Annotated in this window: 53 protein-coding genes and 2 pseudogenes (2 of these 55 cut by a window edge); 21 read left to right on the forward strand and 34 right to left on the reverse strand. The window is 34.1% G+C overall.

From position 1 onward, the window contains the following. The 8 genes from BLS98_RS12660 to BLS98_RS12695 form a co-directional block, all read right to left on the reverse strand. Positions 1 to 552: the 5' portion of an NAD-dependent epimerase/dehydratase family protein gene (locus tag BLS98_RS12660; RefSeq protein ID WP_089736879.1), read on the reverse strand. Its footprint begins 390 nt before the window's first position; the window shows 552 of its 942 coding nt (coding positions 1-552); it begins with the start codon at positions 550 to 552; its stop codon lies off the left edge, out of view. Between the two features lie 90 nt (positions 553 to 642). After that, complete coding sequence (locus tag BLS98_RS12665) at positions 643 to 2004, reverse strand: aldehyde dehydrogenase family protein (RefSeq protein WP_089736880.1); 1362 nt, start codon at positions 2002 to 2004, stop codon at positions 643 to 645. A 26-nt stretch (positions 2005 to 2030) separates the two neighbouring features. Next, positions 2031 to 3077: an acetoacetate decarboxylase (ADC) gene (locus BLS98_RS12670; RefSeq protein WP_089736881.1), complete on the reverse strand. Its 1047-nt coding sequence runs from the start codon at positions 3075 to 3077 to the stop codon at positions 2031 to 2033. A gap of 13 nt (positions 3078 to 3090) precedes the next feature. Further along, positions 3091 to 3822: a type 1 glutamine amidotransferase domain-containing protein gene (locus BLS98_RS12675; RefSeq protein ID WP_089736882.1), complete on the reverse strand. Its 732-nt coding sequence runs from the start codon at positions 3820 to 3822 to the stop codon at positions 3091 to 3093. Between the two features lie 212 nt (positions 3823 to 4034). Further along, entirely contained in the window at positions 4035 to 4946 is a 912-nt protein-coding gene (locus BLS98_RS12680; protein ID WP_181575086.1) for a helix-turn-helix domain-containing protein, read from the reverse strand. A gap of 31 nt (positions 4947 to 4977) precedes the next feature. Continuing rightward, a complete protein-coding gene (locus BLS98_RS12685) occupies positions 4978 to 5922 on the reverse strand; it encodes an NAD-dependent epimerase/dehydratase family protein (protein WP_089736884.1) in 945 nt (314 codons plus the stop codon). A 29-nt stretch (positions 5923 to 5951) separates the two neighbouring features. Continuing rightward, entirely contained in the window at positions 5952 to 7022 is a 1071-nt protein-coding gene (locus BLS98_RS12690; RefSeq protein WP_089736885.1) for an acetoacetate decarboxylase (ADC), read from the reverse strand. A gap of 465 nt (positions 7023 to 7487) precedes the next feature. Beyond that, the gene (locus BLS98_RS12695) at positions 7488 to 7739 is read right to left on the reverse strand and encodes a hypothetical protein (RefSeq protein WP_089736886.1); all 252 of its coding nucleotides are present in this window, start codon (positions 7737 to 7739) and stop codon (positions 7488 to 7490) included. Between the two features lie 94 nt (positions 7740 to 7833). Between BLS98_RS12695 and BLS98_RS23320 the strand changes: the two genes are divergently transcribed. Next, on the forward strand, positions 7834 to 7983 hold the full coding sequence (locus BLS98_RS23320) for a hypothetical protein (protein WP_167356220.1): 150 nt from the start codon (positions 7834 to 7836) through the stop codon (positions 7981 to 7983). A gap of 111 nt (positions 7984 to 8094) precedes the next feature. On the opposite strand, the gene BLS98_RS12700 is transcribed toward BLS98_RS23320, so the two are convergent. From BLS98_RS12700 to BLS98_RS12725, 5 genes are all read right to left on the reverse strand, one after another. Beyond that, complete coding sequence (locus BLS98_RS12700) at positions 8095 to 8733, reverse strand: hypothetical protein (protein WP_089736887.1); 639 nt, start codon at positions 8731 to 8733, stop codon at positions 8095 to 8097. Positions 8734 to 8894: 161 nt separating this feature from the next. Then, positions 8895 to 9185, reverse strand: coding sequence for a hypothetical protein (locus BLS98_RS12705; RefSeq protein WP_089736888.1), 291 nt, complete (start codon positions 9183 to 9185; stop codon positions 8895 to 8897). 224 nt (positions 9186 to 9409) lie between these two features. Further along, positions 9410 to 9847 carry a hypothetical protein gene (locus BLS98_RS12710; RefSeq protein ID WP_089736889.1) on the reverse strand — a complete coding sequence of 146 codons (438 nt, stop codon included), beginning with the start codon at positions 9845 to 9847 and terminating at the stop codon, positions 9410 to 9412. A gap of 238 nt (positions 9848 to 10085) precedes the next feature. After that, positions 10086 to 10355 carry a hypothetical protein gene (locus BLS98_RS12720; RefSeq protein ID WP_089736891.1) on the reverse strand — a complete coding sequence of 90 codons (270 nt, stop codon included), beginning with the start codon at positions 10353 to 10355 and terminating at the stop codon, positions 10086 to 10088. A gap of 313 nt (positions 10356 to 10668) precedes the next feature. Further along, positions 10669 to 11175 carry a hypothetical protein gene (locus BLS98_RS12725; RefSeq protein WP_089736892.1) on the reverse strand — a complete coding sequence of 169 codons (507 nt, stop codon included), beginning with the start codon at positions 11173 to 11175 and terminating at the stop codon, positions 10669 to 10671. 69 nt (positions 11176 to 11244) lie between these two features. Between BLS98_RS12725 and BLS98_RS12730 the strand changes: the two genes are divergently transcribed. Together BLS98_RS12730 and BLS98_RS12735 are read left to right on the forward strand one after the other, a co-directional pair. Continuing rightward, on the forward strand, positions 11245 to 11865 hold the full coding sequence (locus BLS98_RS12730) for a hypothetical protein (RefSeq protein ID WP_089736893.1): 621 nt from the start codon (positions 11245 to 11247) through the stop codon (positions 11863 to 11865). Positions 11866 to 11933: 68 nt separating this feature from the next. Next, positions 11934 to 12557, forward strand: a complete 624-nt coding sequence (locus tag BLS98_RS12735) for a hypothetical protein (RefSeq protein ID WP_089736894.1) — start codon at positions 11934 to 11936, stop codon at positions 12555 to 12557. A gap of 132 nt (positions 12558 to 12689) precedes the next feature. Here the strand turns inward: BLS98_RS12735 and BLS98_RS23325 are convergent, their stop codons facing one another. After that, entirely contained in the window at positions 12690 to 12851 is a 162-nt protein-coding gene (locus tag BLS98_RS23325) for a hypothetical protein (protein WP_167356221.1), read from the reverse strand. A gap of 378 nt (positions 12852 to 13229) precedes the next feature. Here BLS98_RS23325 and BLS98_RS12745 point away from each other — a divergent pair, with 378 nt between their 5' ends. The 3 genes from BLS98_RS12745 (at position 13230) to BLS98_RS12755 (ending at position 17506) form a co-directional block, all read left to right on the forward strand. Beyond that, positions 13230 to 14366 (forward strand): helix-turn-helix domain-containing protein, encoded by a 1137-nt coding sequence (locus BLS98_RS12745; RefSeq protein WP_089736896.1) that lies wholly within the window; start codon positions 13230 to 13232, stop codon positions 14364 to 14366. A 266-nt stretch (positions 14367 to 14632) separates the two neighbouring features. Continuing rightward, a complete protein-coding gene (locus BLS98_RS12750; RefSeq protein ID WP_228425206.1) occupies positions 14633 to 15922 on the forward strand; it encodes a serine hydrolase domain-containing protein in 1290 nt (429 codons plus the stop codon). 72 nt (positions 15923 to 15994) lie between these two features. Continuing rightward, positions 15995 to 17506, forward strand: coding sequence for a serine hydrolase (locus tag BLS98_RS12755; protein ID WP_089736898.1), 1512 nt, complete (start codon positions 15995 to 15997; stop codon positions 17504 to 17506). A gap of 101 nt (positions 17507 to 17607) precedes the next feature. Here BLS98_RS12755 and BLS98_RS12760 read toward each other — a convergent pair whose 3' ends face one another. From BLS98_RS12760 to BLS98_RS12780, 5 genes and pseudogenes are all read right to left on the reverse strand, one after another. Continuing rightward, positions 17608 to 18126 (reverse strand): DUF2911 domain-containing protein, encoded by a 519-nt coding sequence (locus BLS98_RS12760; RefSeq protein ID WP_089736899.1) that lies wholly within the window; start codon positions 18124 to 18126, stop codon positions 17608 to 17610. 38 nt (positions 18127 to 18164) lie between these two features. Next, positions 18165 to 19856, reverse strand: coding sequence for a sodium:solute symporter family protein (locus BLS98_RS12765; protein WP_089736900.1), 1692 nt, complete (start codon positions 19854 to 19856; stop codon positions 18165 to 18167). Between the two features lie 97 nt (positions 19857 to 19953). Next, entirely contained in the window at positions 19954 to 22461 is a 2508-nt protein-coding gene (locus BLS98_RS12770) for a PIG-L family deacetylase (RefSeq protein ID WP_089736901.1), read from the reverse strand. A 2136-nt stretch (positions 22462 to 24597) separates the two neighbouring features. Beyond that, complete coding sequence (locus tag BLS98_RS12775; RefSeq protein WP_089736902.1) at positions 24598 to 25269, reverse strand: hypothetical protein; 672 nt, start codon at positions 25267 to 25269, stop codon at positions 24598 to 24600. 246 nt (positions 25270 to 25515) lie between these two features. Then, positions 25516 to 26044: pseudogene (locus tag BLS98_RS12780) on the reverse strand (IS982 family transposase); the annotation flags it as partial. A 79-nt stretch (positions 26045 to 26123) separates the two neighbouring features. On the opposite strand from BLS98_RS12780, the gene BLS98_RS12785 reads away from it, so the two are divergent. Next, positions 26124 to 26714 (forward strand): DUF6624 domain-containing protein, encoded by a 591-nt coding sequence (locus BLS98_RS12785; protein ID WP_089736904.1) that lies wholly within the window; start codon positions 26124 to 26126, stop codon positions 26712 to 26714. A 128-nt stretch (positions 26715 to 26842) separates the two neighbouring features. Here BLS98_RS12785 and BLS98_RS23585 read toward each other — a convergent pair. Then, a pseudogene (locus BLS98_RS23585) lies at positions 26843 to 27579 on the reverse strand (IS982 family transposase); the annotation flags it as partial. Between the two features lie 517 nt (positions 27580 to 28096). Between BLS98_RS23585 and BLS98_RS12800 the strand changes: the two are divergent. The 3 genes from BLS98_RS12800 to BLS98_RS12810 all read left to right on the forward strand — a co-directional run bounded on the left by BLS98_RS12800 (position 28097) and on the right by BLS98_RS12810 (position 31564). Beyond that, a complete protein-coding gene (locus tag BLS98_RS12800) occupies positions 28097 to 29314 on the forward strand; it encodes a hypothetical protein (protein ID WP_089736907.1) in 1218 nt (405 codons plus the stop codon). Positions 29315 to 29472: 158 nt separating this feature from the next. Beyond that, positions 29473 to 31050 carry a phage tail sheath family protein gene (locus BLS98_RS12805; protein ID WP_089736908.1) on the forward strand — a complete coding sequence of 526 codons (1578 nt, stop codon included), beginning with the start codon at positions 29473 to 29475 and terminating at the stop codon, positions 31048 to 31050. Between the two features lie 46 nt (positions 31051 to 31096). Further along, the gene (locus tag BLS98_RS12810) at positions 31097 to 31564 is read left to right on the forward strand and encodes a phage tail protein (RefSeq protein WP_089736909.1); all 468 of its coding nucleotides are present in this window, start codon (positions 31097 to 31099) and stop codon (positions 31562 to 31564) included. A gap of 331 nt (positions 31565 to 31895) precedes the next feature. Here BLS98_RS12810 and BLS98_RS12815 read toward each other — a convergent pair whose 3' ends face one another. Beyond that, complete coding sequence (locus BLS98_RS12815; protein WP_089736910.1) at positions 31896 to 32435, reverse strand: hypothetical protein; 540 nt, start codon at positions 32433 to 32435, stop codon at positions 31896 to 31898. A 90-nt stretch (positions 32436 to 32525) separates the two neighbouring features. Between BLS98_RS12815 and BLS98_RS12820 the strand changes: the two genes are divergently transcribed. The 3 genes from BLS98_RS12820 (at position 32526) to BLS98_RS12830 (ending at position 33932) form a co-directional block, all read left to right on the forward strand. Next, the gene (locus tag BLS98_RS12820) at positions 32526 to 32759 is read left to right on the forward strand and encodes a helix-turn-helix domain-containing protein (protein ID WP_002977873.1); all 234 of its coding nucleotides are present in this window, start codon (positions 32526 to 32528) and stop codon (positions 32757 to 32759) included. A gap of 155 nt (positions 32760 to 32914) precedes the next feature. Further along, entirely contained in the window at positions 32915 to 33637 is a 723-nt protein-coding gene (locus tag BLS98_RS12825) for a hypothetical protein (protein ID WP_089736911.1), read from the forward strand. A 37-nt stretch (positions 33638 to 33674) separates the two neighbouring features. Then, a complete protein-coding gene (locus BLS98_RS12830; RefSeq protein WP_089736912.1) occupies positions 33675 to 33932 on the forward strand; it encodes a helix-turn-helix domain-containing protein in 258 nt (85 codons plus the stop codon). A 53-nt stretch (positions 33933 to 33985) separates the two neighbouring features. Here BLS98_RS12830 and BLS98_RS12835 read toward each other — a convergent pair whose 3' ends face one another. From BLS98_RS12835 to BLS98_RS12845, 3 genes are all read right to left on the reverse strand, one after another. Continuing rightward, complete coding sequence (locus tag BLS98_RS12835; protein ID WP_089736913.1) at positions 33986 to 34324, reverse strand: HAD family hydrolase; 339 nt, start codon at positions 34322 to 34324, stop codon at positions 33986 to 33988. A gap of 114 nt (positions 34325 to 34438) precedes the next feature. Beyond that, the gene (locus BLS98_RS12840) at positions 34439 to 36322 is read right to left on the reverse strand and encodes a UvrD-helicase domain-containing protein (protein WP_167356224.1); all 1884 of its coding nucleotides are present in this window, start codon (positions 36320 to 36322) and stop codon (positions 34439 to 34441) included. A 1-nt stretch (position 36323) separates the two neighbouring features. Continuing rightward, a complete protein-coding gene (locus BLS98_RS12845; RefSeq protein ID WP_089736915.1) occupies positions 36324 to 38378 on the reverse strand; it encodes an AAA family ATPase in 2055 nt (684 codons plus the stop codon). 491 nt (positions 38379 to 38869) lie between these two features. On the opposite strand from BLS98_RS12845, the gene BLS98_RS12855 reads away from it, so the two are divergent. Beyond that, positions 38870 to 39832 carry an alpha/beta fold hydrolase gene (locus BLS98_RS12855; protein WP_089736917.1) on the forward strand — a complete coding sequence of 321 codons (963 nt, stop codon included), beginning with the start codon at positions 38870 to 38872 and terminating at the stop codon, positions 39830 to 39832. A gap of 239 nt (positions 39833 to 40071) precedes the next feature. Here the strand turns inward: BLS98_RS12855 and BLS98_RS12860 are convergent, their stop codons facing one another. The 3 genes from BLS98_RS12860 to BLS98_RS12870 form a co-directional block, all read right to left on the reverse strand. Then, on the reverse strand, positions 40072 to 41034 hold the full coding sequence (locus tag BLS98_RS12860) for a beta-1,6-N-acetylglucosaminyltransferase (RefSeq protein WP_228425208.1): 963 nt from the start codon (positions 41032 to 41034) through the stop codon (positions 40072 to 40074). A gap of 233 nt (positions 41035 to 41267) precedes the next feature. Further along, entirely contained in the window at positions 41268 to 42377 is a 1110-nt protein-coding gene (locus BLS98_RS12865) for a serine hydrolase domain-containing protein (RefSeq protein WP_089736918.1), read from the reverse strand. A 358-nt stretch (positions 42378 to 42735) separates the two neighbouring features. Continuing rightward, a complete protein-coding gene (locus BLS98_RS12870; protein WP_089737328.1) occupies positions 42736 to 43731 on the reverse strand; it encodes an OmpA family protein in 996 nt (331 codons plus the stop codon). A gap of 731 nt (positions 43732 to 44462) precedes the next feature. Between BLS98_RS12870 and BLS98_RS12875 the strand changes: the two genes are divergently transcribed. After that, entirely contained in the window at positions 44463 to 45587 is a 1125-nt protein-coding gene (locus BLS98_RS12875; RefSeq protein ID WP_089736919.1) for a helix-turn-helix domain-containing protein, read from the forward strand. Between the two features lie 155 nt (positions 45588 to 45742). Beyond that, positions 45743 to 46795 (forward strand): serine hydrolase domain-containing protein, encoded by a 1053-nt coding sequence (locus BLS98_RS12880; protein WP_089736920.1) that lies wholly within the window; start codon positions 45743 to 45745, stop codon positions 46793 to 46795. 126 nt (positions 46796 to 46921) lie between these two features. Here the strand turns inward: BLS98_RS12880 and BLS98_RS12885 are convergent, their stop codons facing one another. Continuing rightward, a complete protein-coding gene (locus BLS98_RS12885) occupies positions 46922 to 48007 on the reverse strand; it encodes an alpha/beta fold hydrolase (RefSeq protein ID WP_089737329.1) in 1086 nt (361 codons plus the stop codon). 347 nt (positions 48008 to 48354) lie between these two features. Here BLS98_RS12885 and BLS98_RS12890 point away from each other — a divergent pair, with 347 nt between their 5' ends. Both BLS98_RS12890 and BLS98_RS12895 read left to right on the forward strand, forming a co-directional pair. Then, positions 48355 to 49407: a helix-turn-helix domain-containing protein gene (locus tag BLS98_RS12890; protein WP_228425210.1), complete on the forward strand. Its 1053-nt coding sequence runs from the start codon at positions 48355 to 48357 to the stop codon at positions 49405 to 49407. Between the two features lie 90 nt (positions 49408 to 49497). Beyond that, positions 49498 to 50043, forward strand: a complete 546-nt coding sequence (locus BLS98_RS12895; RefSeq protein WP_089736922.1) for a DUF3575 domain-containing protein — start codon at positions 49498 to 49500, stop codon at positions 50041 to 50043. Between the two features lie 197 nt (positions 50044 to 50240). Here BLS98_RS12895 and BLS98_RS12900 read toward each other — a convergent pair whose 3' ends face one another. The 5 genes from BLS98_RS12900 to BLS98_RS12920 all read right to left on the reverse strand — a co-directional run bounded on the left by BLS98_RS12900 (position 50241) and on the right by BLS98_RS12920 (position 53315). Further along, positions 50241 to 50702 (reverse strand): hypothetical protein, encoded by a 462-nt coding sequence (locus BLS98_RS12900; protein WP_089736923.1) that lies wholly within the window; start codon positions 50700 to 50702, stop codon positions 50241 to 50243. A 64-nt stretch (positions 50703 to 50766) separates the two neighbouring features. Next, entirely contained in the window at positions 50767 to 51258 is a 492-nt protein-coding gene (locus BLS98_RS12905) for a GNAT family N-acetyltransferase (RefSeq protein WP_089736924.1), read from the reverse strand. A 160-nt stretch (positions 51259 to 51418) separates the two neighbouring features. Beyond that, positions 51419 to 51913, reverse strand: a complete 495-nt coding sequence (locus tag BLS98_RS12910) for a CinA family protein (protein ID WP_089736925.1) — start codon at positions 51911 to 51913, stop codon at positions 51419 to 51421. A 56-nt stretch (positions 51914 to 51969) separates the two neighbouring features. Continuing rightward, the gene (locus tag BLS98_RS12915; protein ID WP_089736926.1) at positions 51970 to 52239 is read right to left on the reverse strand and encodes a heme oxygenase; all 270 of its coding nucleotides are present in this window, start codon (positions 52237 to 52239) and stop codon (positions 51970 to 51972) included. Positions 52240 to 52754: 515 nt separating this feature from the next. Then, positions 52755 to 53315: a helix-turn-helix domain-containing protein gene (locus BLS98_RS12920; RefSeq protein ID WP_228425212.1), complete on the reverse strand. Its 561-nt coding sequence runs from the start codon at positions 53313 to 53315 to the stop codon at positions 52755 to 52757. A 166-nt stretch (positions 53316 to 53481) separates the two neighbouring features. On the opposite strand from BLS98_RS12920, the gene BLS98_RS23665 reads away from it, so the two are divergent. Genes BLS98_RS23665 through BLS98_RS12930 form a run of 3 tightly spaced genes read left to right on the forward strand, consistent with a single transcriptional unit; the run spans position 53482 to position 56955 of the window. After that, positions 53482 to 53613, forward strand: coding sequence for a hypothetical protein (locus BLS98_RS23665; RefSeq protein WP_260543939.1), 132 nt, complete (start codon positions 53482 to 53484; stop codon positions 53611 to 53613). After that, positions 53614 to 54642: a glycoside hydrolase family 130 protein gene (locus BLS98_RS12925; RefSeq protein WP_089736927.1), complete on the forward strand. Its 1029-nt coding sequence runs from the start codon at positions 53614 to 53616 to the stop codon at positions 54640 to 54642. A gap of 45 nt (positions 54643 to 54687) precedes the next feature. Beyond that, the gene (locus BLS98_RS12930) at positions 54688 to 56955 is read left to right on the forward strand and encodes a glycosyltransferase (RefSeq protein WP_228425214.1); all 2268 of its coding nucleotides are present in this window, start codon (positions 54688 to 54690) and stop codon (positions 56953 to 56955) included. Positions 56956 to 57002: 47 nt separating this feature from the next. Here BLS98_RS12930 and BLS98_RS12935 read toward each other — a convergent pair whose 3' ends face one another. Continuing rightward, on the reverse strand, positions 57003 to 57671 hold the 3' portion of the coding sequence (locus BLS98_RS12935; RefSeq protein WP_089736929.1) for a calcium:cation antiporter. Its footprint extends 429 nt past the window's final position; 669 of the gene's 1098 nt are visible here — the last part of the coding sequence; its start codon lies off the right edge, out of view; its stop codon occupies positions 57003 to 57005.

Below are 57671 nucleotides of genomic sequence, written 5' to 3' on the forward strand. Positions count from 1 at the left end.
AGGAACTTTTAAGGTTTTCCCTTCTTTTATGTTATTAAATACTAAGGTGTTGGTAATACTCTGAGTTTTACCTGGACCATAAAACTCAGGTGCCCTACAGATTACCGCTTCAAGTGCTCCTGACTCAATTTCTTTCAACACCATATCTGCCATCATTCTTCTTACCTTTGCTTTTCTTCCAAGCGGACTAAAAGGAGTATTTTCAGTAAGGTTCCTATCATCCTGTGGATACATATAAGTATTATCAAAGAATACCAGTTTAGTTCCATTGATTTTACAGGCATCAATCACATTTCTGAGAATCAATGGAAACTGTTGCTCCCATAGATCTGAACTGATTGGCAATCCAAGTGTAAAATACGCAATTTCACTCCCCTTTACAGCTTCAATGGCCTTCTCTTTTATGGATAGATCAGCTGAAAAAACCTCATCGGTATCATTCACTTTGGTAGCTTCACGACTCACGATCCTGATTTCAGAGGTAAAATTTCTTTTTAACTCTTTTGCCAGTTCCTCACCAATCTGTCCATTGGCACCTAATATTGTTTGCATTTTTTTCTCTTTTAAATTTATAGTACAAAATTCGGCCATATCAGCCACAAAAAAGTATCCCAATCCATGGAGATTGTAACATAATCTCTGTTACATCACTTTTTTTATCCAGTGCATTTTTTTATCGGTATAGGGCGGATATTTCAAATCCGGCTCGCCCCAGGTAGCTTTGTCTATAACTGATTTTTGGTGAGAAAATGCAAGGAAACCGTATTCGCCGTGATAACTTCCGATTCCGGAATTACCAATGCCGCCAAAAGGGAGATAATGGTTGGTAATGTGCATCAAGGTATCGTTGATGACACCACCGCCGAAAGAAACCAGATGGAGAAGTCTTGTTTTTTCTTCTTCATTTTTTGTAAACAGATAGGCTGCTAAAGGTTTTTCTCCTTCAATGATCTTCTGCAAAATCTCATCATAATCGGTATAGCCAATGACCGGAAAAACAGGTCCAAAAATCTCCTCCTGCATTATGGCATCGTCCCAAGTGACATTATCCAAAACCGTAGGTTCGATATATAGAGTTTCTTCATTGGTTTTGCCACCATAGAAAATTTTGTCTTTATCGATAAGTGAAGAAACACGTTCGAAATTCCTTTTATTGATGATGCTGGTGAAATGCTCCGCACCATCTGAATAATTGAATTCCTCCAGCTTTTCTTTTATCAGCTGTAATAATTTCGGCTTCACCGATTCTTCTACCAGAAGATAATCGGGAGCAATGCAGGTCTGTCCACCATTTATAAACTTGCCCCAAACCAAACGCTTTGCCGCGACTTCCAAATCTGCCGTTTTAGTAACGATAGCTGGAGATTTACCGCCTAATTCAAGGACAACCGGAATAAGATTTTTTGCAGCGGCCTCATATACTATTTTTCCTACTTTCGGGCTTCCGGTAAAGAAAATTTTATCCCAGCGGAGTTTCAGAAGTTCGGTTGTTTCAGGAATCCCACCTGCCACCACATACAGATAATTGGATGGAAAATTATGATTAATTAATTCCTCTAGCAGATTCATTGTATTTTCCGGTAGCTCGCTGGGTTTCAGTACGCAGGTATTTCCCGCCGCGATAGCGGTAACCATGGGCAACAACGTGAGCTGCAAAGGATAATTCCATGCACCGATGACCAACATTACACCCAATGCATCGTAATAAATATGACTGTTCCCGGGCTGCAAATTCAATGGTGTTTTTACTTTTTTAGGCTTACTAAGCTTATCCAGATTTTTCAGAAAAAAATCGATTTCATTATAAATAAGATTCAGTTCCGTTAAAAATGTATCGAATCTTCCTTTTCGAAAATCTTTATAAATCGCATCGTACATACGATTTTCATTTTTTTTCAGAATGGTTTTCAGCTTTTTCAATGTTTCCTTACGAAAGGTTATATCTTTTGTATGATGTGTATTGAAAAATGCTTTTTGTAATTGAAATATTTTATCAAAATCCATTGCTTTAAATTTTAAGGTTGATTGAATTATTTTTTCTCTTCCTGTACCAGTTCAGGCGTATATAATGCTGCCTGAAACTCCGGCTGGTAATCGTACTTAACCAGTTTATTTAAACCTAATGATCTGATAAAAGTTGACAAAGGACCATCAGAAAGATTTAATTGAATATCTTCAGCACTTTTGCTGCTCGCTTTCTTTATGGCACGAACATCAGTATAACCATGTGTTAGCTGACCTTGTTTATTCAGATTGATGAAATTAGAACGCGTAATTTCCGGTGTTGATGCAGAAACATCCAGTTTTTTCCCTGCCATCGAAAAGTCAAAATTCCCTTTTTCATCGTAGTAATTAAACGTCAAACTATTACCCTCGTTCGTGTAATTGATAGGAATCAGCCATTTGGGCAAATTGTAACCGTAAACACCTCTCACTCTTGCCAACTCCGTATCTACCGGAAGTTTCAACACGTATCCCCACAGGTTCTTATCATTCAGCTCACCCATCAGCGAAATCAGTCCCCAATTGCTTCTACCCGGTTGTGTGGTTACAATAGAGATGGACAATTCGTTATAAAAATCGTTATCGCAGTAATGGTAAGCGTAAGATGTAATAGCTATCAGTCCCTTGCCGGGCGTATAGGAAATTGGTTTTACCAGACCTTTAACCTTTTCCGGAATCAATTCCTTTATTTTTGACATATCCGCCGTGTAAATAGCTGTAATGCTGCTGTTACTGTAATAGAAGTTAGGCGAATAGGTTGTAAAGCCTACTTCCTTTTTTTGTTTTTGAATGGTTTTGAACCAGCTCAGATCAATATCAGGTCTTTCCTTTGCAACGATATCCATAGGCGAATTTGAATGAAATCTGTCAAACAAACCGCCTTTCAGTACTGGCATCTTCTGCTCCGCCAGTTCAATGAGCGTATCCTTATCAGTAGGATTATTGGTTTTTGGTTGTACACTTTCCTTATTTGAAGCTGCATTAACGACAGCTTTACTTAGGAAAAAGCCAGGGGCAAAGAGTAGGATTATAGCGATAATTACTGCAATTGCCAGTATTTTTAATTTTTTCATTTTAAATCGTTTTTTAATGTTGATTATTATCTATGATTTTAGATTGTGCGATTTGTTTATCCAGTTCGCGTACTACGACTTTTGCCATTTTTTTAGAACTGAAAGGGTTCTGTCCGGTAATTAAATTTCCATCGACAACAACCTTTGAGGTCATCGGGATAAGTGCTTTTCTATAATCCGAACCCTGGTTCTTCAAAGTCTCTTCAAGATTGAAAGGCACTTCTTTTTTTCGGCCGGCAAGACCTTCTTCAAACCAGTTATAACCAGTTAGTTTTTTATCTTTGATCAGATAATTTCCATTGGACAATTTTACGTTAAGCAAACCACCGACTCCATGACAAATGGCGGCCACCATTTTTCCACTTTCATATTGATCACCAATAATTTTTTGGAGCATTTTATCATCGGGGAAATCATACATTGTTCCATGTCCGCCTGCCAGATAAACCACATCAAAATTGTCATTTTCCACCTCCTTAAGGCTTCTGCTATTTTTCAACAATTCACGGAAGGAATTGTCATCCCAATATTTTTTAGATATCTTATCCCGGGTAAAAAATTTCAGGCTCTCTGGATCTATAGGAACATCACCACCATTGGGACTTGCAATGGTAACATCATAGTCTTTTTCTTTTGCTGCCTGATAGATATGGGTCACTTCACTTAACCATAGGCCAGTAGGATAATTCCCACTTGCATACATATTGATATTGGTAACAATAATTAATATTTTAATAAGATTCATTGTATAAGTATTTTTATACAACAAAGGTCCAAAACATCCGATGAGTTATTGTAACCTAAATAAGGTAAGTTGTAACAGAATCTCTGTTTTATTGATTTATTTCAAACTCCAAACCCAATAAAAAATAAAAAAGATGGGTGGTAATAATTACCACCCATCTTTTCAATATTTATTAATATTAATGCATTCGTTAAATTAGAGTACCTTTTTCATTAATTAAATGAGGCTCTGAATTCCAGAGGTGAAAAAGTAGTACGGTTTTTAAAAAGACGGTGAAATGATTGTGGATGCTCAAACCCTAAATGATAAGCGATTTCTGATACAGACAATTCCGTTGTTGACAATAATTCTTTGGCTTTCTCTATCAACCGGTTCTGAATATGCTGTTGGGTTGTCTTTCCCGTCTGAACCCGGAGCATATCGCTTAAATAGTTGGCACTTAGATTCAATTCACTTGCTATTAAGTGAACAGAAGGTATTCCATTGATTACTAAATTATCATTCTTGAAATAACCATCAAGTAAGTTTTCCAACTTTGTAAGTAAATCATTATTCGCCTTTTTTCTCGTTAAAAACTGACGGTTATAGAAACGGTCACAGTATTTAAGCAAAAGCTCAATATTGGAAACCAGCAGATCCTGTGTAAAACTATCCATATTCCCTTCAATTTCATTTCCAACGTTATGAATGATATCCATAACAGAGGTTTCTTCTTTTTCTGAAAGGTGCAACGCCTCATTGGTCGCATAGGAAAAATAACCATAATCTTTAACCTGCGATGCTAAAGGATATCCCTGAAAGAAATCAGGATGCACTACCAAAACAAAGCCCTTTACACCATTCAGAAGCACATCTTCAAATTGGAGTACCTGATGAGGGGCAATAAAATACATGATCCCTTCATCAAAATCATAATACTGTTGTCCATATCTGCACTTACCTCCTGCACATTCCTTTTTCAATGCAATAACATAAAAATCTGTAGTAATTGCACTTAGAATCGTTTCCGGTTCCAGATTGACATCATCAAAATTGAACACACTAATCAGTGGATTCGACGGTTTTTTCAATCCTAGAAACTGATGCAGGGCATTAATTGACGAAACCTTTTCTGGAGTTTTCATATTTTGATTTTCTGATTTATACATAACTAATTTACTGATTTTTTTTTATTGAAGTTTGTTCATTTCTGATTTGTTCAATCCCTTCTCTGTAACTTGTTGTGTGAAATTCCGAAAAACGACTTCTGAATTTGGCATCCTCAAACAGATTATCACAAGCATACCTTGGCAGTAATTCCAATAATTCAGTAAATACTGTACTGGATTGTGCTCCCTTTTGGAATATATATTCAGGTACTATTGTAAACTCAAATTCCTTTCCATAAATTTCAGATACCAGATTGATAAACTCGGCATAAGTAGGGTGACTATTATCCACGGGTAAATGCCATGTCTGCCCATATGCATCAGACGTATTTCCGATCAATGCCGTGGCACGGCTTGCATCCGGTGTCCAGATCAGACTCCTTCTCTTATCTGTACTCAGTGGAATTTCAATGGTCTGCCCTTCTTTGATTTTATTAAAGATCATTGTATTGGTAATACTCTGTGTCTTACCCGGACCATAAAACTCAGGAGCACGGCAAATTACCGCATCTATCTGTCCTGAGTTCATTTCCTCCAACAACATTGCTGTCATTTCTTCTCTTACCTTTCCCTTTCTGCCCACAGGGGCAAATTCAGTATCCTCGGTAAGAACTCTGCCATCCTGTGGATACATATACGTGTTATCAAAGAACACGAGCTTAGTTCCATTAATCTTGCATGCATCTATTACATTTCTGGTAATGAGAGAGAACTGCTCCTCCCAAAGAGATGTACTAATAGGCAATCCTAATGTGAAATAAGCAATTTCACTGTCTTTTACAGCTTCAACCGCATTTTCTCTAATAGATAAGTCTACAAGAAAAACCTCATCGGTATCATTTACTTTTTGTGCATTTCTACCAACAATCCGGATATCTGAGGTAAAGTTTCTCTTCAACTCTCTTGCCAGTTCTTCGCCTATTTGACCGTTAGCTCCCAATATTGTTTGCATATTACTTTACGTTTAATTCTTTACTATCTTTATTTAGATCTTTCTGTTAATTCAGGAGTATACAGTGCCGCCTGGAATTCCGGCTGATAATCATAACGCATTAGTTTACCAAGATCCAATGATTTGATAAACATGGATAAAGGCCCATTGGTAAGATTGAGCTGTACGTCTTCCTTCTTTTTGCTGCTTGCTTTCTTAATCGCTCTGACATCAGTATAACCGTGAGTCAGTTGGCCATTTCTATCCTTGTTAATAAAGTTTGAACGGACAATATCCGGTTGAACATCTCCAATTGCCAGTTTTTTTCCTCCCATCGAAAAATCCATTTTCCCGGACTCATCATAAAAGTCAAACTTCATCATCTCTCCTTGATCACTATATTTCATTGGAATCAACCATTTCGGCAGGTTATATCCCACTACCCCACGAACTCTCGCCAGTTCTGTGTCTACAGGAAGCTTCAGAACGTACCCCCAAAGATTTTTATTCTTAAGCTCCTTCATAAGGGAAAATACGCCCCAATTGGTGGAGTTTGGCTTCGTAGTTACAATAGAGATAGATAACTCATTATAGGAATCATTATCACAATAATGGTAAGCATATGCTGTGATTGCAACCAGGCCACGTCCAGGTGTAATTGAAATAGGTTTCACAATATCACGAACTTCTGCTGGGATTAGCTTTTTTAGCATTGTCATATCAGCAGTATATATTGCCGTTATACTACTGTTACTATAATAGAAATTAGGAGAGTATGTTGTAAAGCCGACCTCCTTTTTCTGTTTTTGAATAGTTTTAAACCAGCTCAGATCAATTTCAGGCGCTTCTTTTTCAACTACTGACAAAGGTGGGTTTGAACGGAATCTGTCATAAAGTCCTCCTTTTAAAACAGGAACTTGGTGCCCCCCTAAATTGATGATTGTCTGGTTGGATTTGAGCGTGTCCATTTTACTATAATTTTTATTCCGTTCAGAAATTGAAACATTTTTGTCCGCAATCTGCGAGTTAAAAGAAATTGTGCCTTTTACATCGATAGCTGCCATACCATTGGAATACATACCCATACTGGCAGTTATAACTAACATTTTAAATGTGTTCATACTATATTGTTTTAAGTATGACAAAGTTCTAAAGACTGGAAACAAACAGTGTATCCGAATTAAGGTAAGTTGTAACAGAATCTCCGATAAATAAAAATGTGTAAGCTCTAAAAAATTCAATACAAAATATTAAAAATTGTCAACAGGATTCAAATCAAAATAAAACAAACATAAACAACTAAATATCAATCATATAAGCACGAAAAAACATTCAATATCTTTTAAAAATTGGTTCGATGTTCCAACCAGCAAGTTCACACAATAAAAAAAATCGTTACTTTTTAAGTAGCGATTTTTTTTATTATTAACCATAATAGGATTAATTCCTGCTATACGATATAGTTCTGTAAATTTTTTCGGGTCAAGCGCAAAAGTTGGAGGGAACAATACAAAAGATAAAAAAAAGGATTGGATAATAAAAAGCCACACGAAAAGATTCGTGCGGCAGCGTGGGCAGAAGAAAATCTAACTATCTTCTTTGTCTATTATTTTCATGATTTCTTTTGCCTTTTCCTCATCTATAAACACGCCAGGGGTTGGATCTGGATAATAGCTATTGAGTTGAGGAAATTCATGCCATTGTTCATTATAATAGGTTTCTCCTATCTCTCCTATTTGATCATAAACTACTCTTCTGTGAAGTTCTTTGCATCCTGCTTCATCATCATGAACATAAATAAAATCTATTATTCTGATTATTTCTTTTTCTTTATTCATTTTTAAATATTTCTAGACGACATCATTTGTACATCACGATATGCTACCTTTGTGGCTTGTTCATCTACATCTTTCGTGAAAATTGATTAAAATTATGAATAAAAAAAAACTATTAGAAAAGAAAGATTGGAAATACTCTGTTTTTGAAGAGGACGGCAATATTGAATTATCTGTTCCTATTCCCAATCCCAGCCCAGGATTTGATATCGTTTCTATTTCTTTATTTCCATTTAAATATAAATGAACTATTTCTAAATTCATCTGCAGTTAAATGATATTGTAAATCATCTAAAATCGATTTCTATCTGACCTATTCTCATGGTCTTTTATTTTGTAATAGAAAAATAATATGCTTTTATTTATTTCCTATGGTTTGGGTAAAAATAACATTACCTTTTTCATCTTTTATTCGGCTAATATCATATAAGTCATGATCATTAAAATAGGGTAATACTTTTTCTTTAATAAACACAGGTAGTTTCATGTATTTTTCCAAATCTTCTGTACGGGTCTGACTCATCGTTTCATATCCTCTATGTTCTTCTAAGTCATTTAATTCATCTATTTTTTCAGCTTCCTGTTTGTAGTTTTCATATTCTTCATCAGTAATAAAAAAGATGGTACTTTGATATCCATAATAAGTTTCCGGATCTGAAGAAATTGGGTTTTTAATTTCAGACTCTAATATTTTTACTTGCCCGGCCCATTCATTACAAGGTAAAATAATATAAGACTCCATAAGAAGCAATGCTTTGCAAATATCTTCAGCGGATTGTATCAAACGATAATCAATATAAGGAGGCCAAGATTTACTGATATTCTCAATTTCTGGTAAAAATAAAATTTCTGGAAAATGAAGACCTAAAGTTAGCTTGAAAATACCTTGCATTTTTTCTTGCCCAAAATCTTCTGCATAGAAGTGCAAATCATCTTGTTCATTTGTACTATCTGAATAATATAAGATATAATTAAACTCTTTTTTATAATTTTTCATATTGCAACCAACTTAACACGTCATAAAAAATATTACTATTCATAATCAATTACTGAATATTCAGAGCATCATTAGTTTTTTAAGATATAATTATTGAGTTTAAATCAATACCGTTACTTGATACTAACCCATAAAAAACTTTTTGATTGAGTGACATCAATTTAAATTTCTTTTAATTTCAATATTATATTTTGACCTTTAAAATCTAATTGTTCTTTATCAAAAAAACCATTATAAGAAAAAGATCTATTTTTTGTTTCAATGTCACTTTTAGTTAATGGTAGATTTTCATTCTCAAATTCAATTGTATTAAAATAAAGATCATTAATAAAAATATCCCATTTTGATTTACCATGAATAAAATTATTAATATTTTCAGACTCGCCAGTAAAAAATGTTTTACCAAAAGACATATTAAAAATGCCATTTAATTTCAAAATTTCTATTCTCATTTTTTTATCTTACATTATCTACTAAATTTATTTTAACATTCGGAAACATTTTGTTAAAATCATGTATTACTCCTTGGCAAGAAAGACATTAAGGAAGCTCTGATACTATTTTTATTTCCCCTTTTATATCGGGATATTTTTATGAAATTTTTAGTAAATTCAGATTGCTTAATAGTGGTTTTTATATCTAAAAACCCGCTTTATTTCTAAAGCTGATAAACTATTTAATCAATTGACAGATACATCGGTTTGTTTTGTTGCAAACATTCTTCGGCTATGGTGACAATACGGTGAAAATCTTCGACCATACGACTTTTGGGACTTATCAGACTCAAATTCATATCATATGATTTACCTTTCCAGACCAAAGTACAGCTTCGATATCTTCTACCACCAATGGGTTCTATAAAAAATAAAGTTTCATCTATTTGTTGCTCGAAAATTACTTTTATTTGCTCAGTTTGCGCCTTACCCAACACAAAGTCCCGAAAAGTTTCTTCTACCTTATCTCCAACTACTGGCTTTAGCAAGTCTTTATAGAATGCCACAAGAGTGCTTGTACCCTCATTTACTCCAAAAAAACTATACTTTTCTTGATACGAAAAAGTTTCATTGTAATCTTTATCAAAAAAACTATCATTAGTTATTAATATTCTACTCATTTACTTTACAAATTTGATTAATACTCTACTTCTTGAAACGTCATCATTACTTCTAATAAGTACTTCCGTAAAACTATTTTTTCATCCCTCATCCGTAAAACACTCAAAAGCAGACTGTTTGTAAGTTGTTTTGTATTATCTAATGTATTCCAAAAGTCTTTTAGGTTTACTAATTGTACACCATACTCTGTATTATACTGCATCTGAAATCATTTTGATTAAGTCAAAGTAATTTAAATTAAGATTTGAAATTTATGTAGAAAATACTATTGTCATTAAAAAAATTATCCAGCTCCTCAAAAGAACTAAAATTATGTACTTCATCTTTTGAATATGAAGATTCATCATATTGCAAGCCTTTTGGACATTCTTCCCAAGTCAAAATAATCTCATCATTATATAACCATACCTTTACTATGCCTGTATTTTCATTTTGTTCATTCTCATCGTAAATATAGTGGCATGTCTGGCCAGATTGAATTTTGGATATAAATTTTTCTTTCTTCATTTTTAAGTAAATTATATTTTTTGGTGTTTTTATATTCTAATGCACCTGAGTTCTATCATTACTCTTTGGAGTTAAAGATTCCTGTCCTTTTATTGGAAAATCTCCCTCCATTCACCTCCGGTTTCCTGCCAAATTTAGTAAATTACCTGGGGTTAATTCTTTTTCTAACTGTGAATTCGCAATTAATTGTCTTGCTTTTTTGTTCGCTAAAATATATTTTTGAATCTTTCCCTCAATATCTTTAGAATCTTTTAACTTTTTGAGATGATTGAAAATAAAAACCGCACGATATATCGTGCGGCAGTGATACTATTTACACACACTTATTTATATAGTTATCATAAGCTTGTAAATAACTTAAAATAGATTTTGCAACAGTTTCATATGTGCCATCTTGCAATATGGGTATATACTGATCATATCCTAAATCTTCATACCATATATTTTCATCTTCTTCTCGAGGTGATACTTTATCAATCACTTCTGTTTTACCTATTACTGCTGTTCCAGCTCTAAAAAAAAGAGCCCAATTCGTTAATCCCGCTGGTCTGCATTCTTCCAGTATTCTTGGAATATTACTATTAATTACACTCAACAAAAACACTTTTTCATTAATATTTTCTTTTACAGAGCCATTTCCATCTTCTGGAATTGTAAAACCTATTGGCAATAAATAATATCCATCAAAATTAGGATCTACTTTATTTATAGTTTCTATTGGATGGCCCAAAACATTATTTAACCCTTGAATAAATTCATCCAAATTATCTACCCCTACTGGTTCAACATTTTCTATTTTTAATATTTTTACGGATATCATATTTCTTTATTTTACAAATTTAACTTTTACTTCAATATTATAATTTATATATTACCGAGCACTGTTGGGATGGTCATTTCTGTTGTAGGTTCTATTTTAGATGCAGTTGTTGTAGCAAAAATATCAGCTAAACTGGTGCAGTCAGGAAACTATAAAAAATTAACTACAAATATTATGAATATAGAAAAAATGCAGCAATTACTTGAAAATGAATCAGACGGAAACAAATTATATGATTTACTAATAGATTGCGGAAAAAAATATCCTTGGACACCTCAGGAAAAAAATCAGTTAAAGAATATCATTATAAAAATATGTGACGATCCTAGCGAACAAGCACGCAGTGCATCCATCAGAGTTTTGTGCTTTTATTGGGAAATGGAAGAATTTAGAGATAAAGCTTGGGAAATGTTTTCTTACGATAAAGATGACGACACAAGATCTGATGCCCTGATAAGTTGGGCAAACACATATCGTAAACAGAATAAAGCATCAGTTATGAAAACACTTTATTCAATTCTCGAAGATAAAAACACTGAAGTTAATATTAGGGAAACAGCTTACCGATCTATATTTTATGTATCTCCATTAACCGCTGAAAACAGACCAAATCAAATTTTAGATTGGGATCATTTTGATGAAAATGTAGATTGGAAGTTAATAGAAAAAATGATTTCAGAAGCACAATAATTTTAAATTAAAGCTTAAAGAACATATCCTTTAGTAAATTAATATATTAAATCTACACTCAAAAAAATATGATTTTCGCAACAGATTACTTTAACTATATCCCCAATGAACTGCCTGAGTTTAATTTAAAGTTACTTTTAAATATAGAAGATTTAAACAATTCTATTTTTAATGAAGTGTTTACTATTCTCAAACCACATCAGCAAGAAGAATATATCACTTTTAAAGAGTCTGAAGAGGCCAAAAAGTACAGAAAAGAAAGAAATACTCAATTACCTTATGTAGATTTTAGCAATTTACCGGAAATCTTTGACGATGTTTTATTGCAAAAAGTCATTCTGTATCAAAAAGAGGGAGAAATAGGCGGAGCGATATACGACTCGTTATCAGAAGATCACAAAGGACAAATTGCCCGTTTCAACTCAAAAATATTTGAAGAAGAAAAAGCCAAAAGACGAGCTTTACTGTCTGACGAAGAAAAAAGAAAAGAAAAAGAATGGTGGGATAAATATGAAGCAGACCCCACACCTCGTTTTATGGGTAATATGGGAGAGCCTGCCAATGCAGATGAATATGTATTAAGATACGGAAGAAACCCCTTTACCGGAAAGCCTGAAACCATTGAAAGTTTTTATGAAAAGTATACTATTACTGAAACAGGAGAAATTGTTCCGAAAGAAAAGGATGAATAGTACTTTATAAATAAGTTCTGACGAGGCTGTTTTTACAATGAGATAGCCTCATTTTGTAAGTAAAAAAAGAAATAGATGATGAAAGTTTTAATACCATTTTCAGAGAAAGTGAATTTAAGGTAAGAAACAGTTTCATTGAAAAGTATGTATACGAAGAGGGATTAGAAGTTCAGCATCGTTTAAAACTTCAATATCCTTTGGATTCTTTTCCATTATTCTGGTAATCGATTGTTCCACCATTCTCAAAGGTCCCAATGGACTTACTTCATTGTCGCTATGAAGGACAATTTTCATACCGGCAGCAATCGTTGAATCGCAAAGATCCAGTATTTCCGATTTTTCACCAAATATCACTTCCTTAAAAGCATATCCCAAGTAACCTACGTGCCCGATCAGGAAATTTGACGCCCCTATTTAAAGTATATTGGTAATCTGTTCTTTAGTAAGAAGTGAACAAGGTTCTATACGGTTACGAAGCTCCGCTTCTTTATATTGAGCAAGAGTACATTGATATGCTTTGATGTCAAATATCACTTTAACTATTTCAAAATAAGCCAAACGTATGACTGTATTGATATTTATAACACTACAACTTTCAACATTTGGAAAAATCTTTTATACTTTTTTAAGCTTTCCTATTTAAATATTAAATTGCACCTACGTTAAAAAACTATGGACAAATACAGCTTTTTGGAAATAGCAGCATTTATAGGAATATTTTTGGTGTTGTTTCTTGCCTTATTCTTATTGACTGTAAAAACAAAGCACAAACTTGCAAATTGGCTTCTTGCCTTTTTTCTTTTTACAAATGCCGTGGATGCCTGTAAATTTTTAATGCGTGATTTCCCTGTTCATTTCATCAACCTGGAGGCTTTTCGTTGGAGTATCAACTATTTGGTTCCGGCATCGTTTTATCTCTATGTATTATCCGTTTGTTTTTCCAAATTTAGATTACAACCGAAACATTTATGGCACACCATTCCGTTTGTTGCGTTCAATTTGTATATGGCGTATGGGATTTATTTTGAAGATAGAGTCTCGAAAGTGAATTTCATCAATGCTTTGAACGAATCACCTATCATGCAATTTTTTTATTTTCTTTTTGAATTTCTATTTCAAGTTTATTTTATTGCTTCATTTTTGGTGATTAGAAAGTCTAAAACCGTCTATCTCGAGAATTATACAAATCCAAATATCTCTATCCTCAATGCACTTTACAAAATAACCATTCTATATTATGTCTTACATTTTTTAGTGCTTATAAGATGGTTGGTAACTTATTTCTTTGGTTGGGGTGAGATCAGAGCATGGATTGTCACCCTCGATGGGTTTGCTTTTTTCTTTTGTACATGCTGGTATTTATTTGTTGCGTTAAACAAACCTGAATTTTTCAGAGGAGTTAATGCTCAATTGAAACCTATTGTAGAACTCATTCCGAAACAAAAATCTTCTCCCGCAGTTGATGATGAAAAAAATAAGCAAATTCTAGCTTTAAAAGAATTTATGATTGAAAAAGAACCTTATCTCAATTCTTCATTAACGATTCAGGATTTGGCAGAACAATTAAATATGCCTGTAAAAGATTTGTCGGCTTTAATTAATCTGTATATGAACAAGCATTTTTTTGATTTCATTAATGAATATAGAATCGAAAAAGCAAAAGAAATATTGAAAGATCCTTTGCAAAAAGAGCTCACTATTTTAGAAATTCTTTACCAAGTTGGTTTCAATTCTAAATCGTCGTTTAGTACTTCTTTTAAAAAACATACGGGCACAACGCCCACAGATTTCAGAAAAAATCCAATTTAATCTGTTTTTTTCTAAGAAATGGGTTCGACTTTTTTTAATCGGTCGCGTACTGCAGCGTTTTAAAGCATCTTTGCAGAAAGTTTTAGACCATCAAGCAAATTCTATCTCAAGAAAAACTAATTAAAATGAAGAACCGGTTTCTATTATTATTAACAACTGTTTTATTTACAAATACGCATTCTGCCCAAGCGTTACATAATTCCAAAGAAACAAAAAAGATACATCAAAATTCGACTGAACAAAAAGCTGTCGATATTAATTCTTTAATGACAAAATCCTATGAAAGAGGTTTATTCAATGGGAACGTCCTTGTCGTTAAAAACAATACGATTGTGTATCAGAAATCATTTGGGTTTACAGATGAAACGAGACAAACTCCTTTAAACAATAAGTCAATATTCAACATTGGCTCTATTGCAAAGGAATTTAATGCTGTTGCCATCATGATTTTAGTTGAACGGGGTCTTCTTACTCTTGATGACCCGATTTCCAAATTTGATTTGGGATTGCCGAAATGGTCGGAGAAAGTCACCATACGTCATCTGATTAATTATGCAAGTGGTATTCCTCGAATAGAGTCAGGTTTAACTATCATTAATGATGAAGGCGCTTGGAATATTTTGAGAAACAACGATACCTTACTTTTTGAACCAGGAACCGGCTACAGGTATGATAATGGCAATGTCTTTTTACAAAGAAGAATCATTGAAAAGGTAACCGGAATGTCTTTTCAGCAATTTGTCATTAAAAATATAGTTAAACCCCTGAAAATGACCCATTCGGTGTTTGAGCCAGAATTAGGTTATAAAAACAGAACCTCTTGTTATGATATGGACAATGTCCGATGCCCGGAATTGAAATTTATTAGCGGTTGGCTTTGGGTAGACATCAATGATCTTTATAAATGGATTGAAGCCATGAATTCTAGTCGTTTAATATCCAAAGAATCCTTTCAAACTCTGTTGAATAACCCCTATGCAAAAGATGAAGGTGGATCACTTGGCAGATATTTTGAAAAAGAGGATCTACAAAGACACAATGGGGTTTCTTATAAATTTGAGTCCATCTTTTTAAACGATTTTAAAAATAATATTACGATCATTCTATTGTCCAATAACCTCAATAGAGTTTGGGATTTAGGACATATTATTCACAATGTGATGTTAGGAAAAGAATACGAAATTCCTAAAAAATCTATTGAGCAAGCGATAAGAAAAGAATCTCTCTATGACGTTAATAAAGCTATAAAAACGTACTATTTACTCAAAGAAAATTCTAAGAATGAATATAGCTTTGAGAATTCTGGTGAACTCAATAAATTAGGATATGAATTATTAAGACTTGGAAAAACCAATGAATCCATAACAATATTTAAATTGGCTACCCATGAGTTTCCTAAAGACGCGAATCTTTTCGATAGTTTAGGAGAAGCTTATTTTACAAATAAGCAATACGATTTGGCATTAGAGAACTATAAAAAAGCAATCAGTCTTGGCGGAACCAACGGTAATGCAGAAAAAATGATAGAAAAAATTGAGAAAGAAACAGGGAAGTAAAACAGGTACAAATGTAATAACATCCTTTTTTTAATTGTCTTATTAAATATGAAATCAATTAATTATTTCTAAATGAAAAAAATACACCTACTCCTACTGCTTTCTTTATCGTTGAATATTTTTGCCCAAAATGTTAAGGATAAAATACAATCATTCGAAGACAATCTGCTCAGTTGGGATACATCCAAAACAAAAAAATGGACGCTAAAAGAAAGAATGGCTTTCTACAATATGAATGCGGTGAGCATTGCGGTCATAAAAGATTATAAGGTAGAATGGACAAAAGCTTATGGCTATGCAGATGTTGCAGAAAACAGAAAAGCCACCCCGCAAACACTTTTTCAGGCAGCATCTATTAGCAAGTCTATCAATAGTCTCGGTGTTTTAAAATTGGTTGAACAAGGAAAATTAGAGTTGGACGATGACATCAATAATTATTTAAAAACCTGGAAATTTCCATACGATTCGCTGTCAAAAGGGAAAAAAATTTCTATTGCCAATCTGTTGAGTCATAAAGCAGGCTTATCTGTTCATGGCTTTGGAGGCTATCAAAAAGGGAAAGAATTACCTACCCTCATACAAATTCTTAACGGACAAAAACCAGCCAATTCCCCTGCGGTACGGTCTGTATTCGAGCCCAACCTTAAATTTCAATATTCAGGGGGTGGAACAACCATTTCACAATTAATCCTTGAAAACACTACCGGAGAAAAGTATGAAGATTATATGTTGAAAAACGTTTTGACCCCATTAGGAATGAACGAAAGCTCTTACCATCAACCACCTTCTTCAGATAAAGAAAAATTACTTTCAACCGCTTATAACAATGGAAAAGAAGTAAAAGGTAAATATCATATTTATCCTGAAAAAGCCGCAGCCGGTTTATGGACTAATCCAAATGATTTAGCAAAATATATCATTGAAACACAGTTGTCATTAGCAGGTAAATCGAATAAAGTTTTATCTAAGGAAATGTCCGAAAAAAGAATTGAGAATAATTACGGGGTGTTTCTGAATGATTTCAAAGGCACACAATATTTCGGACATAGTGGTGGAAATGAAGGTTTTGTGTGTTATTATATCGGAAGTCTTGAAGACGGAAACGGTCTGGTTGTAATGACTAACGGTAATAATTTTAAATTAATAGATGAAATTCTTTTAAGTATTGCCAGTTTGAACCAATGGAAAAATTATCCCATTACACCTCAAAAAGAGTCCATTGCCTTAACCATCAGAAAAGAATGTTTAAAAAATATAGACAAAGGAATTCTGTTGTACCAGGAACTGAAAAAGAATAATCCAAATGATTATAACTTCTCCAATGAAAATGAACTCAACGGTCTTGGTTATGAATTTCTAAAAGATAATCAATTAGATGCAGCACTTAAGATTTTCACCTTAAATGTCAATCAGTTTCCAAAATCAGGAAATGTGTATGACAGTCGTGGTGAAGCTTATTTTAACAAAAAAGAATACACATTGTCAAAAAACGATTATCAGAAATCATTGGAACTTGATCCAACCAATCAGAATGCAAAGGAAATGATTTTGAAAATCAATCAACTTTTGACCAATCAAAAATAAATTATACTTTTTACTATTGAGTGACAGTTATTTTTGAGACAATATCAAAATTCTAAACAAAAAATCCCGGGTTAACCGGGATTTTAATTTCTTATATAAATTTATTTGATTTCTACAGGAACTGAGATTTTATCCCAATCCATTGTAAATCCATTACTGTTTATTTTATACACTAAAGTTTCCTGTGTTGCTGGTAAAGCTTTTGTTTTAACATCCACACGCAAAGCATCTTTAGCTTCTTGGTATTTATAAGCACCCCATTGTTTTGGATCTTTATTAAAAATCGCAGTCCAGGTTCCGCTTTCTTTAGGAACCAGGAAAAAGCTGTACTTCCCTGCAGGTAGTTTTTTACCCTGAACAGTAATGTCTTTATCCGTTTCGAAAGTCGTTGCTTCATTGGCACCCGCACGCCAAACTTTATCATACGCTTCTAAACCTCCCCAAATTGTACGTCCTTTAACAGAAGGACTGCTATAGGCAATGGTAATGGTTGCATCTTTAATTTTTCCCGTTGCAGTAGCCGGAGGGCTGGCAGGCTTTTTAGTATCCTGTGCAAAGGCATTCATGGAGATTGTCATTGTTGCAACAAGAACTGCTGCAGATTTAATGATGGTTTTCATATTATTTTTATTTATTTGTTTTTATTATTATTGTTTGTTTACGAATTTACAGCTTTCGGCTTATAAAACAATAAACCGATTGCCGAAAATATAATTACCGCCGCTGCCCCAATGACATTAAGCCAAAGGAAAGAAACGATATCAAACTGATAAACGGCAATAACCGTAATTTCTGATAATATTGCAGCCATAAATACATTGGATCCGGTGATTTTTTTATAGTAAAATGCGACCAGAAAAATCCCCAATATCGGGCCGTAGAAAAGAGATCCTAATACGTTAACCGCTTCAATAAGAGACCCCATTTGAGTGGCAAACATGGCTACACCGATTGAGAAAATACCCCAGGCTAAAGTATGCAGACGACTATACTTCAATTCGGTGACATCATCAGGAATTTCTTTTTTAAATATCAAATGAACATCTTTTAATGAGCAGGCTGCAAGCGAATTCAACGCTGCAGAAATGGAACCCCAGCTGGCCAGAAAAATGACCGCAAATAATAAACCGATCATTCCTACAGGTAAGGTATTTTTAACGAAATACAGGAAAATGTAATTCGTATCCGTTTTCTCTGCATTATAGTTTGAGCTATTGATCGCTTCCTCTACCCTTCCGTGCAGTGCCTTTACTTGAGTTTGTGTATTTTTAAAATCCTGAATTGTTTTTTTGAGTTGGGGAGAATTATCTTCTTTCAACTTTAAAATTTCTTTCGATTCTGCATTGAATTTTAATTGTAAATCCTGATGCTCTTTTTCAAAAACTGCGGCCTGTTCAGGTTTTGTTTCCTTTAAATATTGATAAGAGCGTTCGTTAAAATAAATCGGAGCTGGTTTTAGAGAAAAGAATGCGAAAAGCAAGGCACCGATCAGGAGAATAGCAAATTGCATTGGAATTTTAACCAATCCGTTCAGCAACAAACCCATTTTTGCATTGGTATTGTCTTTCGCTGTAATATATCTTCCGACCTGACTCTGGTCTGTACCGAAGTAAGAAAGCGCCAGAAAAAAGCCACCAATCAGTCCGCTCCAAATATTGTATTTATCTTTCCAATCGAATTCTGTGGTGATTACATTAAGCTTTCCGGATTTCCCCGCCAGATACAATGCATCATTAAAACCAATTCCATTCGGCATATTCTGAATAAGCAAATATCCCGCAAAAGCCATTGTTCCCAGAATAATAAGAAACTGTAATTTTTGGGTGTGAGCGATTGCTTTTGCACCACCAACATAGGTATAAATCAACAGAATACCACCTGTTAAAACATTGGTTAAGTAAATATTCCAGTTTAAAACGCTTGATAAGATGATACTTGGCGCGTAAATGCTGATTCCCGTTGATAAGCCTCTGGAAAAAAGAAAAAGCAGTGAAGTGAGCACCCTTGTTTTTTTATCAAAACGGTTTTCTAAATATTCATAGGCGGTGTACACATTTAAGCGCTGAAAAATCGGAATGAAAGTGATACAGATCACAATCATCGCCAAAGGCAACCCAAAGTAATACTGAACGAAACGCATTCCATCCGTATAAGCCTGGCCTGGTGCCGAAAGAAATGTAATGGCACTTGCCTGCGTAGCCATAATCCCTATGAGTACAATATACCAAGGCATTTTATTATCTGCTTTCAGGTAGGATTCGTTGCTTTTTTGGCCACGGCCGATGAATACGCCGTAAACCACCACTGCAACAAGTGTAACAATGAGAACTGTCCAATCTATATTACTCATGCCCAGAATTTAGTAAACCCATAATAAAATGCGATCTGCAATACTAATGCGACTGCCAATAGTATATACCAGATATTCCAATTTTTAAGTTGCTTGTTCATTCGTTTTTCTGTGCAGATAAAAAGTTAAAAAATAAACGTGCCGCCCCAACATTTCCTGCTGGCAGCTGTCTGAAAAAGGCCAATGGTGTATAAATAAAATTGCCCTTCCCGTATTTGGCATATAAAGTTGATCCCTGCAGCGGCTCTTCATCTGTATCATGCATTTCAAAAAGCGGTTCATATGCTGCATCCCATTGAGCAGGGAAATAGGCCCCACGCTCCTGTACCCAGCCTTTAAAATCATCCCCCGTGATTTTGTTTGGAAAGTTCAGTAATTTATGATTGGGATTTAAAAACTTCACCGCAGCATTTTCTTCGGTAACACGCTTATTGGCAATACTGAAATTGTACATTCCCAATTGGTCAACAGTGGTATCCTGGTTGGTGTTATACTGCATCACCAGATTACCTCCGGATTTTGCGTAAGACCATAAAAAAGGCATCCAGCGACCTAATTTTTTCTCTGTGTTGTTTGCACGAACACCAAGTACAATAGCATCATATTGAGATAGCTTGTTCTGACTACCGTTTCCACCGGATTCATCTATTTTGCCATAAAAATCTTCATCTTTCAAAACATCTACCTGAATACCTGCAATGCGCAGGAAATCAGGGATGAAATCGCCAGCACCTTCTATGTAACCCACTTTTTTAACCTTCGTCTGAATATCGCCTTTCATTACAGTGGCAGTGGCAGGCGCAAAATATTGTAAGGAAGGTAAATGCGGGTACTGAATTAATATTTGTTTTTTATTATAAATAACTCCATCTGCAACAAAATTGGCATCTAATTGCAAACGGGATGATTGTATTGCAGCAAGCTTAGTTTTTGGAATAACATAATTAATGGTAGTATCTTTTCCATTGAGTGAACTTAAATCAGCGCCGCCTAATCGTTCTCCGTTATACATCAGGTTTACTTTACCATTACTGAACTTTTTGCTGGAATTAACCTTTACATTTAAACTCAAATGTAAATCTTCATTTTCTTTGGCCCAATAAAGAGGTTGTGTAAATTTCAGTTCCAATGCAGGAACAATGCGCAAGGCTTCGACCACATCACCACGCACCGGATCTAATTTTTTGAAAGATAAAGGAAGATTAACCTGAAAATTTTCCGAACCGATTTTTAAACCAACCCAAACATTCAGTGGTGATTCTGCCTCTGGAAAACCGACTAAGGTATCATTCGGAACAGAGAAAGTTGCCGCATTTACAGGAGATTTTGCCAACCAGTAAGGTTCTGTAAGTGCTGCATCTGCAGGAATCTGAATGTCATGCTGAATGGTAATTAAAGAATCTTTTGATAGTTTTCTGTTGAAACTTTGTGTCTCACTTAACCACTTTATATTTTCTATAACCACAGGATCTGAGGTTCTTGAAATCAGATTTAACCTGAAATTGTAATGATCCCCGGCAACAGCTTCAGCCTGATTGGTAACCACCTCCCCCATAAATCCGGCACAGCTTAAAATGATATTATCAAGAGATTTAATTTTATCTCTTTTTAGGTCTGTATCCTGAAGAGCCACCACTTTTTTTCGCAAAGCAAGCAAAGCAGGCAAGCTGCGGTCTGGATTATTGAAATTGAAAGCGGAAATAATTTTATCTAGTGATTGGTCAATATCAGCGTTTCCTTGTGAAGTCCAGGTTTTAACTACTCCGTCAAAAAGTGTTGTTTTTGCTGGTTCACCAATAACGTGGGAAAAATATTCAGTTCTAATCCCGGCTACAGACTGTGTTCCCGCACCTTGGCTTTTATGTAAACTTCTGCTTAATCCTGCCAATTCACCATAGCCCATTCCCAGTTGCGCATCATATTGCCCAACGGTAACTTTCAGTTGATTTTCAGCAGTAGTATTCACCCCACCAAATCGGAAGGTATTCCATAATACACGTTTTGGCTGCCATACGTTCACATATTTTAATTGATCCGGGAAAGCCGTTTTATCTCCTGCCAGCTTAAAAGCTTTTTCTGCAACCACAGCCGAAGCTGCATGCTGTCCGTGGCCTGCCGCAGCAGTAGGAGGAAAACGACAAATGATAACATCCGGACGGAATTTACGGATTACCCAAACTACATCCGCTGTAATACTGTCTGCATTCCATTGTTTAAAGGTATCGGTCGTATTTTTAGAGAACCCGAAATCAATCGCACGGGTAAAAAACTGTTGGGCACCATCTAACTTTCTTGCCTCTAAAAGCTCATGTGTTCTGATTAAACCCAATGCAGCACCCTGCTCTGTACCCAATAAATTCTGACCACCATCACCTCTGGTTAAAGACAAATAGCCCGTTTCTACATTTTGATCGTTGATTAGCCAGGAAAGTAATCCTGTATTTTCATCATCAGGATGAGCCGCAAGGTATAAAACTTTAGGCAGTTGTTTAAGGGTTTTGAGTTCACGGTAAATTTCAGATGATTTTGATGGCCGGACCTGCTGGGCCGAACAAAAAACCGTATAAAATCCAAGGATAAATACAGTGCTTACTTTTTTGAACATTTAATTTTACTTTGCAGGGCAAATATAAGTAAATCATCTTTCTTTCAACCTTAAAAGAATAAAACTGTGAATTTCACATAAAAACTGTTTAAATATTTTTATTTAACCACAAATCGAAGATTATCTCCTGTTAGTTGATGAATGTTATTTCGACGAAGTCAAAAGTCACAAAAGATTTTAGACACTTGCGTTTATTTTAGTGACAAGCTAAGTGTTGAAAAGAGCACTTAAGTTATAAGCGATCAAAAATTTCTATTATTCTCGCAGATTCTGCAAATTGAGCAGATTTTTTACCCCTAAGAATTCTGAGATCTTTTGAAATAACCAGATCAAGCCTTATAGGCTTAGTCTCTTTATAAAATCTGCGTTATCTGCAAGAGAAAATATCCACCAACATCAGTGAAATTGGTGTAATCTGCGGGAAAATTAACTTATATAAATAGGAGAACCTTTATTTTTTGGAACGCAAAGTTTTAGTTTCTTTGTGCCTATTTTAGGAAGCAAAGGGTAGAATCAACGCGTTGATTCTATGAAGCTACGAATTAGCCTTCGGCAGTTTTTACTATTTAAATTAAGTGATTACAGCGGTGAAAATTGCTGAAAATATTGGATTTGCTCGCCTCCTAAAAACACCATCATCATTAAAGCCTTGCGCCATTGTGATTATCTAACAAAAAAATCTGCTCAATCTGCCTGATCTGCGAGAGAAAATATCCACCAACATCCGTGAAATTGGTGGAATCTGTGGGAAAATCAACTTATATAAATAGGAGAACCTTTATTTTTTAGAACGCAAAGTTTTAGTTTCTTTGTGCCTATTTTAGGAAGCAAAGGGTAGAATCAACGCGTTGATTCTATGAAGCTATGAATTAGCCTTCGGCAGTTTTTACTACTTAAATTAAGTGATTACAGCTGTAAAAATTGCTGAAAATCCTGGATTTTCCCGCGCCCTAAAAACACCATTATCATTAAAACCCTTGCACCATTGTGATTATCTAACAAAAAAATCTGCTCAATCTGCCTGATCCGCGAGAGAAAATATCTACAAACATCCGTGAAATTGGTGGAATCTGCGGGAAAATCAAATTGTATAAATAGGAGAACCTTTATTTTTTAGAACGCAAAGTTTTAGTTTCTTTGTGCCTATTTTAGGAAGCAAAGGGTAGAATCAACGCGTTGATTCGATGAAGTTACGAATTAGCCTTCGGCAGTTTTTACTATTTAAATTAAGTGATTACAGCGGTGAAAATTGCTGAAAATATTGGATTTGCTCGCCTCCTAAAAACACCATCATCATTAAAGCCCTTGCGCCATTGTGATTATCTAACAAAAAAATCTGCTCAATCTGCCTGATCTGCGAGAGAAAACATCTACAAACATCCGTGAAATTTGTGGAATCTGTGGGAAAATCAACTTGTATGAATAGGAGAACCTCTATTTTTTGGAACGCAAAGTTTTAGTTTCTTTGTGCCTATTTTAGGAAGCAAAGGGTAGAATCAACGCGTTGATTCGATGAAGCTATGAATTAGCCTTCGGCAGTTTTTACTATTTAAATTAAGTGATTACAGCAGTGAAAATTGCTGAAAATATTGGATTTGCTCGCCTCCTAAAAACACCATCATCATTAAAGCCCTTGCGCCATTGTGATTATCGAACAAAAAAAATCTGCTCAATCTGCCTGATCTGCGAGAGAAAATATCCACAAACATCTGTGAAATTTGTGGAATCTGTGGGAAAATCAACTTGTATAAATAGGAGAACCTTTATTTTTTGGAACGCAAAGTTTTAGTTTCTTTGTGCATATTTTAAGGAAGCAAAGTGTAGAATCAACGCGTTGATTCGATGAAGCTACGAATTAGCATTCGGCAGTTTTCACTACTTAAATTAAGTGATTACAGCTGTAAAAATTGCTGAAAATCTTGGATTTTCCCGCGCCCTAAAAACACCATTATCATTAAAACCCTTGCACCATTGTGATTATCGAACAAAAAAAATCTGCTCAATCTGCCTGATCTGCGAGAGAAAATATCTACAAACATCCGTGAAATGAGTGGGATCTGTGGGAATTTCTTTTAATCACAAACCAAAGGTTTGATAATCATGTATTATTTTTTCAAATAAAATGTATAGAGTTTCTTATGTCTTTCTAATTGTATTCCGCGTAAGATAGATATAATTAAACATGCAAAATGTGGCTATTGCCCCAAAAGTATGCCATAGAAAGTGTGTTCCGAAACTCAACCATTCCCATTTATCAATAATGCGGAAAGTGAGTGCAAGTACAAATGACAATAAAGCAAAGCCTACCCATTTGCCGGCTTTCCATTGGGTATAGATTAAATAACTTAATACCGAGAAAAGTACAAATGAAGCCATGATTGCATAATTTACGTTGATAAAGAGAGAAGCGTTATCTACCAACATCCAATTTCTTAAACCCAACATGAGTACTATATAGGCGAGCACCATTACAACAGCATAATACCATTTGATGCTCTGCGCTAAAAAATAAAATCCGGCAGACAAGCAGAGTAACATAATAGGCATCCAATCCATCATGATAAATACCGGCCATTGTCTGAATGAATGATAAACAGTTCCCCCGATGGCACCAATGTATAACAAAATTAAGCAGTATGTTAAAAAAGGATACGCTTTAAAATTACCCTCCATTTTAATGGTCCAAAAAATGGCTATGGCTAAAAATAACAGAGCTGTTATTGCATTTAATGGTTCAGGGAAAAACTGAGCCATATCTGTTTCTTTATATAACATGCCTCCGTCCGGAGGTATTAGGTTTATTGGCATTGTCTTTTTTTATATCATATTTACAGGCATGTTTTGGAGTGTAAAATACAAACACAAGCCATTTTTTAACCATTAATAAAATGAATACTAATATACTTCTAAATATAGAAAATTTTATGGCATGATATACCCGGATGTGCCTGATTATATTTTACGAAAATGTTAATTCTACTTCTTATTACAAATAAACCAGATTGATTATAAAACAAATATTATTTTTTTGATTCAGTACACCCGTTGTGCGTTTTAAATTATGCTTGACTTTAGATTGTTGATTTTTTTGTTTAATAGTTTTTATTAATAAATTGAACAATTGTAAGAGCTGTAATCTTTGCTAAAACTCTTGTTTTGAATCCTTCAAATGTTTTTGCATAATTCCTTCTTATCATAAATTGGTCACATAGCTGAGAGAATAATGTTTCAATTCTTTTTCTGTGCTTTTTAAACAAGCAAAACTGTGGTTTGTAGTCTTTTTGGTTGATTCTTTTCGGAGTTCCCAAGGTAATATTAGCATAATTAAACAAATCTACCTGTACCTCTGATGAGAGATACCCTTTATCACCAAGCAAGATACAATCAGACAACCGTCCTTTAATCTCCTTCAAAAAGTGAATATCATGAATAGATGCCGGACTTAGGTCTATACTTTAAAAAACACCGTTCACAGAACAAACCGCGTGAAGTTGTAGCCATAAAAAGACATTTGCTGTGATGCGCAAAAACCTCTGTTTGAATAACAATACTGTTCATCTTTACCTATTTTAGAGCGTGCGCTTAAAAATAATTCCTATTTTTACAATTAACTTTTAACCAAAAATGGTCAATCTATTTTGGAATATGACACAAAAATAGAAATGAAAATAAAAAAAATATTATTTAGCATATTAGCCGCTCTTGTTTTAATGATATCAATATTCCTTTATATGAATAAGGATAAATTTGTCTATGTAGGTTCAGTAGATATTATTGAAGTCGATTGCAGCAAAAAACATCAAATCTTGAGTGAAGTTTTAGAAAGTGACCAAAAGATTAGAAAATCAAACGAACTCATCAAATACGCTAAAGAAGACCATAGGAATCAAGAATTAGTGATTAGCATTATTGAAAAGTGTGGTATGCCAACATTAAAGGAAGTAGGTCAAAAACAAATGGATGCAATCTGGTTGGGACTGCAACATAGTACTAAAGAAATCAGAAAAAAGTATTTTCCACAAATAGAGAAAGCGGTTAAAAATGGAGACTTATCTAAACAACAATATGCATTGATGAAAGATAGGATTTTAATGGACGAAGGAAACCCCCAAATATATGGTTCACAAATAGAAAATGGTAAATTGTATAAATTAGAAAATCCTGAAACTGTGAACGAAAGAAGAAAAGAAATGGGAATGGGACCCATAGAGGATTATTTAAAGAATTTCAATATTCAGTTCAATCCGAATTAACAACACAACATGTAATCACGTAGACGACTCCGGTCATAATTAAATGGAGTGTGTCTCTCACATAAATTTTATTAAAAAAAACATCAACCTAGAGCAGGGTAATAAAAAAAATTGTAAATAACCAATGGATTCCTTCTTACCATAAATTGGTCACATAGCTGAGAGAATAATGTTTCAATTCTTTTTCTGTGCTTTTTAAACAAGCAAAACTGTGGTTTGTAGTCTTTTTGGTTGATTCTTTTCGGAGTTCCCAAGGTAATAAACAAACCTACCTGTGCCTCTGATGAGAGATACCCTTTATCACCAAGCAAGATACAATCAGACAACCGTTCTTTAATGTCCTTCAAAAAGTGAATATCATGAATAGATGCCGGACTTAGTCTATACTTTGAAAAACACCGTTCACAGAACAAACCACATGAAGTTTGTAGCCATAAAAAGACATTTACTGTGATGCGCAAAAACCTCTGTTTGGTTAACAATACTGTTCATCTTCACCTATTTTAGAGCGTGCGCTTCTGGAGATTTTACAGATTTCCAAAGGCATACTGTCGACAATAAAACAATCTTCAAATTCATTAAAACCGTGAGCTATTTTTAAGCGTATTTAATTGATTTTCAAATACAATTTTCGCTTTTTGCGATTGTAAACACTCCGTTCTATCTTCTCGCTTATAAGACCAGGAAGTTGGCGGAACAGATGATTTTCGCTGTCAATCCCCATATATTCGGCAGTCAAGACGAGGCTTACAACCTCTAAATCCTTCATTTTGGGAATACGTCTCTGGTAAGATAAAAGTGTTTCATCTGAAATTTCCCGTAAAACCTCCAAAATTCTTTCGTAATTTGCAATTAAGTTGTTCATTGTAAATGTTTTGTGGTAAAAAAAAATTACTTATTTTCAATCGAACGAACAACTTATTTCTTTGCATTCATAATGCACAAAGGGTTTCAGTACATTTAAATATATAGTTTCCGAATAAGATTGTAAGAAACCTCACCTACAAGAAAATCCCACTAGGATATTTTAGATTTTGGATATTTTATCAAATTCATTGATAACCATTTATATTTAACTATAATATATTTAGTGATGTCTTCTAGACATTAGAACTGATTAGAAATAAAACAATGAGTACAAACATCTATATATCAAACAAAAACCATCTTATTTTAGAGAAAAACAGAATTAGGAAAATTTGATATAAATAATTTTACACAAACATAAAATACTGAAATTAAAACCGTTACAAACCTTTTTAAAATCCTCATATTCTAATAAAACATTATGAACTAATTAATTATTTTCAATTATAAAAGCGATTTATTTATTTTTTAATAAAAAATAAATTATATTTGGTTTACCCAAATAACACCTTAATATGAAAACAAAATTTACACAATTCAGTGCTATTCTTATCTCTGGATTCTCACTTGCTCAAGTAGGCATCAATACAACTTTACCCAAAACAACGATGGATGTATCTGCTAAAAGAGATACTTCGGGCCTGATTACGGATAACACCCAAACATACGGATTACAGGCTCCGAGACTTACAAGAGCTGAGCTTACGGCCCTTACGGCTACCTATGGCAGCGATCAGAGAGGAGCATTAGTTTATATTACGGATGTCACTGGCGGAGATGCTACAGGACAACGTATTAATGTTACTGCTATGGGCTATTATTATTTTGATGGAGCCGTATGGGAAAGACTTACACAAGCAACAAATGCCATCTCTCCAACGATTTCCGCATTACAATGTACTACCGCTTACTTAAATCCTTCTACGTATACTCCCGGTATTCCTTACAATGGAAACCTGAGAGTTACCTATAACCAAGGAAACGGAGGCTCATATAATTCAGGAGCACCTTTTACCGTGAACGGATTAACCTTCCAACTAAGACCCGGAACCTTAGAGTTTGGTGATGGCGAATTGGTATTCTCAGTAAGTGGAACTCCTACCACTGGTAATGATATGGCTCTTGCTATGAACAGCACTACCGTTCCTTTTTTAACATCAGGACAAAACTGTACCGCTACCGTGGGAAATACCAGCCGTGCAGACATTTCATCTGTGGCTGTGATGGGATACCCTACCCTAACAACCGATTCCAACGGGAAGCAAGCGTATACTTTCCCTCTTGCTACCTCAGATGGGAAGTATTCGATCAGGGTCATATTTGATACCACCAGCGGGACAACCCTTGCCAATCCTAATGTACAGTTGTATAATAATACAGGTTCCACCGTTAATCTGTATTGGAATTATAATACCGAATATGGGGGGTATATTGGTTCAGCGGTAACCACAACCAATATTACTTCAGGAGTATGGGGCGGTATGGCAGATTCATCAACTACCTGGTATCCTCAAGGTACCGGAGCATTAGGAAGTTCTTACTGGGGGAACATAGGGATTATAGATGGAGCCGGTGGCGGACCTGAGCATAGAAGATATACCTGGATAGACAGTGATCCTTCTTCAAAAACCGCTTACACCGCAACCATTATGGCAGGGGCCCCCACTTCAGGCAATGCCCAGCCCAACCTTACTAAAATATTCATAAAGATAGAGCAAGTAAAAGCACCATAATATAATACCCCTGAAAAAGGGGCATTTTTTATTCATCTACGAAGTTTACGGTATATGTATCAATGTAAAATCATAAGTGATGTTCGCATCACCTGCTCTCCGAAGTCTTCTGATTTTGAAGCAAGTTTAAAGAAAATGAACTTTTAAAATCAAAATTAATGAATTTATCTACCATCCAGACTCCCGGTGTTTATATTCAGGAATTGAATGCTTTTCCAAATTCTGTGGTGGGAGTTGCCACGGCTGTACCGGCATTTATAGGATATACACCTCAAGCCTCTTATGAGGGGAAATCGTATACAAATGTACCGGTAAGAATCAGTTCTTTTTCCGATTTTATCACTTATTTTTGTTTACCAAGTCCGCCGACACCGGCAAATTCTTCTAAACAGTACAGTCCCGAATACTATTTGATACAGCAGAAAAGTCAGCCAGCAAAAGGCGATTATATTATGAATGCCGGAGCTTACTATTCGATCGTTCCGGATCCTCATACGATCTATTATTTGTACAATAGCGTAAGGATTTTTTATGAAAATGGTGGTGGCGATGCTTACATTGTATCTGTAGGAACTTATGGTCCACCTTCCCGGAAACCGATGACACCGGGTACTCCTGTTATCAACCCGAATATTATGCTAAATGACTTACAGACAGGTCTTGCTGCATTGTTAACTACACAGGAACCTACAATGTACATCTGTCCTGAAGCCACTTTGCTAAGTCTTGAGAATAATGCCACATTGATGCAGAATATGCTGAATCAGGCTGCAGGTATGCAGACAGCGGTGTGTCTGTTTGATATTATTGGGGGAAATACACCAGACCCTCTTTTATATGAACAGGATATTGATGCTTTCAGAATGAATACCGGTACAAAAGGTCTGAGCTATGGAATTGCCTATTATCCTTTTTTAAGAACATCCGTAATGCAGAGTACAGATATTGATTATACCAATTTGTTTGGAGGAGACCTTAGCCAACTGGAGCCCATCATTAATCCTGCAAGTGCATACGATCCTACTATTGCGGCTATTCTTGCCAATATTCAAAATCCGGATAGCGGTTTTACCATCGCCCAACATAACAGCGCACTTATCAATGCAAGCCCGATATATTCTTTAATTATAAATCATGTGCTTTCAGATGTCAATATTCTTCCACCAAGCGGAGCAATGGCAGGAGTTATTACCACAACCGACAATGAGTATGGTCCATGGAAGGCACCTGCAAACACCTCTATTATCGGTGTAACATCACTTACAATACCTCTTTCAGACAGTCAACAGGGACTTCTAAATGTAACGGTTTCTGGTAAATCTATCAATGTTCTCCGTGTATTCAACGGACTCGGCATTTTAGTGTGGGGAGCAAGAACGCTGGACGGAAACAGTCAGGATTTTAAATACATTCAGGTAAGAAGAACGCTTATTTTTCTCGAACAATCCTGCAAACTGGCCGCTCAGGCATATGTTTTCCAGCCCAACACCCAAAATACCTGGGAGGCAGTAAAATCTATGATTAGCAGTTTCCTTACTTCGATCTGGCAGCAAGGCGGTCTGCAGGGAGCCACTCCTGGGGATGCTTTTTCTGTAGCATGCGGATTGGGCACTACTATGACTGCTGAAGATCTTCTTAACGGATATATGATCGTAACTGTGAAAGTATCCCTTGTTCATCCGGCAGAGTTTATTGTACTCACATTTCATCAGCAGATGGCAACACCAAGCTCATAAAATAAGAAAGAGTAAAGTCATTTTATCATTAAAAAATAAAAATAGTATGGCAACAGATGACGAAAATGTACTGGGCTCAACATCGCCCCTACCTAAATTCAGATTTGAAGTAGATTTGGGAACAAAATTAAAAAAAATAGCTTTTCAGGAAGTTACAGGATTGGATGTTGAAAATCAAATTATAGAATATCGCAAAAGTAACAACCCTCTTTTCTCAGTAGAAAAAATGCCGGGAATTACAAAATACGGAAATGTTACCATGAAACGGGGTGTTTTTGTAAATGACAATACTTTTTGGGATTGGTTGCAGCAGGCTAAGACGAATACTATTGAAAGAAGAACTATTTTAATCAAACTGCTGGACGAAAAAGATAATGTCACCATGCAATGGACACTGAATAATGCATTTCCCACTAAAATCACGGGTTCCTATTTGAAATCAGACGGAAATGAAGTGTCAGTAGATAGTATCGAAATCGCCCATGAGCAAATCATTATTTCAAATGACAAATGATTATCTGAAAACCAAAGAGTGATATTCGCATCATCTGCTCTCCGAAGTCTCCTGACTTTGTGCAACGGGAGATCATTTGAAATTATTTTTTGATTAAAAAGGTAAACGCAAAGTTTATGAGTAATTCCGCTTTATTGAGAGGGGGCAAAGTGATGCGACTTTGTCGCTGATGAAGCTTTATGCTTATCTATAAGCTTCAGCAAATCAACGAAGTTGATTTTATCCTTTGCTCTCTTACAATCAACAGCTTAAAAAAAACCTTTGCGTCTAAAAAATATCTCATCAGTATATTATCATCTGAATCAATAATTTAGACACAATCCTCTTATCTTTAATTTTTGTCAACTATTTTCTTTTCTCTCTTTCTTTGAAGTATAAGGTGTGCCGCATCCAGCATTTTAACCGTATGAATGTAGGGCATCACGATATTCCTTTCCGGTAGATTTTCATAGACACCCATTGAGAAATAGACGATTCCGGATAGAAAATAATCAAATTCTTTGAGGGTGTATGCTCGGAATGCTTTTTTGAAAACCAGCAGAGGATTCCGGTATTCTTTCTCCGAAAGCAGGCCAAGAACCCATGGGGAAATCTTCTCAGGCTGAGTATCAATCGTCCATTTTCTTTTCTTCAGCATGATGAGATATCCTGCCCGGATCAATGACCTTATCGACTGGTAAAACTCAAAGATGACCGCCGGATCTTCATTAATCCAGCTATTTCTCTTTACGGCATAATTCATCATATTGCTGAGCCTTTCTTTGGAAACATCCAGCTCATTGAATTGAAAGAAAGTTTCCATCAGCTGCAATCCGTAATGCTTCTTGTCTGCCCAAAACCAAGTATCTAGATCTGTTTTTATCTTTTTCATTGTTTGTATTTTTTTATAAATGTAATAAAAGAAATTTAATTACGGTCGATCGACCGTAATTTTTTATTATTTAATTATTTCATTTGCTCTATGACAGATATAAACGAAAAAATTTGTTCATACATTACAAAAAAATGGTTGATACCTTGGCTTCAAGAAGGCAAGTCACAAAATTCTTTTGCCAAAAATCATGGCGTGGAAGAAAGTACCATCAGAAAAATTAAAAGTGAAGAAACTTACAGAATACCAGTTGAAACACTTTTCAAAATATGCGAAGCAAGAAAAATTAGTTTATCTGATTTCTTTAAACTTATAAATGAATAAATCCTGACGAAAGTTGGGATTTATTTTTGACAAAATTTTCGAAATCATTTAGAAATTCCGTGAAAATACTGATTGAAAATTTCACGAGCCTTTTTATTTTTGCTGTTCAGGCAATCTGTTAAAAAGCCTTATAAAATCCTATTAACTTAAAGTTTATGAAATTGGAAAAGAAAGTTTTATTTATAAAAGGTTATAGTAAAACACCTACAGAATTAATTAATGATAGAAAAATAATCCAACTTTATATTGATTTTTTTACTAGTAATGCAGGTGGAGCATTTGACTTTGACTCAGAAATAATTATACTAGAAGAACCTGATATAGAAACTCTTAATAACCTAACAATGTTAAATAATCAAGATTATTTAATTGTAGTACTAATTGGCCATGGAGCAAACAAAGGTGGAATTCAAATTTTTCAATTGCAAGAACATACGATAATTAATCCTGGTCAAATTCAATATTCCTGCCCAAAACAACTACATATCATTGAATCTTGTAGAGATATCATCGATTTTGAATTAGATATTAAGAGGATTAATAGATTAGTACCCAAATATGCATACGGGGGAACCGTGAAAGCTCCTCTCACTCGTGAAGAGTCTGCTCAATTATTTAATTCAGCTATAGAGAATGCTGATGAAGGGACACTATATTTATTTGCTTGTGATATTGACGAAAGCGCCCACAATTTTTTCTTTTTACAAGTAATGATTGATATAGCAATTTATGCGCACGAATATTTTAGAAATTCAATATATTTCGCAGGAAATATATTTGAGCAGGCAAAATCTCAAGTAAATATCTTGACTAAAGGAGCTCAAACACCTACTAGAATTGGAATTAACGACTTCCCATTTGTAATTACAATCATATAAAATTGCTTTCCTTCTTTACGTAGAAACCTCAGCTACATTGCAAAAAGAATTAAAAACTGTTATTCTGTTTCAGCTTGGAAATGAGCTGAATATCTCAAGCAACCATGTTGGTAGAATTGAAAAAGCTGAAACAATTCCAACCATTGAAAGTCTTGTTACATTCTGTAATTTCCTTGAGATTGATCTATTACATTTATTTACAAAACTCAATGAAAAAGAATTAAAGAAGATTGAAAGTGAAATCAATCAACTACAAAAAGAATTTAAAAATCAAAATAAGAGAAAATCCCAATAATTATTGGGATTTTATTTGTTTACAGTTTTTATATCGATTTGAAATTTATATTTTCAATCATTATCCATTGTTTTCAAAACAATTAATTCCAGTCCAAAATTTTCTCTTCGAGGACTATTTATTAGTGTATACTTTTTATCTGATTTAGAAATTAAACCAGAGTGAAACCTCTGTAAATATTCAAAAAATAAAATAAGCTGATCGGGATTAGTAACTATTTTGTAAACTTCATAATGTTCAACCCACTCATCAATAGTAAATGTATTTTTTTTAGATGCACTAGTCCCATTATGAGCATTTATAAGTAAATCAAAGAAAAGAGATGAACCTAACCCTTCATAACTTAATTTTTTGATTTCGTCTATTTGTTCAAACAAATCATTTTCACTCATACAATTTGTTTTAATTGTAATAGGATATTGATTAAAGATATTTTTCATTTTCTATATTAATAATTTGTTTTTGAGTTATTTTAATTTTTCATAAGTAAGTTATTTGCAAACAATTTAAAAATCATCTAGCTTAATAACATTATTCTTACCAAACCATTTTTCAATATTATTTAATGCTAATTCTCCCATGGGAGAAAGTGCTAAAACAATTAAGTTTTCTTTTGCTCTAGAACATTCAACATAAAAAAGATTTCTAGTTCTTAGCTTTCTTTCTTCATTAACATCAGTATTATCAAAAAAACCTTCAAAATTATATCCTTCGGCTTCATTTACCCATTCTTTATCATCAATAACTGTCAATACATTTCTATACTCTTCCCCTTTTGTTCCATGTTTTGTAGAAAAAACAGTATGATTTTGTGTAAATTCAAAAAAGTTGATTATTTCCTTATAAGATAGGTCTAACAATGAATCATATAAAATTTTATTATTCACAAATCTATTCTTCTCGGGTCCATCTTCTAATTTATCAAAATCAAACCCGGCTTGTTCGATAAACTTTTTAACAGCGTCAGATCTTCTTATCAATTTTCTACTTTCAACAAATTCCATAACATCTTTTACAGATTTAGTTTCTCTAATTATTATTAACTCATCTAAAATATCAGTTATGATTTTTTTATGCTTATGCTCTAAATATCCATCAACAAATAAAGAGCTATATCTTTTAAGAAAGCGCAACACTTCATTATAATTATATTCCTCCCAAAACTTCACCAAATGCTCAACTCCCGTTTCTCTTTCCTGAGATATTTTTTTATCAGTATAGCCTACAAAATATTGAATTAAGGCATTTTTCCTTTTATTTAATTCATCCCCAACACTTCTATTATATCTTCTACTATAAATTCTGTATAAATTAGAGAAACCATTTCGTTTAGCAACAGCACTATTGACTAATACTAATATTTTGTCATTTTTTTTATTATCTTGTTTATCAAAAATCCAATTTTCTCTAGTTAATAATAAATTCACAACTTTATCAAAATTTTCTTTTTTTTGTAAATCAATCTCTTTGTTATAAGCAGATCGGCTTTCATCATCTACTTCCCTATTATTTCTATTAATTCTCGTTCTAATTGGCCTATATTCACAATAAATAAATTTTGCACTTCCTTGAACATCAGTTTGAGCCTTTTGTTCTATATTAGTTCTGAATTTATTTAATAGATTTATCACTGCTATAGAGGAACGATAATTCTCTTCCTTTTTTACCAAATATAGCTTCTGAGAATCAGTATGAATATAATTAGTTAAATCACCAACACCATTATTGTAAATCTTTTGATGAGAATCCCCATAGAAGCCTAAAGTAATTTTATTTTTATTATTTTCGAGCAATGAGTCTACTAATGCGTTAATCGTTTCTTTTGCGGTATCCTGATATTCATCAATTAGTAAATAAGGAAATTTTTGTGATAAAATATTAGTGAGTAGTGGATAAGCACAAAACATCATTTTTGATAAAACAATAACGTCATCATGATGAAGTTGACCGTTTTCAAAGTCTCTAAATGCTGTATCATTATAAAAAACTGAATCAATTTTATTTAGTCTATCTATTAAATTTGGGATATACCGTGACTCATCTATATCTGAATCTATATCTATTTGATATCTAATTTCATTTAACTTACATAATTCAATTTTCAGCTGCTTTTCATATGACTTTATACAATCCCATAAAAATTCATGAATAGTTGAAACTATTACTAATGGATGATTCTCTAAACGTTCAATAATCTCATTCTTGGCAACATTAGTGTAGGTTATACAAACTATTTTTTGATGATTATATTTTAAATCTTCACCTTTATTTTCAAGCAAATAATTCAGTGTTTGAATTAGAGTATAAGTTTTTCCTGAACCTGCACCAGCTTCTAGTACAAAACTTTTTTTATTATCAATATTCTCTATAATTTGTTCTATTGCTGTCATTTCATTCATCTTTTTCTAACCATTCTAAACCTTCCCCTATATATTTAGGAACATTCCAACTTATGTCTTCAATTCCAGCTTTAAAAGTCATCAGATCAAATGCAAATTGTGATTTCTCCCCTTTTTGAGGAGATAAATTATATAAATCTGATGTTTCTTCAAAGTTTATATTTTTTAACAACTCAAATTTCGATTTCACTTGAATCTCAATTAATGTATTTTCTTCATTAAGATCATTATATTTACTTTTAAAAAAAATTAAATTTCGATTGATTATAGCTTCTTCTAAACTTCTAGCTGTATATTGATTTTCAGCATTTTCAGCAATTTGATAACAGACCCGAATAAATTCCCCATCAAATTTCTCTTCTACTCTTGTTGAAATTAAATCTACAATTGAATCTTTTTTAGGTATCCAATTTTTTAAAGTACTATTTGATGTAACGGAATTTGGTGTATTTACTCTACAAGCTTTTCTATTATTATCCAATTGGACAGAGTCAATATCTGTTATGACTAAGGTTTTAACTTTTATAAAATTTAGTAACTCTTTAAATTTATGAGTATATGCTCCACCTACTTCTAAAATTGATATGTACTTCTTATTTAGTTCAGGTGCTACTTTATTAATCATGATAGGTAAAAGCATTTTCTCAGTAATGCCTTCTACCATAATAACTTTATCAGCAAAAAAAATATCACATTTATGAAGATTAAGATATTGTTTTAAAAAGCGAAATGTTTCAGTATCACTTTTTTTATGTTTGAAGTTATTAAAATCATTTACCTCAAGATTACCATTAATTTTATTAAAATATCTAATTCTATCAAAGCCTTTTTTTAGATCAATCCCGGCTTCCGCTATAATATGAGATGAATGTGTTGTAATTATAAGCTGAATATTGATACCATTCGACTTAGCGTTATTAATTTTATTTGTAATCTGTTTAATAAAGACCTGTTGCATTTGAGGATGCATATGTGCTTCAGGTTCCTCAATCAAAATAGTCAAAAACTCAGATTTTTTTTCTTCACTTGCATTTTTAAATCTTTCAATAAAACTCGTCAACTCTAATACCATGAAAATAAGATTGCTATAACCTAATCCATTATAACTCTCAGGCAGGTTAATATCATCATGTTTATAATAATATTTAATATTATTTTTTATTACAGCCTCTGAATTAAACTCTGAATCGATTTCTATTTTAGGAATCGATATTGGTGTTGAAGCTCCAAAATGATTCAAATCACTTATTACATCTTTAAGTACTTTTTCATATTCATTTTTTAAGTCAACAGATACTTTTGTTAAAGTATCTTCGAGCCTTTTAACATCTTCTTTAGTTTTATCTCTTTCTCGATAGTAATGAGAAAACCCAGTAGCTAATGTTTTATTTTTATCCGATTTTGTATCATCTAAAGTTCTGGAGGCTTTGATATCTTCAAATGAAACAACTTTTTCAATTTTAGATTTAAAATTTAAACCAATGTCTTTTTTAAAATTTGAATTTTTATCAATGGCATAACATGTAAGTTGATAATATTTTTTCAGATTCTCTTTTAACCAAGAAATTAATTCTATTTCTTTTCTTTCTCTATTTAAAAAAGAAGAGAATAAACCTAATGAATTAATAGATTCAAAACTTATTAAAACAGTTGCATCATTTCTTTCTTCATTCAAATCTGTTATAAATTCACTTAAATTAATAAGGCAATCTGTTTCTATATCATATTCAAATTCAATAAATAATTGAACCTTGGGAGTCTGATTTTGAATTATTTTTTGAAAAAATTCCTTTCTCCTCTCTGAAATTTCGTTAAAGTCAACTCTATTAATAAAATTAACTATCTTTTTAAATTTCAAATAGCTACTTAAAGAAAAATCCTCAAAGGAAATTTCCTGAGAAGCTTTTGTAAAAATATTAATCGCTTCAAATAGTGAAGTTTTACCAGTATTGTTTTTACCAACTATAAGGGTAATATCATCTTCAATATTGACAGAAAAATTATCGAGAAGCCTAAAGTTTCTCACTTGTATTTGTTTAATTCTCATCTCTTCATCAGTTAATTAGTTTAGAAGCTAATATATTAGATTCTTAAGCAATAATAAATATATTTTTTATATTCTTTTTATGGTTTTCCGTAAGCTTATTACACAACAAAAAATCAAAACAAAAAAATCCCAGCTTCCGTTGGGATTTTTAAGTAAAACAACCTACAACCCTCTATTATTGGAGGATTTACCTTATTTCTCACAAGCCCCACTCTACGGTTTTGCGCCTTCCCTTCTTCAGAACTATTATCTGCAATCGGTTTTTTGCTGCCGAAGCCCTATGCTGAAAACCTTGATTTATCTATACTCACCTTCTCTAAACCTCTGACTTTGAAGCAAGTTTAAAGGAAATAATCTTATTTACCAGCTCAAAGTCGGGAGATTTTGCGCAGCAGAAGGTAATAGATCTAATTTATTTTTGACTGCTGACACACTGCTGTCACGTTGCTGCTGTAAGTTTGCATCATTAATTAATCTTTAAAAGAATAAAAATGACAAACGAAATTAGCTCAGTATTTAACTCAACCCATTTTCCCAATCCCACTCTTATTTCAGTCAATGGTGTAGAACTGGAAGTCTTTGAAGCAGGTAAAGAGAATGCTGGAAAACCTATTGTACTCTGCCACGGCTTTCCGGAACATGCTTTTTCCTGGCGTCATCAGGTGTCAGCATTGGTTGCAGCTGGGTATCATGTCATCATTCCAAATCAGAGAGGTTATGGGAACTCATCCAGCCCGACCGAAGTTACGGAATATGATATTGCACACCTGACAGGTGACCTGGTCGCACTACTCGATTACTTTGGATATGAAGATGCCACTTTTGTTGGTCACGATTGGGGAGCCAATGTTGTTTGGAACCTGGCACTATTGCATCCTAAGAGGGTAAATAAAATAATAAATCTGGCTTTGCCTTATCAAGAGCGTGGAGAACAACCATGGATTGAGTTGATGGAAGCCATATTTGGAGGAGACTTCTATTTTGTTCACTTCAATCGACAAGCAGGAGTAGCAGATGCTATAATGAATGAAAACACCGCTCAGTTCCTCCGCAATATATTCCGCAAAAATGTACCTCCAACACCGCCAGAGCCCGGAATGCTAATGATTAATCTTGCAAGAGCAGAAAATCCACCGGGGGAACCCTTAATGGAAGACAACGAACTATCCGTATTTGTTTCTGCTTTCGAATCATCAGGGTTTACAGGAAGTATAAATTGGTACAGAAACCTTGATAGAAACTGGCACTTAATGGCGGATGTACCCCCAATCATTCATCAACCAACTCTTATGATATATGGTGAACAGGATACGATTCCCAAATCCGAAAACCTAAAAAACATTGTTCCTAATCTGGATATTGTGAGTCTGGATTGTGGCCATTGGATTCAACAAGAAAAGCCAGAAGAAGCTACCCAATCAATTTTAAAATGGTTAGAACAACAGAATGCTTAACAAGGAAGTAGAAACATATTGTCCTCAAAGCCAACAAGTCTAACCTTCCTTCAATAAGTTGGTACGAAGCTGCTCTCCGAAGTCTCCCGACTTCGGAGCAAGCTTAAAGGAAATCATCTTATGTACCAGCTCAAAGTCTGAAGACTTTGCGCAGCAGAAATGTCCCTGTTTTTACCGGCAATAAAAAAACCTCTATCAATTTTGATAAAGGTTTTTTTATTAGAATTTCAATACTCTTTTTAGTTGAGATGATTAAAATTTCTGTCCATATTTTTCACGTGGGTTATTTTTACTGATGTTTTAAAAGGCTCATCATAATTCATCTTGATATAATCAATTATTTTATTGTCAACATTATCGTCGAACTTCCTGGCAAAAAGATGATTTCCTGTTTGGAGAAAGCTTATATCTGTTTTGGTGAATGTTTTAGGACGTAATTTGATGTCTCCGTCAGGAATCCAGATAATTGCTCTTTTGTCATCATTCACTAAAGTACCTGTAAATGAAGTATTCATTAAAACAGTTTGAAAGAAAGATTCATCAGCAATGAGTGTATTTAAATAATAGTCTTCAAATTTTTTAACCTCAGCATTGTTATTGATAAATTCACAACAATCTCTCGTCAAAATCATCCATTGTCCTCCGATATAAGGTATGACACCTTTCATAAAACCTCTTTTATGGGTTTTGTCAGAAATGCGATCTTCCAATTCTTCAAAATAATTCTCAATTCTGTTCATCGTTTCAGGCCTTATTTTTTCCTGATTATCAATTTTAATATAACTGTTCCCATTATTTTTCGATAAAAACTCTTTGATGATTTTTTGTGATTTTAACGGATAATCCTGCCCGCTTAGGTTGATAAAATAATCCCATTTTGCATCCATGCTCAACAGGTATTTTATACCATCCAACTCAGCCTGAACCATACTGTATCCTCCCCAAATAACATTTTCACTGTTTAAGATATGTACGTTCGGATATTGTTTTAAAAAATCCTTTACATCTTTACCAATTTCCTGATTGGCTTTTTTGTCAATATGAATAAGGTAGAAATTAGTAGAATCGTAGATGGCTTTAAAAAGCTTCTTAAATTGATTCGGTAAGCGATGTACTAAAATTAAGTATGCTATACTAATTGATTTCATTGGAGTTTCACCAATTCTATGTCCGTCGCTTTCGCTTACATAAACACTTTTCATTTTATTTAATTTAAAAATTACTAATGTTTACAACTTATTTTATAAAGTATTAATAGACATTTTTATAAATATACGAAATTTAAACTGTTTTTATTATAAATAATAAAATAAAAAAACTCAACCCACTGAAGCCTTGTATTGCGAATGAACGGATTAATAAAATTTGAAGGATTATTGATAAAATATGGCATCTTCGTAAATAAGGAACGCGATGCGACGGTTTACATTAGTTTTTACTGAAGTAATATCCCTATAATTTCCTCATACAATGCCCGTAACTGTTCCTCTTTTACAGCATCGATAAGCGTTCCCGTGTTTGTACACAGGACGACGCTGGTATTTTTGGAAGGAAAATAAAAAGCATAGGCACCGGCTCCTACACCACTCCCCTCGTGGCCCATTGCCTGTAAGCCACCATTGGTTTTATAAAAATGTAGCCCTAAGCCGTATGTAGGTGTACCTTGATCATTAACCGCAATCTTCATTTCTTCCAACGATGTAGGCGACAGTACGGTTTTGTCATGGAGCAGCTTGTAGTAAAATCCAGCGATATCCTGAACGGAAGCCACAATACCATCATCGCCAATAAAAGTAAGCACTGTACCTAATTGCAACTCACTCATATCGGTAAAAGTACCGTCTATTTGTAGATAGTTAGCCGTTGTCCCTACGGGAGCCATAGTGCTTGCCGAGCCCGCTATATAATAGGTATTGGAAAGTCCGATGGCGTTAATTATTTTGTCTGTAATATACTTTCGATGCCCGTTTGGCGTCACACGATCAATAATAAGAGCCAGCAGGTGATAATTTATATTGCAATAACCAAATGAGGTACCGGGTGCAAATTTTGCGGGTTGATTGTATACATAGCTCAATACCTTTTCGCTCGTCATAGGCAACGGCCCTGCAACCACATCGTCTAAAAACTGACCGCTATCTAAATAATCAGGAAGACCTGATGTCATCGTAAGCAGCTGCCTTACTGTAATGATATTTCCGTTGGGTAGATGATTACAAATGCTAGGAAGATAGGTGTTTACTTTGGCATCGAGATTAATTTTGCCCTCCTCCTTCAGCTTTAGGACAGCAACTGCGGTAAAGGTTTTTGAAATACTCTGCATATAATGAAGTGCAGAAGCGGCCATCGGCTTTTCTTTAATTACCGCGTCCCCTGCCACCAGAGTATAATTCCCGGAAGCTGTCTTTACACTAAGGCTTAAGCCTGGGAAGTTGGACAAAGCTGCATTAAGTTTTTGCTGTACCTGCGCTTTTCTATCAGGTGAATCGTCATGGCTGCATGAGGTCATAAAAATAATAACAGCTAGTAATAAAAACTTTTTCATACCATGTAATTTGAATTATTTACATGCAAAATTCATCTAAGAAAATTGAGAAGAGGTTTCAAAAGCTTAAAAGTGTATAAATTGGTACTTATTTACTGGTATTTTTATATTCGTTTGGGGTCTTTTTAAAGTAAAGCCCTATTCTAATCCTATCGTCAGCCCTCCGAAGTCTCCTGACTTTGGAGCAAGTTTGAAGAAAACGATCTTATTTTACTAGCTCAAAGTCGGGAGACTTTGCGCAGCGGAGTTCAACGTCAGAAGTCTTCGCACAGCAGAAATTAAAACAAAAAAAGCCCAGCTTTCGTTGGGATTTTTTAAGCAAAACAACTTACAGTTTTCTATAACTGTAGGATTTACCTTATCTTTTCACCAGCTCTACTCTACGGTTTTGCGCCTTCCCTTCTTCAGAACTATTATCTGCAATCGGGTTTTTGCTGCCGAAGCCTTCTGCTGAAAGTCTTACTTTATCGATACCTGAAGTAGCTATCGCATTCAATACTGCTGTAGCACGATCTTTTGAGAGTTGGACATTATGGGCATCATTTCCGCTGTTATCTGTATATCCGTTAATGGCTAATTTTAGATGGCTGTCGCTTTTCAGGACTTTTGTGATTTCATCTACGGCTGTTTTGCCATCGGGTTGTAAGCTTGCTTTGTCTGTATCAAAATTAATATGCAATACAGCTTTGCCTTTTGCATCCAATTCTTTTTTTATTTCATCAGATTTTAATATCGAAATCGTTTGCTCAAACGGTGCTTTCTGTAGAATTTGTATGGCTCCGGTCGCCGTATTTCCATAGAGCTGAATATAAATATCATCGCCATTGGGTCTTCTTATGACATATACTTTTACGGGTTCATTCCAATAATCTATAGAGCCTTCCTCTCCAAAGTATTTGGCCTCTGGTGTTATTCTGTCAAGCTCTTGCTGAGAAACTTTACCATCAAATATTTTTACACCGCCCACTTTTGCAATGGCATCATCATAACTTTTCAAAAAATAAGGCAATGACCACTCTTCTGTATTACTTTTCCCGTTTACTACGTACGTTTTCCATATTTTTCCTTCTATTGGTGTCATTACGCCTTTAAGTGGAAAAAACAGCATATCATAGCTTCTTTGTACCGGTTTATTTTGGAAGTCCAACCCTTTGGGAAAACTGAAAAAGGGCAATTCACCCACTTCAGCATTGGACACCGGTATGGAATTGATATCAAATTGAGTAGCTCCTCCCGGAGATTTTTCTGCGGCTCTGCCATCTTCTATGGCAACAGTATCTGTTTTTTGTTCAGTTTTTTTGTTACAGGCAGCAAATAAAGCGCCTATTGATAGAATAATCAGTGTCTTCTTCATTGTAATAAATTTAGGTTTTTGGTATTTAATTTTTTTCAAATAGTGAGCAATAAGACAGCTCGAATTCTTCTTCATCAAAATCGTTCTGTATATTTTCTATACTATTTTTTTTTTGCAGCACTAACTTACAAATAAAATGCGAATGGGAAAGTACCTAGATTTAAGGATTTTAGCGATTAAAAGATAATGTACGGATATTTTTTTGACGCAATGTTTTTATTTTTGAAACTGCTGATTTTTAAGAGAGCAAAGAAAAAATCAACTTTGTTGATTCGTCGAAGCGTATGGATAAATAGACCTCTTCCTGTTCCCTAGCTCTCCGAAGTCTCCTGACTTTGGAGCACTTTAAAAGAAATGATTTTATTTTACCAGCTCAAAATGGGGAGACTTTGCATAGCAGACCGGCATCAGAATACTAACACTGTTTAATTTTTTTTATTAAGTCACAAAAGATTTTTTAAACACTGAAGCTATTTAAGTTATATACGTTGTGTATAACAAGTACACTGAAGTTTTTCTGAAAATCAAAGATTTTCATCTTATGTGAACTTAATTATGCGGTATTTCTTTAAACTTTCTAAAGTGTACTAAGGTGTTAAAAAAATAAAAACTTTTGTGACTTTTGTGGTTAAGTTTAAACACACCAAAAAATTCATTGCGTAGCAGAAACATTCTTATCAACAAAATCTATTTTTCTTTATCACTTATATCCTATTTTTGTAAAAAAACTAATGGACAAATTAAGTTTTCTGGAAGTTATAGCTGCGATTGCTGTTTTTGTATCGCTGCTGCTTTCCGTGTTTTTATTAACGGTAAAAACAGAAAGAAAACTGGAAAGCAGATTATTTGCAGCATTCCTTATCATTAATGCCATTGATATCAGCGGAATTTTCATGCATCTTTTTGTGGAGAGTTATAATCTGAAAGCTTTCAAAATATCTGCTTACTTATTGGTAATGCCTCTTTTCTATCTGTATGTAAATGCCGTTTGTTATTCTGATTTTATATTAAAAAGAAAGCATTTACTGCATCTTATTCCTTTCATTGTTGCCAATTTAATTTTAGTTCCAAGACTTTATCTGACAGAAGGTGCTGCTAAAGAAGATTTCTTTACAACGATGTGGCAATCCCCTGAAATGATTGTGTATCAGCTCATCGGGGAGCTGCAGTTTTTCTTTTATATCGTTGGTGTATTCATAATCCTCAAAAAATACAAAAAGATTTATCTTGAAAACTACACAAATCCCAACACCTTGTTATACCAATGGCTGTTTCAGCTTACCCTCATTTTCTTATTCATCCATGTATGTATTATTTTTAAAAATATCATACGATATACGGCATACAACGATCTGTTTATCTGGATCCATATTGTAGCGGGAGCTTCCTTTTTATTGGCTGCCTGCTGGTTTATCTTAAAGGCATTAAATTATCCTGAGCTTTTTCGCAGAATTGATTCTACCTTACAACCGACAGAAGATTTTGCTGAAACATTAGAAACTGAACATAAAACCGACGAAACAAAAAGTTCTCAGATCGAACAGCTTAGAAAATTCATGGTTGAAAAAGAACCTTTCCTGGAACCTTCATTAACGATTCAGGAATTGGCAGATCAGGTGAATATTCCTGTTCGGGAGTTGTCTGTTTTAATTAACCATCACCTCAATCAGCACTTTTTTGATTTTGTGAATGAATACCGCATTAAAAAAGCAATGACGATTCTGAAAGATCCCACGAAAAAAGAATATACAGTGCTGGAAATCTTATACGAAGTAGGTTTCAATTCAAAATCTTCTTTTCATACCTCTTTTAAAAAATATACGAATCAAACGCCAACCGCATTCAGAAACAGTTGATAATTAATCAATTGTAAATAATCGAACTTTGAATTGTAAAAAATCAGACTCATTTCATTCATGAAAATGAGTCCGACTTTTTTATACGGACTTTTTTCAAGATTCTCTACCGCATATTTGCATCAGATTATGACTATCAAATAAAAATTCTGACCATGAAATATGTAACCCTTATTTTATTTTTTGCCTTACTTGGCTGTAAAAGTGTTCAACAAGCAGACAAACAAAATGTTGAAAATGCGATTACAAAAAATGCTCTTCAGTTATTAGAGGACAAAAGATTTCATTCTGTTTCTATTTCAGTTCTTAAAGATGGAAAATCAACGACAAAGCATTTTGGAGAATTAACGATTGGAAAAGGAAACAAACCCAACGATTCTACACTTTATGAACTAGCTTCTGTAACCAAAACCTTTACAGGTTATGTTGCCGCTAAAGCCGTACTTGATCAAAAAATACATTTAGAGGATGATATCAGAATCTATCTTAATGAACATTATCCCAATTTAGAATATAAAGGTGAACCTATCAAAATAAAGCACCTCATCACCCATACCAGTGGATTTCCTAATTTTCCTATAAAAAGCGAAAATAAAAAGGCTTTTTTTGAAGGATTAAAACTCATCAAGATTGAAACGAAACCCGGAGAAAGATATTCTTATTCAAACACGGCTCCGGAGCTGACCGCCTATATCCTTGAAAAAGTGTATCAAAAACCTTTTGAGGAACTAGTCACTGAATTTATTTTGAAGCCCAATACCATGAATCAAACCAGGTTTACACTCACTGAAAATGACAGAACAAGACTGGTAAAAGGCTACAACAATAAAAACGAGTTAATGCCCAACTTCAACAGAACTTTATGGGGCGGAATTTCAGGACTGCACTCTACAACTACGGATTTGGTGAAATATATGAAACTGCAGCTTGCCCCATCCAATCCTATTGTCAGCGAATCTCATAAAAAACTATACAAAGAAGGTTCTGATTTCTGGGAAGGTTATCATTGGTACATTATAGAAAATGATCATCAATTAATGTATAGACATCACGGTGGTATCTACGGAATGCAGAATTGGTTTGTCATTTATCCTAAACAAAATATGGGAATATCCATACTCACCAACACCAGCTTTAATGAAACAGGAGAAATTTTAGAAAAAGTAGTGGATAACTTGTTTGATGACATCATGAAAACTAAGAAATAAACAGTACATAAACAGCGGTTTGTGAAAATGGATCACTTATGTTCCAACCGACAAGCTCACAAAAAGCGTATTAAGGTGCGCTTTTTTCGTTTAAAACAATTCAAAAAAAACAATTAACGGTAATTTTCATTTGATCAGCTTGTTATTTAATAAGAATGTTTTAATGTCATTCACTACTTCATTCGGACGTTCGTCTTTTACGCCATGCCAAGTATTTTCATACACCTTGTGAACAATAAAAGGTTTGTGTTCATTCGTAAGTTGATCATTTTCTTCTTTAAAATCGAACCAATCATTTTTACTGACAGGGTCTAAAATAAGCAAAGGTGTATTCAGATTTCTATAAATAATTTTAGGGTTTAGCTGGTGTGTTGAAGCTCCAAAAGCAGTTTTAGAGGTAAAAGGAGTGTAAATAATGGCGATATTTTCTTCTGCTGAATTTTCGCCGGTAAGTTCTTCTGCACCTGGGTTTATTTCATATTTGCCATTTGCGTTTTTCTTGATCCGGGCATAAGAAGTGAAAATTTCCTTTTTTAATTTTTCATTGTCTTTCCCTTTTATTCCCCAATTGTTATACATCAACCAATACGCATCAAACTCGTTATCAAAAACCACTGTTTTTTTGTTGGTATAATATTGTTGGGTTTCTTCAATGTCTTTCGCAATATGAGCTGCTTTTGCCTGAAAATCCCAAGCAACAGAACCACCATCTTCCAAAATAAGAGCCTGAACCATCTCCGGATAAGCATCATAAAATGCAGAACTTATGGTTCCTCCTCTTGACCAGCCTCCGATAATTGCCTTTTTGATTTTCATTGTATCTAAAAGAAATTTAATATCATCTGCAACGTGATAAATAGACAAGTTTTTTTGAGAAATAGGCGTAAATCCATGACCGTAGTAATCAATGGCAATAACATGCAAATTCATTTTTACCAATTGATCTATTATTTCGTATAATTCATATCCATTGCTATATGTTCCTGGAATCCAAACAAGTGTTGGGTCTTTTTTATTCCCCCACTCCAAATAATGCATATTTACATTATTGGTTTGAATATAATTGCCGTGTTGTTTTTCGTATTTCTCGAATTCTGGTTTTAAACTTTGGAACAAATTCCGTTGTGCTATGGAATCTGCGGAAACATTTGTTTGTGCTTTTGCGGATAAATACACAATGAAAGCAAGCAATAGAATGATACTTTTTTTCATAATTCGCATGTTTTTACTTTGGTTTGATTTGTAGTATTTACGATGGTTATTTTCCGATACATAAACGATACGACTTGTATGGCAATCGTTTATGTTTCACAGTCACAATATAGTAAATTTATTAAGTATCATAACACTGGTTTCATTGTTCACTTCATTTTTTCTTGTACTGTTTTCCATATGAAAGAACTATCTTTAAACCATGATATACTCTACCCAATCTTTACAACACCTTTTATAAAAAATTGATCTATACAACACTTTTAAATATTGCAATTTTCCAGGGAATCGTCTTAGGCGCGGTTATTTTAAAATCTTCCTTATTCAGTAGTCAATCAAATAAGTATTTGGCCTACTTACTATTTGCACTTTCCATGGTTTTACTGAATTATGTTTTTGAAATTGAAGGTACATTTAAGTCCTATCCCTTGCTACGTTTTCTGGATTATATTGAGTGGATATTTTTACTTCCCGTCTTCATCTTCCTTTTTATAATAAACCGAATTGATGATACGGTAAAGAACAGACAAAGAGCTTATTTGTATTACATTCCGTTCGTCTATTCCTCTACTTTTGTTATTATATACCATCTTAATGATATTTTAGGGATTTATAAAATCACAGATTCCGGAATTTTCATCATCAATATACTTACGCTGATTCAGCTTTTATTTGCCTTTATCATCATCCTGTTTCCCCCTTTTTACTCTTATTTTATGATAAGGCACTTAAAAGATCCACAAGAGAAAAAATGGGTAATTATCTTATTAACCGCGCTCTATTTATTATTATTTACCTGGCTAATTACATATATGGTTGGCTTCTTTTTTGGAATAGACATTTCCTCTACCATGAGTGGACTGGCTTTATTGGCAACATTTATCATGCACTGGACAGCTTATATAGGTATTTACAAATACAAGCTTGCCAAAAACAAAGATGCGGTCTACCATTTTCTAAACAACGATTTGGTTATTATACATCCCGATCTGCAAGTTGCAGAAAATAGTATAACGCAAGAAAATAACACTACCGAAGAATCCAGAGAATCTATAACGGCTGACAATCTTTATTTTCAAAAACTGGAACACCTTTGCAAAGACGAGCACATTTATACAGACAGTACCTTAAACAGAGAAAAAGTAGCTGAAAAATTAGGCATAAGCGCTGGATATGTTTCACAAATTGTAAATACAATAACGGGAGACAATTTTGCTCATTATATCAATCAATATCGGGTGGAGGCAGTCAAGAAAATGATATCAGATCCGGAATATGACAACTATAATCTACTGACAATGGGACTAGAAGCTGGGTTTACTTCGAAAACAACTTTTTTTAAAGCCTTTAAAAAAGTTACCGGTCAGACTCCCAATGAGTATAAAAACACCATCAAATAAGTACCATTTTCTCCATTTTTAAGCTTTTGAAACCTGTTCTAATTTGAATTATTTGAGTTTTGCACTTACATAATTCAAATTACGTTATTCATGAAAAAGAACTTTTTACTCGCAACTATTCTGTTTGCTTTTTATTCTGTTAATGCTCAAAACAACCAAACGAATGGAGATCCACAAGAGAAAAAAAATGAAATTAAACTGAATCTAATTGCCCCGTTATACGGTGCTGTGGAAGTAGCTTTTGAACGACATCTCAGCAAACATTCATCGCTGGGGATCTCTACATTTATTGTTTATGATCATACAAAGGAGAAGGACATGAATTACAACATCTCCCCGTATTACAGATATTATTTTGGAAAAAAATATGCTTCCGGTTTTTTTCTCGAAGGATTTGGAATGTTCACTTCCATTGATGGGAAAAAAATATACGCAGCAGACAACGTGACATTCACTGAGAATAAAGATGTTTATGATCTTGCCTTGGGTGCCGGTCTTGGTTGGAAGTTAGTCACAAAAAAGGGTTTTCTTGTTGAAGCCAACGCAGGCTACGGAAAACTTATGTTCAATGCAAACAAAACAGATCATAACGTGGTGGCTAAGTTTGGATTGAATATTGGCTATCGATTCAAATAATAGCATAAGAAGGAAATGATGTGAGGATCAGAAGAAGGAATTAGATTGATGGCTGACCATTACGAAAGACTTTATTGTAAAAGGAAGAGCCCAACAGTATGTGCAATCAAACAATAGCTTCTGATCCCATTATTTCAAGCCTTTTCAAAAACAGTAATGGTGTAAACCAAATTTCTGCTATATTTTCACACCAAATTCTAAGTAAGCTGGTTACGAACTTCCCAGTATCCTTTTGTATATAATTCGGGATTGATTCTGGTTTCTATTAGTAATAAGATTCTTGTGAATTGAGGTTCGAGATAGTAACTTTTGTTCAAATTCAGCTTTCCGCCGGAATAATAAATGGTAACCGTTGGTGTTTTATATTTTCCAAGTCTCACCATATCAACCTTTGTAATATCAGTCCAGGAAATAGAATACCTCTTAAAACCACCCACAAAACGGATTTCACTATTCGAAATAATAAGTTTTTGACGGGAGTATAGAAACATGGAAACAGCAATGAAGAAAATCACAGGAGCTAAAAAAGGCAACCATCCTCCATTTTTTATCATGAGAACGTTAATTCCTAATGCAAATACTAAAAGACTTACTATCCGATAGGTTATTTTCTGCCATTGTGGTGCTGCAAACACTTCTTCAGTGATTAATTCTCCCATACTGTAAATATCTGTTTCCTTCAAACGTCTGCTATAAATTACAAACCAAATAGTTAGAATAAAATCACCTTAGTTCATATTCAATTTCGTCATCATCCGTCTCTTTCACTTTTACAAAATTAAGCCGTTCGAGAAGTTTAACGGCAGCTCCGTTTTGTTGACTTGTTGCAGCCCAGATTCGCTCTAATTTCATTTGATTTACTCCAAAATCAATGGCCAGTAACATTCCCTCTGTCATATATCCCTGTCCATAATATTTTGATAATAAAACACAGCCTAATTCGCCTTCTCCTTTATCCAACCCACGGTAATAGCCACAAGTTCCAACAATGTTATGGGTTGCATTATCTACAATTCCCCAATGAATAGAATTTCCATCCCTATAATCCTGATTGATTTTTGCCTGCATTTCAGCTGCCTGCTGAACGGTTTTCGCCTGAACAGCATCATAAAATGAAATCTCTACAAGATCATCCAGATCTGTATCCAGAATTTGTCTTAAGGATACTCTCCTGCCCTTTACATTTGGGAAATTGTGGTGTTGAAATAGGTTCATGGTTTGTTAAATTATAGTTTTCTGAAAAATAAGCTTTATCATCATATAATCTTTCCCGTCAACTATATCTGATCTCTGATTTGATAAAGGTAATGATATAATCAAATATACCCGCTACATTGTAAGACCTATTTTTGCAGGGTATGGATAGTGGCATGTCTTAAATCAATATTTGATTAAGCGCACTTTTATAACACCCTAAAATAAATTCGGTATAATATAACTGTGCATCTAATGCCTGAGTCTTATCATGAAGTTCTATGCGCTTGGAAAGCACGATCTCTCCCTTATAACTGAATGAGCAGAATGAATACACTTTAAATCCTGAATTTCTTACAGATGCCGCATATCCCGTAGAAGCAATTCCCCAATCTGTTCCAAATGATTCGGCGACCTTTACAGCCATTGTATCTGCCATTTTTTGGGTTTCAAAACCATTTTCCTGAGCTTCAATTCTATTGATATCTAAAAAATTAACTTTTTCAGGTATTGTAAACGTTGTGATCCCTCCTTTGTAAAACAGTTTTGCATTAGGCATCTGGGAAAAGGCCAACTGTATTAATCCCGAGGTTACACTTTCTGCTATAGAAACCGTTTCATTCATTGTAATGAGTGAATTACTGATATAATCAAGTAAACTTTGCTGAAATTTCATGATACCTATTATTTAATGTTTATTTAAAAAACTTTTTACGCTGCCGAAATCAATGTTCAGATAACGTCATAATCATTCATGGTTGTTACAAAATAATGCTCAATCATTTCCTTGGCATCTCTGCACATGGACAAAAGCTCTTCTCTGGTCATATCTTCAAAAATAAAATCATCATGAACTTCGATAATGAATTCAGTCACTTTTTCTGTGTTCATCAGATCATAAGTCATTAAATCATTTAAATTATCTAATCTACATTCTTCCTTAAAAAAAGGAAGCTTCCTGGAAATGGAATTCTTAAACTGAAAAAGATGTATTTTTTTCATGACTTTCGGTGTTGAATTAATAGTAAAAACAGTCTGTTTTGTAGGTGAAAAAATTGCTTACCCATTTATATTCAGACAGACTCTTTTTTGTGGGCACAGTTGATGAAATTCATTATATATCATCACATCAACATGGATAAAAAGGACAGAAACCATAGGTTCCTATCCTTAATTAATTAAAACCTTCTGAAAACAGATCTACTATTTTATTGGGATTTTAATATGCTCATTATCAAAGTTGAGAATCCTTCAGCTTATTAATTTTATCATGGTGTATATTGGCTTTTTCCAGTCTTTTTTTACTACTACGATGTTTTCAAATACCGGAGAACAGCATTTTGTATGATGCATACTTTCAACTGCTCACTCTATTTTCCAGTCTAAAAATTGCACTATTTATGGTGATATAAACTTTATGGATTGGGTAAATTCCTGATTATTATACTACAAAGATGGCCGTTTCAGTATATACTTAAGCTATATATATCCGGAATAATCTTACATATATCACACATTTATAAGTCTTCCAGATTTCCAAGACGTTTTTGTTTCAACTGTTTGTAAAATGAAGGAGAAAGCCCGGTGATCTTTTTAAATTGGTTAGAAAGATGGGCTACACTGCTGTAATTGAGTTTATAAGAGATTTCTGTAAGATTGAGTTCATCATATAACAGTAATTCTTTTACCTTTTCTACTTTATTTATAATGATAAAATGCTGGAGTGTCATTCCTTTCACTTCAGAAAAGGTATTGGCCAGATAAGTATAATCATATCCTAATTTTTCACTTACATAATCTGAGAAATTTTCTTTTGGGAGTTCATCTGAATAATGAATCATTTCTATGACTACATTTTTTATTTTTTCTATCAGGATGCTTTTTTTATCATCTAATACTTCAAGCCCTGTTTTAAGTAAATTTTCTTTCAGAATTTGTCTTAGTTCTACGCTGATATCATCCAACAATTCTACAGTTCCCAAATCTACAATAGCATTTTTAATGCCCAACCTTTCCAGTTCCTGATGGACAACCATTTTGCAGCGCAAACTTACCATATATTTTATGTACAACTTCATCTCCCTTACTGTTTATACCTGCCAATTATTTCATTAACAGTTATTTACCCAAAGTTAGTCTATTAAATCTGAAATATCTATGATTTATGCAACAAATTGAAAGACAATTGCAAAGCTTTCCTTTTTTAATGATTGAAATTTACAGTTAACAAAAAAATATTTCATCATGTCAAAAGAAAAAGACGGAAAAAAGAAATCAGATAAAACTCCACCCGCAAAATCAGCAAAAGAGAAACGGGAAGACAAAATGAATAAACGAAGAGACAGGGAAAACGAAGCCCAAAATACCAGCAACTAAATGGTATCTCTGAAAAAAGACGGAATTATACTCAGAAAAACGACATTAGACTTTGAGAGTGAAGGTGTTTTAAACCCCGCAGTTATTAAGGATAACGGAAAAATACATTTATTGTACAGGGCTCTTGCCAAGAATAATTTCTCCAGTATCGGATACTGTATACTCTCAGATTATAAAACTATAGAAACCCGGTTGAGCAATCCGGTTATCATCCCCGAGTTTGAATACGAAAAACATGGTGTTGAAGATCCTAGAATTGTAAAAATCGATCATTTATTTTACCTTACTTATACGAGTTATGACGGGATTAATGCATTGGGAACTCTTGCCGTATCTGAAGATCTTATATCATGGCAAAAGCTGGGGATTATTGTTCCCAAAATTCCATACAACAAGTTTAGATTTTTATCAGAATCTCAAGGTGAAATAGGAGAAAAGTACAGACGCTTCAACAAACTCCCGCCTACTCACAACAAGAATAAAGATGTCTTCCTATGGGATAAAAATGTGATATTTTTCCCAAGAAGAATTAACGGTAAGCTTTATTTTCTTCATCGAATAAGACCCGATATCCAGATTGTAGGGATAGAAAGTATTGAAGATCTGAATCCTGATTTCTGGAAAGATTATTTCCTTCACTTTAAAGAACATATTGTATTATCTCCCCAGTATGAGCATGAAGTAAGCTATATTGGCGGCGGATGTCCCCCTATAGAAACCGAACATGGATGGCTTTTGATCTATCATGGCGTACATGATACCATTGAAGGATATGTTTACAGCGCATGTGCTGCTTTACTGGATATTGATCATCCTGAAAAAGAAATTTCAAGGCTTCCTTATCCTCTTTTCAAGCCCGAAGAAGAATGGGAACTGAAGGGAGAAGTGAACAATGTCTGCTTCCCTACCGGAGCCATCGTAGAAGGAGATACACTCCATATTTACTACGGCGCTGCAGACAAAAGAATAGCTGTTGCTTCTTTAAGTATCCAGGAATTACTCCAGGAATTACTCCAGTACACATCATAATTGATTATTCTATACAGAATGTCAGACTTTAAAACAGATATCAACATGAATAAAAATATAAACCCAGACGTGGAGGAAAAGACAAAAAGACAATCTGTCCAACATAAAAAAAGCACAATTAATTATAAACCTGAAATTATCTTTATAAGTACTTTTCCTCCTAAGGTGTGCGGTATTGCAACGTATTGTCAGGATTTGATAAAATCTCTTCAGCTAAAGTTCAAAGAATCATTTACCATCACCATCTGCCCAATGGAAACTGGAGATGAAAGCTATCGATATGAAGAAAACCCTCAATACCGACTCAATACATCCGATGCTATTTCTTATTTGGAGCTTGCTGATAAAATCAACAAAAATGACAATATTCAATTGGTTATGCTCCAGCATGAATTTGGATTTTTCACTGAAGCTAAAAACGGATTATTGCTTTTTCTTCAAAATGTAGAGAAAGATATCATCATCACTTTTCACACCGTTCTGCCGAAACCGGATTGGGAATTAAAAGAAAAGGTAAAAGAAATCAGCAGTTTCGTACAATCTATTATTGTGATGACCAGTATTTCTGCGGATATGCTTTCCCATGATTATGATATTCCATTAGAAAAAATTAAAGTGATCCCCCACGGCACTCATTTACTGCCATTTATCGATAAAATTTCACTGAAAGCGAAATACGGATTTAAGGATAAAAAAGTTCTTTCAACATTTGGTTTACTGGGCTCGGGGAAAAATATTGAAACCACCTTAGAAGCTCTGCCTGAAATTGTTTCCCAAAATCCAGATGCAATGTTTCTAATTATTGGAAAAACGCATCCCGGCGTCATTAAATATGAAGGTGAGAGGTATCGTGATTTTTTGCAGGATACTGTTAAGAGACTCCATCTGGAAAAACATACTTATTTTATCAACCAGTATCTGCCTTTGGATGAGTTGTTGGATTATCTTCAGCTTACCAATATCTATCTTTTCACTTCAAAAGACAGAAACCAAGCAGTGAGCGGAACCTTTTCCTATGCCATCAGTTGTGGCTGCCCTATTGTTTCCACTCCTATTCCCCATGCTCTGGAAATATTAAATGAAGATCTGGGAATTATTATTGACTTTGAAGCTCCAAAACAGCTTGCTGCTGCCGTGAATACATTACTTAAAAATGAAACCGCACAGGAAAAATTACGATCAAATAGTTTGGAAAAAATGGCTCCCACAGCCTGGGAGAATTCTTCTATTTCACATGCCTTATTATTTCAACAATACAGCAAAGATAAAATGACATTACATTATACATTCCCCAACATTAATCTCAGCCATCTCAAAAATATGACAACAGATTTTGGGATGATCCAGTTTTCTAAAATCAACAAACCTGATATCAATTCCGGGTATACTTTGGACGATAATGCCCGCGCTATGATTGTAGCCTGCAGACATTATGAACTGAGCAAAGATGAATCTGACCTTGATTTAATCTCAACTTATCTGAAGCTTATTAATTTTTGCCAACAGCCGGATGGAAGTTTCCTTAATTATATCAATCAAGACAAGGAATTTGCACAGCAGAATTATGAGACCAATCTGGAAGATTCTAATGGAAGGGCTATCTGGGCATTGGGCTATCTTCTTTCTATAAAAGCAATTTTACCGCAACCGTTTTCTGATGAAGCGGAATCAATTATTGAAAAAAGTCTTCCGTCTATTGATAAAATACACTCTACCCGTGCCATGGCTTTTATTATAAAGGGATTGCATTATCAAAACGCTGAAAACAATATTCCACTATTGAAAAAACTGGCCAATCGACTGGTTAAAATGTATCAGCATGAAAAACATAGAGACTGGCATTGGTTTGAAAGCTATCTTACCTATGGAAACAGCGTACTCCCTGAAGCTTTATTATGTGCATGGATTACGACCCAAGACGAAATGTATAAGCAGGTTGCCAATGAATCATTCAAATTTCTGCTTTCTAAAATATTTATTAAAGGGGGTATCAAAGTAATATCCAATAAAGGATGGCTGCACAAAGAAACGGTTAAAAATCCTGAATCAATTGGTGGCGAACAGCCTATTGACGTTGCTTACACCATACTGGCCTTATCTACATTCTACAAGGTTTTTAAGGATGAAAAATATTTGCAGATGATGAGGAATGCTTTTAGTTGGTTTTTAGGAAAAAATCATTTACATCAGATTATTTATAACCCTGCAACAGGTGGATGTTATGATGGTCTTGAAGAGAAAAATGTTAATCTCAATCAGGGTGCGGAATCCACAGTAAGCTATCTCATGGCAAGACTCTGTTTTCCAAAATAACAACCCTTGATTACCTACATTTTTATACCTATCTAATACAAAACAGCTTATGGAACTACCGTAATAAAAAGGTAAATTAAAAAAATAGCGATCAGTACAATTCCCTGCATGATATTGGTTCTGCCTGTTGCCAGTGAGACGGTAATAATAAAAAGTGATAGTCCTAAAAGTATTGTTGATTTGATATCTATCCCTAATGACATTCTTATACCGGTTATTACAGATATAATGGCAATCGCTGGAATACTGAGTCCGATACTTGCTAAAGCAGAACCAAAAGCCAGATTTAATGAGGTTTGAATTTCATCACTTTTTGCAGCTCTGAATGCAGCTAGCCCTTCCGGAAGGAGAACAATACCAGCAATAATGATCCCTACAAGTGACCTTGGAGCACCAACCGAAACAACGATATGTTCAACATCCTTTGAAAGAAGTTTTGCCAGTAAAACGACTATTCCCAGGGACAAGATTAATAATATACAACTGATATACAATTGTTTTCGGGAAATCATATCATGACTATTTTGTACAGGCTGATTTTTAGATAGTTTGTTTTGTGGAGAAATGAAAAAACTCCTGTGTCTAAACGTTTGGATCATGGTAAAGCCGAGATAAAGCCCTAAAGAAATCAAGGCAATAAAAAGCAATTGGAAGGACGTATATTCACCTCCGAGATGACTTACCGTATAATTGGGCAGAATAAGCACAAAAATAAT

Origin of the sequence: Chryseobacterium jejuense, from assembly GCF_900100075.1 — a bacterium.
GTDB lineage: Bacteria > Bacteroidota > Bacteroidia > Flavobacteriales > Weeksellaceae > Chryseobacterium > Chryseobacterium jejuense.

Bases quoted from the DNA above. Each gene is read 5' to 3' on its own strand.
- BLS98_RS12665 (WP_089736880.1), bottom strand. From the start codon at position 2,004: ATGGATTTTGATAAAATATTTCAATTACAAAAAGCATTTTTCAATACA.
- BLS98_RS12670 (WP_089736881.1), bottom strand. From the start codon at position 3,077: ATGAAAAAATTAAAAATACTGGCAATTGCAGTAATTATCGCTATAATC.
- BLS98_RS12675 (WP_089736882.1), bottom strand. From the start codon at position 3,822: ATGAATCTTATTAAAATATTAATTATTGTTACCAATATCAATATGTAT.
- BLS98_RS12680 (WP_181575086.1), bottom strand. From the start codon at position 4,946: ATGAAAACTCCAGAAAAGGTTTCGTCAATTAATGCCCTGCATCAGTTT.
- BLS98_RS12685 (WP_089736884.1), bottom strand. From the start codon at position 5,922: ATGCAAACAATATTGGGAGCTAACGGTCAAATAGGCGAAGAACTGGCA.
- BLS98_RS12690 (WP_089736885.1), bottom strand. From the start codon at position 7,022: ATGAACACATTTAAAATGTTAGTTATAACTGCCAGTATGGGTATGTAT.
- BLS98_RS12695 (WP_089736886.1), bottom strand. From the start codon at position 7,739: ATGAATAAAGAAAAAGAAATAATCAGAATAATAGATTTTATTTATGTT.
- BLS98_RS23320 (WP_167356220.1), top strand. From the start codon at position 7,834: ATGAATAAAAAAAAACTATTAGAAAAGAAAGATTGGAAATACTCTGTT.
- BLS98_RS12700 (WP_089736887.1), bottom strand. From the start codon at position 8,733: ATGAAAAATTATAAAAAAGAGTTTAATTATATCTTATATTATTCAGAT.
- BLS98_RS12705 (WP_089736888.1), bottom strand. From the start codon at position 9,185: ATGAGAATAGAAATTTTGAAATTAAATGGCATTTTTAATATGTCTTTT.
- BLS98_RS12710 (WP_089736889.1), bottom strand. From the start codon at position 9,847: ATGAGTAGAATATTAATAACTAATGATAGTTTTTTTGATAAAGATTAC.
- BLS98_RS12720 (WP_089736891.1), bottom strand. From the start codon at position 10,355: ATGAAGAAAGAAAAATTTATATCCAAAATTCAATCTGGCCAGACATGC.
- BLS98_RS12725 (WP_089736892.1), bottom strand. From the start codon at position 11,175: ATGATATCCGTAAAAATATTAAAAATAGAAAATGTTGAACCAGTAGGG.
- BLS98_RS12730 (WP_089736893.1), top strand. From the start codon at position 11,245: ATGGTCATTTCTGTTGTAGGTTCTATTTTAGATGCAGTTGTTGTAGCA.
- BLS98_RS12735 (WP_089736894.1), top strand. From the start codon at position 11,934: ATGATTTTCGCAACAGATTACTTTAACTATATCCCCAATGAACTGCCT.
- BLS98_RS23325 (WP_167356221.1), bottom strand. From the start codon at position 12,851: ATGAAAATTGTCCTTCATAGCGACAATGAAGTAAGTCCATTGGGACCT.
- BLS98_RS12745 (WP_089736896.1), top strand. From the start codon at position 13,230: ATGGACAAATACAGCTTTTTGGAAATAGCAGCATTTATAGGAATATTT.
- BLS98_RS12750 (WP_228425206.1), top strand. From the start codon at position 14,633: ATGACAAAATCCTATGAAAGAGGTTTATTCAATGGGAACGTCCTTGTC.
- BLS98_RS12755 (WP_089736898.1), top strand. From the start codon at position 15,995: ATGAAAAAAATACACCTACTCCTACTGCTTTCTTTATCGTTGAATATT.
- BLS98_RS12760 (WP_089736899.1), bottom strand. From the start codon at position 18,126: ATGAAAACCATCATTAAATCTGCAGCAGTTCTTGTTGCAACAATGACA.
- BLS98_RS12765 (WP_089736900.1), bottom strand. From the start codon at position 19,856: ATGAGTAATATAGATTGGACAGTTCTCATTGTTACACTTGTTGCAGTG.
- BLS98_RS12770 (WP_089736901.1), bottom strand. From the start codon at position 22,461: ATGTTCAAAAAAGTAAGCACTGTATTTATCCTTGGATTTTATACGGTT.
- BLS98_RS12775 (WP_089736902.1), bottom strand. From the start codon at position 25,269: ATGCCAATAAACCTAATACCTCCGGACGGAGGCATGTTATATAAAGAA.
- BLS98_RS12785 (WP_089736904.1), top strand. From the start codon at position 26,124: ATGAAAATAAAAAAAATATTATTTAGCATATTAGCCGCTCTTGTTTTA.
- BLS98_RS12800 (WP_089736907.1), top strand. From the start codon at position 28,097: ATGAAAACAAAATTTACACAATTCAGTGCTATTCTTATCTCTGGATTC.
- BLS98_RS12805 (WP_089736908.1), top strand. From the start codon at position 29,473: ATGAATTTATCTACCATCCAGACTCCCGGTGTTTATATTCAGGAATTG.
- BLS98_RS12810 (WP_089736909.1), top strand. From the start codon at position 31,097: ATGGCAACAGATGACGAAAATGTACTGGGCTCAACATCGCCCCTACCT.
- BLS98_RS12815 (WP_089736910.1), bottom strand. From the start codon at position 32,435: ATGAAAAAGATAAAAACAGATCTAGATACTTGGTTTTGGGCAGACAAG.
- BLS98_RS12820 (WP_002977873.1), top strand. From the start codon at position 32,526: ATGACAGATATAAACGAAAAAATTTGTTCATACATTACAAAAAAATGG.
- BLS98_RS12825 (WP_089736911.1), top strand. From the start codon at position 32,915: ATGAAATTGGAAAAGAAAGTTTTATTTATAAAAGGTTATAGTAAAACA.
- BLS98_RS12835 (WP_089736913.1), bottom strand. From the start codon at position 34,324: ATGAGTGAAAATGATTTGTTTGAACAAATAGACGAAATCAAAAAATTA.
- BLS98_RS12840 (WP_167356224.1), bottom strand. From the start codon at position 36,322: ATGACAGCAATAGAACAAATTATAGAGAATATTGATAATAAAAAAAGT.
- BLS98_RS12845 (WP_089736915.1), bottom strand. From the start codon at position 38,378: ATGAGAATTAAACAAATACAAGTGAGAAACTTTAGGCTTCTCGATAAT.
- BLS98_RS12855 (WP_089736917.1), top strand. From the start codon at position 38,870: ATGACAAACGAAATTAGCTCAGTATTTAACTCAACCCATTTTCCCAAT.
- BLS98_RS12860 (WP_228425208.1), bottom strand. From the start codon at position 41,034: ATGAAAAGTGTTTATGTAAGCGAAAGCGACGGACATAGAATTGGTGAA.
- BLS98_RS12865 (WP_089736918.1), bottom strand. From the start codon at position 42,377: ATGAAAAAGTTTTTATTACTAGCTGTTATTATTTTTATGACCTCATGC.
- BLS98_RS12870 (WP_089737328.1), bottom strand. From the start codon at position 43,731: ATGAAGAAGACACTGATTATTCTATCAATAGGCGCTTTATTTGCTGCC.
- BLS98_RS12875 (WP_089736919.1), top strand. From the start codon at position 44,463: ATGGACAAATTAAGTTTTCTGGAAGTTATAGCTGCGATTGCTGTTTTT.
- BLS98_RS12880 (WP_089736920.1), top strand. From the start codon at position 45,743: ATGAAATATGTAACCCTTATTTTATTTTTTGCCTTACTTGGCTGTAAA.
- BLS98_RS12885 (WP_089737329.1), bottom strand. From the start codon at position 48,007: ATGAAAAAAAGTATCATTCTATTGCTTGCTTTCATTGTGTATTTATCC.
- BLS98_RS12895 (WP_089736922.1), top strand. From the start codon at position 49,498: ATGAAAAAGAACTTTTTACTCGCAACTATTCTGTTTGCTTTTTATTCT.
- BLS98_RS12900 (WP_089736923.1), bottom strand. From the start codon at position 50,702: ATGGGAGAATTAATCACTGAAGAAGTGTTTGCAGCACCACAATGGCAG.
- BLS98_RS12905 (WP_089736924.1), bottom strand. From the start codon at position 51,258: ATGAACCTATTTCAACACCACAATTTCCCAAATGTAAAGGGCAGGAGA.
- BLS98_RS12910 (WP_089736925.1), bottom strand. From the start codon at position 51,913: ATGAAATTTCAGCAAAGTTTACTTGATTATATCAGTAATTCACTCATT.
- BLS98_RS12915 (WP_089736926.1), bottom strand. From the start codon at position 52,239: ATGAAAAAAATACATCTTTTTCAGTTTAAGAATTCCATTTCCAGGAAG.
- BLS98_RS12920 (WP_228425212.1), bottom strand. From the start codon at position 53,315: ATGAAGTTGTACATAAAATATATGGTAAGTTTGCGCTGCAAAATGGTT.
- BLS98_RS23665 (WP_260543939.1), top strand. From the start codon at position 53,482: ATGTCAAAAGAAAAAGACGGAAAAAAGAAATCAGATAAAACTCCACCC.
- BLS98_RS12925 (WP_089736927.1), top strand. From the start codon at position 53,614: ATGGTATCTCTGAAAAAAGACGGAATTATACTCAGAAAAACGACATTA.
- BLS98_RS12930 (WP_228425214.1), top strand. From the start codon at position 54,688: ATGAATAAAAATATAAACCCAGACGTGGAGGAAAAGACAAAAAGACAA.